Here is a 55,267-nt window from a genome sequence, read left to right on the forward strand (position 1 = left end):
CCTGAGCTTTGCGGCGCTGGTCACGCTGTGGTTTCGCAAGCCGCACACGGTGATCGACGTCTGGCTCATGGTCACGATGTGCGCCTGGCTGTTCGACATCGCGCTGTCGGCAATCGTCAACGTCGCGCGTTTCGACCTCGGCTTCTACGCCGGCCGGCTCTACGGCCTCTGTGCGTCGAGCTTCGTGCTCGCGGTGCTGCTCATCGAGAACGTGCGTCTCCAGGCGAACACGGCGGGCATGGTCGGCGCACTCCAGCGGCAGTCGAGCTCGGAGCGGAACTATTATGCCGAGCGCGAGCGGCTGTTCAGCGCCGTCGTCGAATCCTCCAACGACGCCATCATCACGAAGTCGCTCGACGGCACCATCACGTCCTGGAACGACGCGGCCGAACGCGTCTTCGGCTACTCAGCCAACGAGGCGATCGGCCGCCAGGTCGATATCATCATGCCCGAGGGGCAGCGCGAGGAAGTCGCCGAAATGCTGGCCCGCACCCGCAACGGCGAGGTCATCGACCAGCACGAGACCGTGCGGCTGCACAAGAGCGGCCAGCCGATCGACGTCTTGCTGAGCCAGGTCCCGCTGCGATCGACCGACGGCAAGATCATCGGCGCCTCCAAGGTCGCACGCGACATCACCGAGCGGAAGCGGGCGGAGACGGCTCTCAACCGCGAGATCGAGGAGCGCCAGCGCATCTTCGAGACCTCGCAGGACCTGATCCTCGTGACGGACGGTTACGGCAATTTCATCCAGGTCAGCCCGAGCGTGAAGGACATCCTCGGGTACAAGCCGGAAGACATGATCGGGCACAGCGCCATCGAGTTCATTCACCCTGATGACCTCGACAAGACGCGAAGCGAGATGCGCGCGGCGCGGCGTGGCGCGGTCAAGCGCAGCTTCGAGGCGCGCTACTATCATGACGACGGCCACGAGGTGACGCTGAACTGGATGGGCACCTGGTCGGAGCCGGTGAAGCGCCACTTCTTCATCGGGCGCGATCTCACCGAGAAGCAGGCCGCCGAAGCCCAGCTCAGGCAGGTCCAGAAGATGGACTCGATCGGCCAGCTCACCGGCGGCGTCGCCCACGATTTCAACAACGTGCTCACCGTCATCACCGGCACGATCGGCATCCTCGCGGATGCGGTGGCCGACCGCCCCGAGCTCGCCGCCATCACCAAGCTGATCGACGATGCCGCCGAGCGCGGCGCGCAATTGACCAAGCACCTGCTCGCCTTTGCCCGCAAGCAGCCGCTCCAGCCGCGCGAGATCGACGTCAATGCGCTGGCGCTCGAAGCCGCCAAGCTCCTGCACCCGACCCTCGGCGAGCAGATCACCATCATGCCGCAGCTCACCGAGGATGCCTGGCCGGCCCTGGTCGACCCCGGCCAGCTCTCCACCGCGATCCTCAATCTCGCACTGAACGCGCGCGACGCCATGCCGGACGGCGGCACGCTCGTGCTGGAGACCCGCAACATCTTCCTCGACGACGGCTATGCCAGCATGAATCCCGACGTCGTCGCCGGCAACTATGTGATGATCGCGGTCAGCGACACCGGCACCGGCATTCCGCCGGAGCTGATCGAGCGGGTGTTCGATCCCTTCTTCACCACCAAGGAGGTCGGCAAGGGTACCGGGCTCGGGCTCAGCATGGTGTTCGGCTTCGTCAAGCAGTCCGGCGGGCACATCAAGATCTACAGCGAGGAAGGCCACGGCACGAGCGTGAAGATCTACCTGCCGCGCTCGAGCGGCGTGCAGGAGACCGAGTTCGAGGCGTTCCAGAACGCGCCCATCGCCGGCGGCGACGAGAAAATCCTGATCGTCGAGGACGACGCGCTGGTACGGCAATATGTCGTGACCCAGATCAAGAGCCTCGGCTATACCGCGTTAGAGGCCGCCAACGCGGCCGAGGCCCTCGCCATCATCGATGCCGACAAGGCGATCGACCTGCTCTTCACCGACATCATCATGCCGGGCCACATGAACGGCCGCCAGCTCGCGGACGAGGCGTTGCGGCGGCGTCCCGACCTGAAGACGCTGTTCACCTCGGGCTACACCGAGAACGCCATCGTCCATCACGGCCGGCTCGATTCCGGCGTGCTGCTGCTCGCAAAACCCTACCGCAAATCCGAGCTCGCCAAGATGCTGAGGACGGCACTGGCGAGTTGAGCGCGCGGCACCATTGCGCTATCGCTGACCCGTGAAGCGCATGGAGTGCCGGCCTTGAAAAATCTGCTCACCGATATCGCCGGGGTCCGCGTCGGCCATGCCGAGGATGCGAAAGTCGCCTCCGGCGCGACCGCGATCATCTTCGATACCCCCGCGGTTGCGGCCATCGATGTTCGCGGCGGCGGCCCCGGCACGCGCGAGGACGCACTGCTCGATCTAGCCAACACCGTCGAGCGCGTCGATGCGATCGCGCTGTCGGGCGGCTCGGCCTTTGGCCTCGATACCGGCGGCGGCGTGCAGGCCTGGCTCGCCGAGCAGGGTCGCGGCCACCGGGTTCGCGAAGCGCTGATCCCGATCGTGCCGGGCGCGATCCTGTTCGATCTCCTCAACGGCGGTGACAAGGCCTGGGGACGCTTCTCGCCCTATCGCGACCTCGGCTACGCCGCGGCAGCCGCTGCCGCCAGCACGGACTTCGCGCTCGGCAGCGCCGGCGCCGGCCTCGGTGCCACCACCGCGACGTTCAAGGGCGGGCTCGGCTCGGCCTCGGCGGTGACGCCTGATGGCGTCAAGGTCGCGGCGATCGTCGCCGTCAACGCGGTGGGCAGCGTCACCGTCGGCAACGGGCCGTGGTTCTGGGCGGCGCCGTTCGAGGTAGCAGGCGAATTCGGCGGACGCGGCCTGCCCGACAAGTTCACCGACGATATGCTCCGCATGCGCATCAAGGGCGGTCCCGCCGCGAGCGCGCGCGAAAATACCACCATCGGCGTGGTCGTCACCGACGCGCTGCTGACCAAACCCCAGGCCAAGCGGCTTGCGATGATCGCCCACACCGGATTTGCCCGCGCCATCTATCCGGTGCATGCGCCGACCGACGGCGACGTGCTGTTTGCGGCTGCGACCGGCGAGAAGCCGATCGAGCCGCTGGTCGGCCTCACCGAGCTCGGCACCATCGCCGCCAACGTGGTCGCGCGCGCGATCGCACGCGGCGTGTACAGTGCAACGGCGCTGTCCTTCCCCGGCACGCAGCCGGCGTGGAAGGACCGGTTTGGCACTTGAGGAACACGCGCCTCCCGCCACACAACGCGTGTCATCGCCCGGCGAAGACCGGGCGATCCGGTATTCCAGAGACGAAAGTGATTGGACCGAGAGGCCGCAGCGTACTGGATGCCCCGCCTGCGCGGGGCATGGCAGCGAGAGGCTTTAGACGCTCATCGACATGGACGAGCCGGCGCTCGCTGAGGCGCCTTGTCCCTGCCCGCCCTGCTGCTGCATCAACTGCGCAAACAGATCGTAAGCCGAACTACGGGCAGCGTTCGCGCCCGGGACCGTCGTCGACATCTTGAAGCCGTCGGCATAGGTGACGGTGGTGGTGGTCGAGCCGTCGGCGGCGGTCGTCGTGGTCGAGGTCGAGCCGCCACCGGACTTCGACGAGGAATCCGATCCGTCGCCCGAGCCGCCCGCGCCCTGCGCATGGTGGCCGCTCTTCAGCGCCTTCGACATCTCGTCGAGGCTCACGCTGCCATCGGAATCCGAATCCATCTTCGAGAAGACGTCGTCGGCCTGTGCGAGGTTGGTGCCGCCGGCGCCCAGCGCGTTCTCGAATTCGGACTTGGTGATGCTGCCGTCGCCGTCCGCGTCGATCTGGGAGAAAAGGTCCTTCAGGGCGTCCTCGCGGCTCATCGACTTCGAGGACGTCGAGCTCGACGTCGTCGAGCTGGCGGTGCCGCTGGTGCTGTCCGACGACTGGCTTTGCGCGGCTAGCAACGCGTTCATCGTCTCCGGCGCGATCTGCGGGCCCTTGCTCGAACCGACCAGCGAGGTCGCGATGCTGGCCGTGCTGTCGATCGCGAACGGATTGGCCGCGCCTTGCGACGATCCCGTCTTCTGCGTCGAGCCGGTCTTCTGCGCCGACGAGGTCGACTTCGAATTCGTCAGCGACTGGATCGCGTCGAGCGCACTCGATACGGCACCAAGGGCAAACAACATTGCAAAACTCCAACCAGCGCGGCACGCCGCGGCCAATGTTCTGGAGCTGAGTCAGCAAGCGTCGTGCCAGCGCGAAAAGCTCAATGAAATCCGCCTTCACCACACTTTGCGCGGTTCGGGAACACCGGCAATTCATGCCGGTCGCGGCAGAAATTTCCGCCCACAGGAAGCACGCCGCCCCTGCATTGCCCGGCTGACAGGCCCATGTTAGGCGAGGTTCATCTTTCACGGCCGCCACGGGAAACCGCGCCATGACCCAAGCCTTCGCCCCCCGCCCCCTGGCAATCGCGCCCTCGATCCTGGCCTCGGACTTCTCGAAGCTCGGCGAGGAGGTGCGCGCGGTGGACGCGGCCGGCGCCGACTGGATCCATCTCGACGTGATGGACGGTCACTTCGTTCCCAACATTTCCTACGGCCCCGATATCATCAAGGCGATGCGCCCGCACACCAGGAAGATCTTCGACGCGCATCTGATGATCTCGCCCTGCGACCCCTATCTCGAGGCCTTCGCCAAGGCCGGCTGCGACCACATCACCGTGCATGCGGAGGCCGGTCCCCATCTGCATCGCTCACTCCAGGCGATCCGCGCGCTCGGCAAGAAGGCCGGCGTCTCGCTCAATCCGGGCACGCCGATCAGTGCGCTCGAATACGTCCTCGACCTCGTCGACCTCGTGCTGGTGATGTCGGTCAATCCCGGCTTCGGCGGCCAGGCCTTCATCCCCTCGGCGATCAACAAGATCCGCGACATCCGCGCGATGATGGCGGGCCGTCCGATCGACATCGAGGTCGACGGCGGCGTCGGCCCCGACGTTGCAGGTCCCCTCGCCGCGGCCGGTGCCAACGCCTTCGTCGCCGGCACCTCCGTGTTCAGGGGCGGCACGCAGGAGGCGTACAAGACCAACATCGCCGCGATCCGCAACGCCGCCGCGGGCGCGCGCGGCGAAGCGATCTGAGGCTTCGGCCCCGACACCGCGTAGAGATGCGACTTCTACGCGAGCTGCGGCGCGCAATTGTCTAAAATTGCAACCTCGACCCGTACTCATCCGGGCTTCACTGATTCGTGCAAATCACTGCAAGTGATTCCCGCCTGCTTTTGACGGGAGCACATCATGACGACGACCCTGGTTTGGACTGGCGTGGCGTTGTGGCTTGGTTTTTGTGCGTTTGTCGTGTTTGGGCCATCGGCCGGACCGGTGAAGGTGCCGGCACGTTCGGCCCGCGTCGTCCGCCGCGACTGGTATCGGGCCTGAAGCCCATGCAGATCGCACTCGTGAAGCGTCAGCCAAAGCGCCGGTGCCGCATCCCACGGCGCCCGCATCCCAACCTCGACTATTTCTTCGGTCGGCTCGAACGCACCGAAGGCGAGATGCGCGACGACGCCAGACCCGAAACGGCCGACCTCGACCATCCCTTCCTATCGCCGCGCCGTCACTGAATTTCCTCTTCCGGACCTGAAGCCATGAAACCGCATTGCCCGAACTGCCTGAAGGAAATGTCCAAGGCATCCGCGTCGCGTAACCTCTTCAACTGCGAGCCCTGCCGCGAGATCATCCAGTATTTCGGCGGCAGCGCGGATCATGGCGAGCCCGGCCCGCAATTCTCCTGGCCGATCCGCCGCAAGCGCACCACTCACACCGCTCACGCGGCCTGATCGATCCTAAAGCGCGCTGAAAGGATGAATCATCGCGCTTTAGGTTGTTGTCTGAGCATGATCTCTTCGGAAAACCGGTTCGCACTTTTCCGGATCATGCTTTAGCCCCACACCACGCCGGCGTCTGTCTTTGCCACATCGCCGGCCATCCTCGGCGGCCGCACCACGGTGACGGTGCAAATGGCCTCCGCAGCCACCTTGGCCGAGACGCTGCCGAGCCAGGTACGCCTGAAAGAATTTTGCCGCGCGCCGATAATGAGATGGTCGACCGAGTTCATCTCGGCGAATTCCAGCAGGGAAGTGGCGGGATCGACCGCCTCCAGCACGTGAACCGACAGCCGGCTCTCGTCGAGCTTCAGCGGCATGGCCCAATGCCGGAGCGCCACCAGGCGGTCGATGTGCTTGTTGGAGCCCTGGTCGTCCAGCGTCTTGTCTATGGCGATGCGATTGAGCTTAAGGACATTGACGCAGGCAAGCCGCGCCGAAGGTAACGTAGCCAGAATGCGCTCAGTCGTGACGCGCAGCGCCTCGTTCAGCTCCGGCGCGCCTTCGGCGGTATCGAGCGCGACCGCGAGGATCGGGCTGGAGGCGATCTGCACCGCGACGTCCGATTTCGCGCGCGGCGCCATGACGCCCAGGTTGAAGCGCCGACGCCAGGCGACGCTGAGGGGGTCACGTTTCAGCCGCTCCGAGCGCGCGCTAAGCTTGACCTGATCCGGATGGGTGAGATCAAAGGCGAGCTGGGACGCGGTCGGATAGCGCCACACCGGCTCGATCTCGAGACAGCGCAGCACCACCTCCTGGAGCCACGGCGGATAGTCCGCGCGAAGTGCGCGCGGCGGATGCGGATCGCGCCAGAGCCGGCGCCGCATCGCACGCAGCGTCTCGCCCTCGCCGAACGGCCGTTCGCCGGTGGTGAAGAAATAGAGCAGCACGCCGAGCGAAAACAGGTCGCTGCGCGGATCGTCGCGCACGCCGAGCAGCCGCTCGGGCGCCATGTAGGGCGCGGTGCCATAGGGCAGGCGAAACTCCTCCTGCAAGAGGTCAGGCAGATGGTTGTGATGCGATAGGCCGTAGTCGATCAGCACCGCCTCGCCAGACTCGCGGGACATGATGCTGCTCGGCTTGATGTCGTGATGGATCACGTTCTGCCGATGCAGGTCGGCAAGCGCAGTCGCGATCTTCGCAACGAGCTGCCGCGCCTCCTCATAAGGCAGCGGCAGGTCCGGCAGCCGTTTGTAGAGCGTGGTCCCGACGATGCGCTCGATCACGACATAGGCCTGGTGGGCGAAATCGCCGGTGCCGAAACAGGCCGGCACGTGCGGCCCGGCGAGCCGCGGCAAGATCATCATCTCCATCTCGAAGGAGACGATCGCGGCGGGGTCCTCGCCCTCCGACACCCGCGGGATCTTCATCAGCAGCGGCACGTCGATGCCGGGATGGGTGACGGTCCAAAGCGTTGCCATGCCGCCGGCATGGACGCATTCGCCGATGGTATAGCCGTCGATCACCGCGCCTGATTTGACCAGAGGTTTCGGCATCGGCCTCTAGCGCCCCTGCGACAGCCGGTCGGCGAGCCAATGCGGCAGGCCGTTCTCGCGAATGCGGCTCGCAGCCGTCTCGATGTCATAGGGCGCGCGGCAATAGGTGATCTGGCACGACACGGGGTCGAACAGCGCGAAGGATGCGGACGGATCGCCGTCGCGGGGCTGGCCGACCGAGCCGAGCACGGCCAGCCATTGCCGCCCGCGCAGCAACTGCACGGGGACGTCGGTCCTGGGTACGAAGCTCGTCATCTTCGCCGTCACCGACATCGAATAGAGCGCCGGGCGATGGACGTGGCCGCAGAAGGTGACATGAGCAGGCGTCGCGATCAGGCTCTTGGCGGCATCCGCCGTCGAGCGGACATAGTGCCAGCGCTGCGGGCTGGAGGCTTCCGAGTGCACGAACAGGCGATCGGTGTCCTCCACCCGCATCGGCAACTCGGCGAGGAACCGCCGCTGCGCGGCGTCCAGCCGGCCGCGGGTCCATTCGATCGCGATTTGCGCCTCGGCGTTCATGGTCTCGGCGGAGGAATTCACAGCCTGGTCGTGATTGCCGCGCACGGCGACGGCGCCCTCCTCGACCAGGGCCATCGCGGTCTCCACGACCCATTCCGGGTCCGCGCCATAGCCGACGAAATCGCCGAGCAGGACGAACCGCTCCGCGCCCTTCGCGCGGGCAACCTTCAGGCAGGCCTCGAATGCCTGCCGGTTGCCGTGGATATCCGAGAAGACAGCGAGAAGCACGCACCCTCCACCCTCAAATTCTTATCGAAAGCCGATAAGGCCAAATTGAGGGACGTCAAGAAGATGCGCCAGCGCCGGTCCGTTTTCCAGCGTGGCTCTTCCGCAATGGTGAAGGACCTACTGCTCGTCCTTCGGCGGCATCCGGGGCGGTGGGATCGGGGTGAACACGGCGCCCTGCGCGCCGGCCGGTGGTGCGAGGAATTCGCCGGTCGAGGAATCGCCGCCGGTGGTCTCCAGAATGGTCTTCGGCGTCACATATTCCCGGACCATGTCGATCAGGCTGCCATCGCCGCCGCCGAAATCGGCGGCACGGCCGCCTTGCGGATGTCCGAGCGCGATCTCGTTCTCCGCGGCATGGGTCTTGTCGGCCAGCCTGTCATTATAGGGTACCCGAAAGGCCCTCGGGATGCCGCTCGGGCGATTGTCCTCATCGAGCTGCTCGACCCAGAGATAGATCGAGCCGGGATCGCCCTCCAGCGAATGCGGCTCGACGATGCGGGCCTTGAGCAGCTTGAACGAAGCAGGCAGCCTCTCCGCGCTGGCCCACCCGAGCAGCCCGCGCATCTCGGTGAAGCTGACGACATAGAAGGCGCTGGTCACGACCACCGCGACCGCCTTGAACGACCAGTGCAGCCGCGCATAGACCAGCACGATTAGCAACAACGCGCCGATGACGGCGTAGGCGATCGACAGCGTGAGGATGACCGTTTGCAGGCTAGTCACGGCGCACCCTCGCAGTGTTCTTGCTCACACCGGTCCTCGGGTCGAGATCGGCGCCGTTGCGCCAGCTGCTGCGAAACGTCTCCAGCAGCGATTTCGGCCGCTGGTCGACATTGACGACCTTGCCCTCGGCATCGAGCCGGAACCGCACCGCAGTCTTCTCGTCGCCGGTGTGATCGAGCTTGAACTTGTTGTCGAAGACCACCTGCGCCGTCGGATTGAGCTTCTGCACCTTCACATTGGCCTCGACCGGTTCGCCGGTCGTCGCCACGAAATGCGAGACGTTGACGGTGTATTCGCCGGCGACGATGCCGCGCAGGGTGACGATTTCCTCGCGGATCGGCGAGGCGATCTTCTTGCCAGCGACCATGATGAAGTCGTTGGCCCCGCCGCGGTCGTCGCGGTCGAGCGTGAGGAAGCCGGCCTCGCGGTGGCGGTACCAGGCGATGTTGCCGGCGGGATCCTGCACGAACAGGTCGAGATCATCCGGATGATTGTCCGGCCAGTCCAGCGTGATCATGAACTCCGCCTTGGAGTCGATCTTGCCGTCCTTGGCGTCCGGGGAGACCGCGAGCAGAGCGAGGAAGAACAGGAAGGCGATCACCTGGAGCGCCTTGAACAGCATCACGCCCAGCGGATCGAACGGCTCCTCGCGCGGATAGAGACCGAAATCATCCATCATGGCGTGGTTCCAGCGCCTTTGCGCTCCAGCACCGGTGTCACATAGGTCTCGGTCAGCACCACCGCATCCGAGAACACCCGCTGGGTCGCGGCGTCCAGCATGTAGTATTGGATGCGGACCAGGATCGAGCCGACGAGGCCCGCCAGCGTCGTGTACATCGCGACCGCCATGCCGTCGCTCATCAGGCCCATCGAGGAGCGCATCGCGACCTTATCGGCGGCATCCAGCCCCGCGATCGGCGCCAGCATGATGATGAAGCCGATGATGGTGCCGAGCAGGCCGAGCTTCATCAGCGTGTCCGAGACGAAGGCGCCGAACCCGTTGGAGCCGCGCAAGCGGTCGGCGAGCGTCCGCAGCAGCAGCGTCTGGTCGACCGGCCGGTAATCCTGCGCGGCCGCTTTGGTCACCAGGCTTTCGATGTGATCCCGCACCAGCCCGCGTGGCAGCCGGGCCGCGCTGGCATCGAGCGCCTTGCTGCCGTCGGGCGCCGCGAGTGCCGCCCGGCAGCGCCGCGCCGCCGCCCCTTCCCGCGCGATCGCCCGCGTCCGCAGGAAGCAATGGCCGCAGGTGAGGACATAGAGCAGTGCGATCACGCTGGAAATGTAGGTCCGATCCGAGGTCAGCATCAGGTGGATCAGGCCGAAGCGCCACAGCAGCACGACGGCGAAGATCGACAGCCCGGTGAAGATCATCCAGAACAGGAGCGCGCTGCGCTCGGATGGGTCGGTCGCGGTGGCCGCGATCGGTCCAATCGTCATCGAACTCATGCTGCACTGCTCCTGGCTTGCAAGGACTAGCTTGCAACGATTCCTCGCCCATTAGATCAAAGCCGCCGCGCCGGGTCCAAAGAGCCATGCCCAATCCGGCTTGGGAAATTTGCCCGAGCTGCAATCCGGCCCAACCCTTGCAATTGGCAAGCCGCGGCGGCGTTGTTAGGCTGAGCCTATCAAACGTCGGGGATGATCGCATGCGCCTCGTGCTCCAGCTTGTCGCCCGTCTGCTTCTGATCGTCGTGCTGTGCCTTGGCGCGGCGACCGTGTGGGCCACGTTCGATGCCTATCGCAGCGTCGATCGGGCGACTGCGGCCTCGGCGCAGCGGGTCGCCCAGGCGCTCCAGGCGCTGTACTGGCACGAGTTCTTGTTGCGCAGCAGCAGAACGCGGGAGCAACTCTTGCCGGTTCCGGAGTGGCGCACGCTGGAGACGATGAAGCTGATCTCGCCCGGCGTCTGCGTCGAGTTCCAGCCAGCCATCGCATTCGAAAAGCCGCTCTGCGGCCAGAATCAGGGCATCGGCAGGACGCCGCCGCACTGGTTCAGCGCGATCGTACCGATCTTCCTCGGCAGCCACGCCGAGGTGATCAGGCCGGTCAGTCCCCGCGCGGCAGCCGCCGGAACGGTCGTCGCGACGCCGGATGCTGCAGCGGCCATCTCGCTTGCCTGGGAGTATCTCCTCAACGTGGTCGATGTCGCGCTGCTGATGGCGGCGGCGATCTCGCTGCTGGCTTCGCTTGCGATCGCGCATGCGCTGGCGCCGGCCCGCACCATCGTCACCGCGCTCCAGCGCATGGCGCGCGGGCAATATCGCACCAAACTGCCGCGCTTCCGCTCGATGGAGCTGGCGATGATCGGCAACGCCGTGGGCGAGCTCGGCGGCCGGCTCGAGGAAGCGACCGAGCAGCGCGCGGCGCTGACACGGCGCCTGATCGAGATCCGCGATGACGAACGCCGCGCGCTCGCCCGCGAGCTGCACGACGAGTTCGGCCAGAATCTCTCCGCCATCCTCGCCTTCGCCAACACGATTGAGATGGCGAGCGCGAAAGAGGGCAAAGATAACGGCATCGCGCAGGACGCGCGCTTGATCTCGCAGGCCACCCATTATCTGATGGCTTCGCTGCGCGATGCGCTGAAGCGGCTGCGCAATCCCCTGCCCGAGGAGCTCGGGCTGGAGGCGAGCCTCGTCAATCTGGTGGACAGCTGGCGCTCGCAGAGCGCCGCGCAGCCGACCATCCGGCTCGATCTCAAGGGCGACCTCACCGACATCAGCGGCCCGGCCGCCACCACGGCCTATCGTGTGGCCCAGGAATGCCTGACCAACGCACTGCGCCACAGCTCGGCGCGCGAGATTTCCTTGCGCATCGAGCGGCGCGCCGGTGACGACGACGCGCTCCTGATCCGCGTCGAGGACGACGGCGGCGGCGATGCGGAACGCGTCGCGCGCTCGGCCGGCTTCGGCCTCACCGGCATCCGCGAGCGTGTCGCGGCGGCCGGCGGATCCTTGTCGATTCTATCAGCCAATCGCGGCCTCAGCGTCGCCGCTACCATTCCGCTCGCCGCATGAGGCCGCTATGAGCGAGGTTGCGGCATCAGGCATCTCCGTGCTGCTGGTCGACGACCATCCGATCGTGCGACAAGGCTACCGGCGGGTGCTGGAAAGCCAGGGTGATCTCCATGTCGTGGCGGAAGCCGACAACGCCGCGGACGCCTACGGCGCCTTCAAGGCGCACGACCCCGATGTGGTGGTGCTCGATATCTCGATGCCCGGCGCGAGCGGGTTGGAAGCCATCCGCAACATCCGCGCGCGCAATCCGCGGGCGCGCATTCTCGTCTTCACCATGCACAACGAGGCAGTGCTGGTGAAGGCAGCGTTCGGCGCCGGCGCCTCCGGCTTCGTCACCAAGAGCAGCGAGCCCTCCGCGGTCGTGACCGCGGTCCGCAGCGTCGCCCGCGGCGAGCGCGCCATGAGCGACGACATCGCGCATATTCTGGCCGAGGACAGCCTGTCGGCAGGCTCGGTGCTGGATCAACTGGGCGAGCGCGAGATCGAGATTTTACGCCAGTTCGCCGGCGGCGCGACCACCGAGCAGATCGCGGCGCATCTCAATCTCAGCGTCAAGACGGTGCAGAACTATCACTACCTCATCAAGACCAAGACCGGCGCCCGCACGGACGCACAGCTGGTGCGGCTGGCGGCGAGTTGCGGGCTGACGCGGATTTAGCAGCAGAGCTGCCGTACTGCCTTGGTCCCTGGAATCTTCTTAATCTGCTGAACGAAATTGGAACGGAGACCATCCCGCTCCGGTTAGTTTCGCAGTGAAGGAGTAGGTCATGAGTAAGGGTCATCACAACGCAGTCGACCATCCCCCGATCATCACGGTAGGCGAGCTCATTGACGAACTCTGCCGCCTCCCAGACACCGCGGTCGTCCACTTTCGCTGCCCCATGCTCGATCTGGAGCTAACCTTCTACCACCTGCGCAAGCGGTCAAAAGACGCCGTCGAGATCGCGGTCAATGCCTATCCGGGAAGTCCCTCGGTCGTGCCACCCTCCGACCCGGCCTTGCCCGCGCGGACACGCTCAACGTCCTCGCCACCGGCCCACAATGGCGCCGCTCTTCACAAGGCAAAAGGTCCATAAGCGCGCGTTGAACAGGTGGGGCGGTCTATCCCGCCTTCAGCCCGCGCAGCACCAGCGCCAGCGTCGCATCGACGCGCGCCGGCAGATCGGCATCCTTCCACTCGTCGGCATGGGCCGGATGGTGGAAGCGGACGGTGGCATCGAAGATCGCGCGCGAGGTGGTTTTGACGTCGTCGACAGCGAATACGCCCTGCTTCACGCCGTCGGCCAGGATCCCCGCGATCTGGTCGATCATGGTGTCCTTGTGGCACTTCACGGCCGCACAGGCCTCGCGCGCCAGCGTCAGATAGGTCTCGAACATCTCGGGATCGTCGAGCACGCGCGAACGCTTGGCGGCGAACAGCGTTCGCAGCCAGCGATCGAGCCTGTCAGGCGCCGGCCCCTGCTCCTTGGCGATCGCCAGGAGCGGCGCATCGATGCGGTCCAGCCAGCGTTTGGCGACGGCCTCGCGCAGCGAGGCCTTGCTCGGGAAATGGCGATAGACGCTGCCGTGGCTCACATCGAGCGCACGGGCAACGTCAACCACGGTGGCCTTGGCAAGTCCGTAGCGCCGCAAGACGTCCTCGGTGACTTCGAGGATTCGCTCCGGCGTCAGGATAACGGCTTCATTCATGCCAGCACCTTGTTCCCGTTCAGGGTTCACCCGGCGATAGGGCTGCTTCCGAAGCGCCCGTACCGGTCGTTTCGGAAAGCCTATGCCTTAATGAGGCAGTTTTGCAGCCTGCGCCGCGATCTGGCGCGCCACCAGCAAATTGAGCCAATGCCCAATCGCCCCGGTCAGATTGATGATTTCGGTCGTCATTGTCCTAAGTCTCCATTCGTCCGCGGTCCCCTCTCTTCAATTTCGGCCCTCGATCCGCATTTGTTTCGGATGTCGGGCTCTCCGGGGGTAGCCGTGGGGCGCCCAATCGGAGCGTCCGAGAACGGATATACACGTCCCGCTGACAGATTTCAATATCTGTCAGTCAATGATCCGTGATTGACAGGTAATTTCTGTAGGCGTCCTCCCTGTGTGCGGCGTCCGGGCTGGGCCGGGACGGGCCGGTGGATAGCTCCGCTATCCCTCTCTGGTCGGCGCCCGGATCGTTTGTTTCGCCCTGTCCGCTCTGGTAAATCACGGCGTAAAAAGCATTTTGGCAGGTCACGTCCCCCTTGGACCATCCTTTGGGGCCGCCCGCCCACCTCCTGGAGCCGTGCAATGATCCCCCGCTATACCCGCCCGGAAATGGCCTCGATCTGGGAGCCGCAGACCCGGTTCAAGATCTGGTTCGAGATCGAGGCGCATGCGGCGGACGCCCTCGCCGAGCTCGGGACCATCCCCAAGGAAGCCGCCAAGACGGTCTGGGCCAAGGCCAAGGACGCCACCTTCGACGTCGCCCGCATCGACGAGATCGAGCGCGAGACCAAGCACGACGTCATCGCCTTCCTCACCCACCTCGCCGAGATCGTCGGCCCCGAGGCGCGTTTCGTGCACCAGGGCATGACCTCGTCCGATGTGCTCGACACCTGCCTCAACGTCCAGCTCACACGCGCCGCCGACCTGCTGCTCGCCGATATCGACAAGGTGCTGGCGGCGCTGAAGAAGCGCGCCTTCGAGCACAAGATGACGCCGACCATTGGCCGCAGCCACGGCATCCACGCCGAGCCCGTCACCTTCGGCCTCAAGCTGGCTTATGCCTATGCCGAATTCACCCGCGCAAAAGAACGCCTGATCGCGGCCCGCAAGGAGGTCGCAACCTGCGCCATCTCCGGCGCCGTCGGCACCTTCGCGCAGATCGATCCGCGCGTCGAAGCGCATGTCGCGAAAGCCATGGGTCTCGTCCCCGAGCCGATCTCCACCCAGGTCATCCCGCGCGACCGCCACGCGATGTATTTCTCGACCCTCGGCGTGATCGCCGCCTCGGTCGAGCGCATCGCGGTGGAAATCCGCCACATGCAGCGCACCGAGGTGCTGGAGGCCGAAGAGTTCTTCTCGGAGGGGCAGAAGGGCTCGTCCGCGATGCCGCACAAGCGCAATCCGGTGCTGTCGGAAAACCTCACCGGCCTCTCCCGCATGGTGCGCGCCTATGTGACGCCGGCGCTGGAGAACGTCGTGCTCTGGCACGAGCGCGACATCTCGCACTCCTCCGCCGAGCGCATGATGGGCCCCGATGCCACCGTGACGCTGGACTTCGCGCTGGTGCGCCTCGCCGGCCTGATCGACAAGCTGCTGGTGTACCCCGCCAACATGCAGAAGAACCTCGACCGCCTCGGCGGCCTCGTGCACTCGCAGCGCGTGCTGCTGGCGCTGACGCAGAAGGGCGCGAGCCGCGAGGATTCCTACAAGCTGGTGCAGCGCAACGCCATGCCGGTCTGGCGCGGCGAAGGCGACTTCCTCCAGCTCCTGAAGAAGGACGCTGAGGTGAAGAAATATCTCAGCGATGCCGAGATCGAGGAGCAGTTCGACCTCGGCTATCACCTCAAGCACGTCGACACGATCTTCAAGCGCGTGTTTGGGGAATCGTAGGATCGCAGGGTGGGTTAGCCTTGCGGCTGCGCGAAGCGCAGTCCGCTGGGCGCATCCCACCTCTTTCGCGTCCATGGAGACAAACAGTGGTGGGGTACGCTACGCTAACCCACCCTGCGAACAAGAAACGGATCCCCCTCATGCCCATCGTCAACCGCGTTGCCGCCCTCTCCGACGAAATGGCCGCCTGGCGCCATGATTTCCACGAGAACCCGGAGCTGCAATACGAGGTCCATCGCACCGCCGGCATCGTCGCCGACAAACTGCGCGAGTTCGGCTGCGACGAGGTGGTGACGGGCATCGGCCGCACCGGTGTGGTCGGTGTGATCCGCGGCCGCAAATCCGCCTCCGGCAAGACCATTGGGCTCCGCGCCGACATGGACGCGCTGCCGATCATGGAAACCTCGGGCGTGCCTTATGCGTCCAAGGTCCCCGGCAAGATGCACGCCTGCGGCCATGACGGTCACACCGCCATGCTGCTGGGCGCGGCCAAATATCTTGCCGAGACGCGCAATTTCGACGGCACCGCGATCATGATCTTCCAGCCCGCCGAGGAAGGCGGTGGCGGCGGCAAGGCCATGGTCGAGGACGGGCTGATGACGCGCTGGAACATCCAGGAGGTCTACGGCATGCACAACATGCCGGGTCTGCCCGAAGGCCATTTCGCGACCACGCCCGGCGCGATGCTCGCCTCCTCCGACAACGTCCAGATCACGGTGCACGGCAAGGGCGGCCATGCCGGCGCTGGTCCGCACAAATCCGTCGACAGCGTGCTGATCGGCTCGCAGATCGTCAACGCATTGCAGTCGATCGTCGCGCGCAACGTCGATCCGCTGAAGTCCGCCGTCATCTCGATCACGCAATTCCACTCCGGCACGGCCTTCAACATCATCCCGGAAGTGGCCGAGCTCGGCGGCACCGTGCGCACGCTCGATCCTGAGGTGCGCGATCTCGTCGAGCGCCGCATCGGCGAGGTCGCCGACAGCGTCGCCCGCGCCTATGGCGGCTCGGCCGAGACCAAGTACACGCGGATGTATCCGGTGACGATGAACCATGCGCGCGAAGCCGGCCTTGCCGCCGACGTCGCCCGCGACATCGTCGGCACCGAGCGCGTCAACGACAAGTTCATTCCGATGATGGGCGCCGAGGACTTCTCGTTCATGCTGGAGGCGCGCCCCGGCGCGATGATCCTGGTCGGCATGGGCGACGGCAACGAGTGCCACCATCCGGCCTATGTCTTCAACGACAACATCCTCGGCCACGGCGCATCATATTGGGTGCGGCTGGTCGAAACGCGGATGCCGGCGGGTTAGCGTCGGGCCGTGACAATGTCGTAGCCCCGACCGAGCGCAGCGATAGTCGGGGACGAGAGGAAGCGTCAAGACGACGCGAGGATTACCCTTGCGCTCGACTTGACGATCTGGCCCTTAGAGAAATGGGCTGCCGAGGGCACTTACAGTTCAGTTGCAGACCTCGACCATGCTGCTACCGCCGCCGCTCGCCATGCCAGCATTCCTGTTGCCCCAGCCTTCGAGCCGACAACCCTGCCGGACCGGACGGCACCCCGCACTGTTGCAATAGATCTGGCCTGTGGCCTGCGGCTTCGACGGCGCGGACTCGCTCTTCTTCCGGTCATCGTCTCGCTGTCTGGAATCCTCGCGCGTCGCAACCGGCTTCTTCTCTTGCACCTTCTCGCATTCGTTGTCGTCCCCGACGCGATAGCCGGCGCGGCAGGTGATCTTCACGCATTGATCGCCGTCGGCCTTGAAGCCGAAATTGCACACGAGCGGGCACACCCGTCCGGGCTTCGCCTTCAGCGCGTCGAGTGCGTCGACGCTTGCAAGCTTTGCATCGAACTGGGTGCCGGCGTATTTGTTGAACAGCGTCAGCGAACGCTGCGACGCTGCGTTCCAGTCACCCTCGCTGCCGGCCGACAGGCAGCCGACGCGGCGCAATTCGCTCTGCACGGATTTTGTCAGATCGGCTGCCGACAACGTGGACGCCGGTGCGGGCGAGAGAGCCGCGACCTTCTTCTCGGGCTCCGGCATCTGCCGATCAGCGGGGGGCTTTGCGCCCTGCTCCGCTTTCTCTGCGGCCTGCCTGGCAGCGAGTTCGGCCTTGGCCTTCTCTGCCGCCTGCTTTTCGGCCTGCGCCTTCTCGGCCGCCGCCTCGGCCACCTTGCGCTGCCGTTCGGCCGCATCAGCCCGCGCCTGCTCGATCTGCTTCTGCTTCTCGGCCGCGATCCGCGCCTCCTCGGCGGCCTTGGCCGCGGCGGCCGCCTTCTCCTGCTCGGCCTTCTGGGCGCGCTCGGCAATGAGCCGCGCCTTTTCCAGTTCGGCCGCCTTGGCCTTTTGCTCGGCCGAAGCGCGCGTCTCTTCGGCGCCGATCTTGTTCAACTGGCCTTTGGCGAGGTTCGCGTAGAAGCCTTCCGGATAGGCCGCCAGGAACGCTTCCCAGCCGTCGCGCGTGGCAAGCTGAAGCGCGAGCTCGTAATCCCTGCGAATGGCATCCTGCGGGTTGGCCTGCGGACCGGTGGCGGCCGGCTTGACCACGACCAACGGCACATCGTCGCCGCCGAGCGAGCCATAGACATAAGGCTCCTGCTTGTAACCGGTCGCCTTGAGCACGTCGTCGCGCACGAAGCCGAAGGCCTTGCGCAGATCAAGGCCCGGCTTCGGCAGGTGCTCGACCAGCGCGGTGGCAAACGGGCTGTTTCGGGAATCTCCGTCGGAGGCCGTCGACCCCGCCTTCGCGGCGAAGGCGATCATGGTGTTGGGACTGGTCGGCTCGACCTTCGCCAGGCCGCGTCCGATCGCACGCGAGGCCAGCGTGCGCTTCATGGTCTTTGAGAAGGGATTGTCGCGGCAGGCGTCGAGAATGATGAGGCGAAGCTGCTTGGCCGGCTCGACCGCGAACAGCGCACGCTCAACCGGGATGGTCTCGTCGAGCACGTCACCGTCCGTCTCCAGCGTTGCGTCGGTCGGTATGAGATAGTTGGTGCCGTCGAGCTCGATGCCGTGGCCGGCGTAATAGATCACCGCCATTTCCGCATCGCGCGTTCTGCCGGCAAACTCGCGCAGCATGCGTCGCATCTCGCTCGCGCTGAGATCCAGCCTGACGTCGACGGAATCGAAACCGGCCTTCTTGAACATGCCGCCGACCAGCGTGGCGTCGTTCACGGGATTGCCGAGCTTCGGTGCGCTCTTGTAAGCGGAATTGCCAATGACGAGCGCGACCCGCCGGTCGGCATGCGCCGGTCCGCAGGCAAGGCCAATCGCAAAAATCAGCAAAGCAAAAAGTCGAAACGGAATCACTTGCGTCCCCCAGGATGCAATTCCACGAGACTATTCGGTAGCGTCGCCGATTGCCAACTCTTCCTATGTGATTTCGATCACATAGGGCTCCTCGAACGGGGGTAAGGATAATGCGACGAAGCGTCGCCCTGCTTTCGGACAGACGCCGAAGCGGGTTAAGTCCGCTACATCTGCACCACCTCGTGGCGCATCACGAACGGTGCAAGCAGCGCGTGCACCTCGCTCGCGACCTGCTCGCGCCGATCCGCCGGCAGACCGGCAAGCGTCACGGTCGCGATCGAACCGTGGCTGCCGTGGGCACCGACCTTCACCTTGCAGTCGATGCCGCGTTCGGCGAGCGGCGCCAGCACCTTGGTGAACACGCGTTGCGCGGCGTCCCAGCGAAGCTGCGGCTTGAACACCTTGCCGACGCCCGTCACCGGCATCGGGTCGATCGGAATGACCTGCACCGGAACGGCGGCGCGCTCCGGCGTCCGCTCCCGCACCCAGGACTCGAGCTCGCCCGGCTCGACGGTCGCGCCCGGCTTCAGCTGCACGTAACCCACAGGCAGTTCGCCGGCATAGGCATCGGGCTGGCCGACCACCGCAGCGAAGCCGACCGCGGGATGGCGGAACATGATCTCCTCGATCGGCGCCGGATCGATATTGTGGCCGCCGCGGATCACGAGGTCCTTGGCGCGGCCCGTGATCCAGAGATAGCCGTCGGCGTCCAGCCGGCCGAGATCGCCGGAATTGACCCAGACCTCGTCGACGAAGGCGCCCTTGTTGTGCTCGTCGTTGAGATAGCCGCCGAACACGCCGGGCCCGGCCATGATGACGACGCCGATCTCGTCAGGCACGCAGTCGCGGATCAGGCGGCCGCCGGCGTCGAGCTGCACGATGCGCACGCGCGCGTAAGGCATGGGAAGGCCGACCGAGCCGAGCCGGATCGGCCGCGACGGATAGGCCAGCGTGTGCACGCTCGAGGTCTCGGTCATGCCGTAGACCTCGACCACCGGAAGCTTCAGCTTCTCCTGGATCGCCGAGCCAACCGCGACCGGAATCGCCGAGCCGCCGCCGGCGGCATATTTCAGGCTGGAGATGTCGGCATTGCCCGGCGGCACCGCGAGGGTCGCCGCGAGCACCGTCGGCACGCTCGATAGCGCCTCGGGCTTGAAGCGCTCGACCAGCCCCCAGATGTTCTTGACCGAATTCGGATTGCGCCAGCCGCTCGGCGACAGCACGACCAGCGAGCCGCCGCTCGAGAGCGTCAGCAGCACCTGCGTCAACGATCCGCCGACGTGAAACAGCGGCATGCCGAACAGCAAATTCGAGCCCGGCTTCGGCCTCAGCAGCAGATTGAGCGCCCAGGCCTGATAGACCTGGTTGGCGTGGGTGTGCCGCACCAGTTTTGGCGTACCGGTGGTGCCGCCGGTGTGGAAATAGGCGGCGATGTCGCTACCCGAAATCTTGCGTCCGCTGACGAGCCGGTCGGAAGGCTGCTGCCTGATCAGGTCGCTGAAGGCAAAGATGCCGTTCGCGGGGTCGCCGCCGCCGAACACCTGCACGATCGCCTTGAGCTGCTTGAGCTGCGGGCGGATCTGCTCGACCTTCTGCCAGATGTCGGTGCCGGGCATCGGCCCGAGCGCGACCAGGATCTTGGTGTTCGCGGCTTCCAGGATCTCCGCGATCTGGTGCGGCTCCAGCAGCGGATTGACGGGATTGGCGATGCCGGCGGCCTCGGCGCCGAGCAGCGTCACGAAGGCATCCGGCACCAGCGGCAGCATGAAGCTGACGACGTCGCCCTTCTCGACACCGAGCGCGTGAAACATGTTGGCGGCCTGCGTGACGCGCGCGATCAGATCGCGATACGTCACCACGACCGGCGTGTCGGCCGAATCGGCATTTTGCAGGAACTGGATCGCCGCCCCGTCGGGATTGCGCGCAGCACCGAGCCTGACAGCGTCATAGGTGCTCTCGGCCGCGACGCGATCGGCGTAAGGGACCTGCTCGAAGGCCCGGACCTGCGCGTCCGTCAAAAGCTCCGGATACTCGCTGCCGATGAACCGATCGAGCGCGTGGATGCCCGCCATGGAATTCCGTCCTCCCTCAGATGCATTTCCCCGCCCCCTTGTCTTTTGACTTTTTGGGGTGGCAGGACCTCGACCAATGGCCGGTCGAGCGAGGACAGAATGATGGATGATCGGGCGTTCGTCCATGGCCTAACGGCTACGCCCGCAGCACCGGCGTTCGAGGTCATTGAACCTTGGCGACCGCTCTGGGGACCAAGAGCAGGTATTGGATTCGCCTGCCAGCGCCCTGCCGCAAGACTTGAGGTGATCATGACTATGCCCATGCGGGACCGCGCCACACGACTGATCGGCGCACTCGCGATGGCAGCGGCGCTCGCCCTTCCCTGCACGGCGCTTGCCGGAGACAGCCAGTTCGACAAGATGCGCGCCAAGCTCGCGGCCTTCGTCGGCGACAAGATGGAGAAGCTCGGCGGCTCGCGCATCGTCTACAAAGTCGACACCGACGGCTTGCGCGAGAGCGTCGTCACGGATTTGCGCGACGAGGTCTACAAGACCCTGCGCGAGGGCAAGATCGCCTTCTCCGGTCTTGCGATCCGCGACGGCGGCGTCGAATTGAAGATCACGGATGCCCGGGGTCGCGAGCAGCTCGCGCGCAAGCTCGCATCGGCCGCGGAGGGATTGCCGTCGCATGCGCTTAACCTGTCCGACGGCGGCGACGGACTGGTCAGGCTTGCGCCGACCGATGCCGCGTCGGCGGCACGGTTGCGCGAACTCGTCGAAGATTCCATCGCCATGATCGAGCAGCGACTGAAGGACGCCGGCATCAAGCTCGCCAGTGTCCAGCCGGATGGCTCGGACCGCATCCGCATCTTCCTGCCTGAAGTGATGGAGCCCGAGCGCGTCACCGCGGTCTTTGCCAGGAAGGTCAAGGTCAGCTTCCGACTGGTGGATCTTTCGATGTCGGGCGAGCAGGCGCAATCCGGCACGCCGCCTGCGGGCAGCGAAGTCCTGTTCGGCTTCAAGGACAAGCTCCCCTATCTGGTCGCCAAGGACAGCGCGCTGGACGGCGATGACATCAGCTATGCAGGCCCCGGCTTTGCGGGAGGCACGAAGGAGCCGATCGCCTCGTTCCGCTTCGATGGCCGCGGCACGCGGCGTTTCGCCCACGTCACCGAAGAGAACGTCGGAAAACCCTTCGCCATCGTGCTCGAGGGCAAGGTGATCTCCGCCCCTGTGATCCGCGAGCCCATCACCGGGGGCTCCGGTCAGATCTCCGGCAATTTCACGCTGGAGGAGGCAAACAGCGTCGCCATGATGCTGCGCGCCGGGTCGCTCCCCGGCCACCTCACCCTCGTCGAGCAGCAGGTCGTGCAGCCCGCCGCCAAGCCCTGAGGCGGGATCGCCCCGCGGCCCCGCATCGTCGGGCGCCGGATCCATCCAAGTCCGCCAGAGCCCGCACCCGGCGCCCCGAATCACGGACCGCGCCACCGCCATACGCGCAACCAACGGGCAATTGCCGAAACGCCCGATCAGGCTAAAATTTGCCTCTTGCGGCACGGCGGCCGAAGGCCTCATTTCAGGCGGCCGTCATTCGATTTCGGCTATACGTGTCGAGCATACCGACCAGGACTGAAGGCCTTACGCGGGGTTAGTACCATGCCGTCCGGCAGCGCAGACATTTCGTCGATCCTCGACCGCATTCTCGATGCGGCGACGGACAACCTCAGGATCGCAAAGATCCTGGTCCAGATGGGCCTCGATCCGAACAACGTCACCTACGACGCGATCTTCAATCGGTTGCTGGAAATCTTCGTCCAGAACATCACGCTTGCCAATTTGTTCGCTACGATCGGCGCTGGCTTCTTCGTCGCCACCCTCCTGATGCGGACGATGGTGCCCCTGCGCGTCGCCAACATGATCGGCTGCGCGTTCTTCGCCATCTTCGGCGCGCTCTCCGCCAACGTCTCGACGTTCCTGCTCTATCTTCTGATGCTCCCGATCAACGCCTTGCGCCTGCGGCAGATGCTCAAGCTGGTGAAGAAGGCGCGCCATGCGGCCGAAGGCGACATGTCGATCGAGTGGCTGAAGCCGTTCATGACCGAACGCAAATATCGCCGCGGCGACACGCTCTTCAAGCTGGGCGATCCGGCCAAGGAGATGCTCCTCACCGTCACCGGCAAGTTCCTGGTCAAGGAGATCAACATCGAGATCCTGCCGGGCGCACTGATGGGCGAACTGGGCTTCCTCACACCGGACAACCGGCGCACCGGCACGATCGAGTGCATCGAAGACGGACAGGTGCTGACGATCACCTATGACCGGCTGCTCGAGATCTACTTCCAGGATCCGCAGTTCGGCTACTACTTCCTCGTGCTGACCAGCCAGCGCCTGCTGCAAAACATCGACCGCTTGCAGAAGCAGCTCGCCACGGAGCGGGGGGCCACCACGAACAGGATCGCGTGATCAGTTGCGCGACACCCCGGGTTTTTGCGGATATGTCCCCATCGGCAACGCATTCAATCCTTCCAAATCGGCTCCAGGCAGCATCCGCCGCAAAACCGCCCTAAAAACCGAATGGTAACCATGGCGCCCTTAAGGTAGCGACGTGACCTATTCCCCGACCATCCTGGTATTCGATTCCGGCCTTGGCGGCCTCACCGTGCTGCGTGAGGTCGTGGCCGCACGCCCGGATGCGCATTACGTCTACGTCGCCGACGACGCTTTCTTCCCCTACGGCCACCATGGCGAGGACGAGATCGTCGCTCGCGTCGTGCCGCTGATGGGGGAGCTGATCGGCACCCATGATCCTGACCTCGTCGTCATCGCCTGCAACACGGCCTCCACCCTGGTCCTGTCGCACTTGCGCGCCGCTTATTCCGTGCCCTTCGTCGGCACCGTCCCGGCGATCAAGCCGGCCTGCGCGCAGTCGAAGACCCGTCGCGTCTCGGTGCTGGGCACCAAGGGCACGGTGAAGCGGGAATACACCAAGGCGCTGATCCGCGACTTCGCGCTGGGCTGCGAGGTGACGCTGGTGGGATCGCCCGAGCTCGCCTCGCTCGCCGAAGCTGAGCTCAGCGGCTCTTCCATCAGCGACGGCGATATTCTCGCCGAGCTCGCCCCCTGCTTCGTCGGCGATGCCGCGGACGCGACGTCGCGCACCGATACGATCGTGCTCGCCTGCACGCATTATCCGCTGCTGCTCGACCGGATGAAAAAGCTCGCGCCCTGGCCGGTCGCATGGATCGACCCGGCACCCGCCATTGCCCGCCGCGTCTCCGACCTGCTCGGCGCACCCACCTACGGCATCGCGCAGTCCGGCGCCGAGATGATTTTTACCTCGAACCGCGTGCATGGCCTCAGCGCCGCGCTGACGCCATTCTTCGGCGGCCGCGCGCTGGCCTGACTTTCCGAGGTAACGGCGCGCTGCTAGGCTTCGCCGTCGCCATCTCGTGCAAGGTCATCCCATGTCAGTCCCGGCAACGCCGCTCAATCGTCTCCGCCAATTGTGGAGCGAGGGCCGCCCCGCCTTCGGCGCGATCGCGACCATCCCGAGCGTGCAGATGGTGCAGATCATGGCACGCTCGCTCGACTGGATCATCGTCGATCTCGAGCATGGTCCGATTGGACTCACCGAAGCACACGCGATGATCGCGGCCACCACCGGCACGCCGTGCACGCCTCTGGTGCGGATCGCGGCGAACGAGCCGTGGCTTGCGAAAGCGCCGATGGACATCGGCGCCTTCGGCATCAATTTCCCGATGATCACCAATCGCACTGAAGCCGAGAAGGCGGTGCGCAGCGTGCGCTATCCGCCGCGCGGAGATCGTCTCTGGGGCCCGTTCCACGCGCCATTCCGCTGGGGCCAGTCGATGCCGGACTACATGGCCTCAGCCGACGACGAGATGATCTGCATGGTCACCATCGAGCATGTCGAGGCCGTCAACCGCATCGACGAGATCATGGCCACACCGGGCATCGACGTTGCGGTGATCGGCCCCGGCGATCTCGCCACGTCCATCAACAAGCGCGGCCAGATGGACGATCCGGAATTGCTGGAGCTGATCGCCCGCGCCGAAGCCGGCATCCTCAAAAGCGGCGTGCCGATCGGCGGCGTCGCGCGCACCGCCGACCAGGCCAACGCCCTGATCGACCGCGGCTACCGCGCCATCGCGCTCGGCTTCGACTGGTCGCTCTTCCAGCGCGGCATCATGGCCGCGTTCCAGGGCATCAGGCGCTGAGCAAACGTATTGCCACCTTGCCGGGAACCGCGGCGCTGCTAGGGTCTGGCCGTTCCAGGGAGGAAAAACCATGCTCAAAAAGACTTTGCTCGCTCTCGTTTTCACGGGCGTTGCCGCCGCGGCCTTCGCCCAGCAGACCGGCATCAAGCGCACCCCGCTTCAGAAGGTCGAGTTTCCCGACGGCTACAACACCATCACCGCCATCGCGGAAATTCCGGCGGGCGGCGCAGCCGGACGCCATACCCATCCTGGAATTGAAACGGGCTACGTCCTGGAAGGCGAGCTGAATCTGCTCGTCGACGGGCAGCCGGAGAAAACCCTGAAAGCTGGCGATTCCTATCAAATCCCGGCAGGCGTCGTGCACGACGCCAAGGTCCACGGCGATAAGGCTATGAAAGTGCTGGGAGTTTACGTCGTCGACAAGACCAAGCCGCTGGCCTCCCCGGCGCCCTGATGCGGCGAACCGACCGCTCCTCAGCGGGTTGGTTCATGCTAGAGCAGGCGGCGAGCGGAAACCCGCTTGCTGCCCATATTTTCATCCTCGGGAACCGAAAGAGCGATGCGCGGAACGCCCAAGACCATTTCGCTGCGGCGCCGCCTGATCTGCGACCTCATGCGCGCGTCGATGGACGTGCCGTTCGTCTCGCTCTCCCGTTCGCTCAATATCCGCCCTCTGCTGGAGGCCCGCGCCGGCGCGATGGCGCCTGCGGGCTGGGCCGCGATGTTCGTCAAGGCCTTCGCTGTGGTGGCCAAGGACGAGCCGGTCCTGCGCACGGTCTACGCCAAATGGCCCTGGCCGATGCTCTACGAACTACCGAACAGCGTGGCCTCGGTCGCCATCGCCCGGGTCGAGGCCGGCGAGGAATGCGTGATGCCGCAGCGAATCGCGGCTCCTGAGGCCATGACGCTGGCCGCGGTGGACGCCGAGATCCGGCGTGCCAAGACGGCGCCGATCGACGACGTCCCGATGTTCCGCAAGATCATGCGGGCGACCCGCCTGCCCCTGCCGCTGCGGCGCCTGTCCTGGGCGATCGGCCTGAATTTCGGCCGCCAGCGCGGCAACTGGTTCGGCAGCTTCGCCGTGAGCTCGGTAGCCGCCTATGGCGGTGGCGAGCTCCACCCCATCACGCCCGGCCCCTATATCGTCAGCTATGGGGTGGTCGAGGGCGACCAGACCATCCATGTGGTCATCCGCTGGGACCACCGGGTCACCGACGCTGCCCCCATTGCCCGGGTCCTGACCCGGCTGGAACAGGTCCTGAACACTGAAATCGCTGCCGAATTACGGGCGGCGGGGTCGAAGCCGATCCGGGCGGTCGGGACCTGATTCCGGGGTCATTCGCATTGACAGCGAACCCCAAACTCCCCTAAAAGCCGCCTGCTCGCGGGCCGATTTCGGCCCGCGAAGCGTTTCGCGACCCGTGGTCCAATCCCTTCAAGCTTTGGGGATCGGACCTGTCAGTGCCGGGCTAGCCCGTCACACAGGAGGGCGCGTTTCCTCAAACCATGTACCTGAAGAGGACGCGATGACTAAGCGCAGTGAGGCGAAGTACAAACTCGATCGCCGTATGGGCCAGAACATCTGGGGCCGCCCGAAGAGCCCCGTGAACCGCCGCGAGTACGGCCCCGGCCAGCACGGCCAGCGCCGCAAGGGCAAGCTCTCCGACTTCGGCGTGCAGCTGCGCGCCAAGCAGAAGCTGAAGGGCTACTACGCCAACATCAGCGAGCGTCAGTTCCACGGCATCTATGTCGAGGCCAGCCGCCTCAAGGGTGACACCGGCGAGAACCTGATCGGCCTGCTCGAGCGTCGTCTCGACGCGGTCGTGTACCGCGCCAAGTTCGTCTCGACGATCTTCGCCGCCCGCCAGTTCATCAACCACGGCCACATCAAGGTGAACGGCCGCAAGGTCAACATCTCGAGCTACCAGCTCAAGGTCGGCGACGTGATCGAGGTCAAGGAAGCCTCCAAGCAGCTCGCCCACGTGCTCGAAGCCAGCCAGCTTCCCGAGCGCGACACCCCCGACTATCTCGAAGTCGACCACGGCAAGATGACCGCGAAATACGTGCGCATCCCCGCCCTCTCCGACGTGCCGTTCCCGGTGCAGATGGAGCCCCATCTGGTCGTCGAATTCTATTCGCGCTAAGATCTGAATATCGAAAGGCCCCGGTTCGCCGGGGCCTTTTTGCTTAAGAGCCACATTTCAGTGGCCGCAATGCCTGAGGAGCCGTCGCATGCTCTACACCCCTCCCCCGATCGATCCCAAGGCGCCGCCGGTGCGCATCAATCTGCTGTCGGACACGCAGACCAGGCCAACGGCTGCGATGCGCGAGGCGATGGCGCGGGCGGAGGTCGGCGACGAGCAGGTCGGCGATGATCCGACCGTGAATGCGCTGTGCGAACGCGTCGCGGAGCTGCTCGGCAAGGAAGCCGCGGTCTACATGCCCTCGGGCACGATGTGCAACGTCACCGCGACGCTGGTGCATTGCCGCCCCGGCGACGAGATTTTGGCGCATGAGACCGCGCACATCATCGCCCGCGAAGGCGGCGCGCATGCCGCGATCGGCGGCTTCCAGGTGACGCAACTCAAGGGCCCCGACGGCCAGTTCACGCCGGAGACATTCCGGAGAGCCTTGCATCCGCGCACGCGCTACCAGCCGCCGCAGACGGTCGTCAGCGTCGAGCAGACCGCCAATATCGGCGGCGGCACGATCTGGAAGAAAGCGGCGCTCGACGAGATCGTGACGATCGCCAAGCAGCACGGCCTCATCACCCACATGGACGGCGCGCGCCTGCTCAACGCCACCGTGGCGAGCGGCATCTCACCGCGCGACATGACCGCGGGGTGGGATTCCGCCTGGATCGATTTCTCCAAGGGCCTGGGCGCGCCGATCGGCGGCGTGCTCGCGGGCACGCGGGCCTTCATCGACGCGGTTTGGCAGTGGAAGCAGCGCCTCGGCGGCTCGATGCGGCAGGCCGGAATCTGCGCGGCCGCCTGCATCTACGCGCTCGACCATCACGTCGATCGCCTCGCCGACGACCACGCCAATGCGCGCGCGCTTGCCCGCGGGCTGTCGCAGATCGCGGGCATCGAGGTGCAGGAGCCCGAGACCAATCTGGTATTCTTCAAGCCCGACGGCGCCGGCATTGCCGGCGACAAGATGGTCGCCGCACTGCGCCAGCGCGGCGTGACGCTCGCGATGATGGACGGCCGCATTCGCGCCTGCACCCATCTCGACGTCGATGCGAGCCAGATCGAAGAGACGATCGGCTACGTCAGAGAGATCGTGCGCGGGACGTAGTTACCGCCCCATCGCCTGATAGATCAGCGTCTTCAGCGCCAGCTGAATCCGGCCGCGCTGCGACGGGGTCTGCACCATGAAGATCCCGAACAGATCGTCTTCGGGATCGATGAAGAAGAACGTGCCGCCGACGCCGTCCCAGCGATATTCGCCGAGTGGCCAGGATGTCCCTGGCGGCACCGACGTGCGCACGGCAAAGCCGAGGCCGAAGCCGGAGCTGCTGCCCGGATAGTAGTTCTGGTCGCGCGTGATTTTGGTCTCGGGCCCGATGTGATCCGACGCCATCAGCGCGATGGTCTCGGGCTTGAGATAGCGCCGGCCGTCATAGCTGCCGCCATTGAGCAGCATCTGCGAGAAGCGGGCATAGTCACTGATCGTGCCGACCATGCCGCCGCCGCCCGACTCCCATTTCAGTGGTTTCCTGATATCGCGGACCTGCGTCATCGGGCTGATCGCGCGATCAGTCGGCATCGGCTCGGCGATGCGCGGCCATTTGGCGGGATCGGCAACATAGTACGCCGTGTCCGTCATCCCGAGTGGATCGAGCAGCCGCTCCTTCGCGAACTCGAACAGCGTCTTTTCCGAGATCACCTCGATGATGCGGCCGAGCACGTCGGTGGAGTGACCGTAATCCCAGATCGTGCCGGGCTGTTCGGCCAGCGGCAGCGCGGTGATCTTCGCGACGAGTTCGGCGTTGGTCGAATCCTTGTTGTTGAAAAGACCCGCGTCGGCATAGAGCTTGTTCAGCAGGCCCCCGCCATAATAGCCGTAGGGCAGCCCGGCGGTGTGGCGCATCAAATCCTCGATCGTCACGGGACGATTGAGCGGCTCCAGCACCAGCGAGACCTTGCCGTCCTCGGCCTTGGTCTCGACGCCGACCTTCATCCCGGCAAAGGCCGGAATGTATTTCGAGACGGGATGGTCGAGCGAAAGCTTGCCCTCCTCGACCAGCATCATCGCCAAGACTGACGTGACCGGCTTCGACATCGAATAGAGCCGGAAGATCGTGTCCGCGCTCATCGAGATCTCGGTCGCGACATCGCGGACACCGAAATTCTCGTAATAGGCGGGCTTGCCGTGCTGCTGGAGCAGCAGGATCGCGCCCGGAAACGTGCCGGCGGCAATCTCCTTCCGGATGTAGTCGGAAACCTTTGCCAGGCCCTCGGGCCAGAAACTGCGCGCGGCGCGCCCTTCCGAGCCCGCCGTCGCACCGACGACACCGAACAGAAGAACGAGCGCCACGATCATCTCGCGGCGCCCGAACATGTCACTTCTCCATGGCTTCATAAACCAACTGCTTCAATGTCCGTTGCACGCGCTGGCGCTCGGTCGGGGTCTGTTCCAGCAGCACGAAGAACATGTCCTGCTTGGGGTCGATCACGAAATAACAGCCGGAGGCGCCGTCCCACTTCAATTCGCCGAGATCGCCGGGCGGCGGCGGCTTTGCGTTGCCGGGATCAGTGCGGACCGCAAGGCCAAGGCCGAAGCCAAAACCGTCGCCGGGGAAGTAGAAATAGTCGCGATCGACGCCGGATTTCGGACCGATCTGGTCGGTCGCCATCAGCTTGAACGTCTCGGGCTTGAGGATGGTCTTGCCGCCGAAACTGCCGCCGTGGAGCAGCATCTGCGCAAAGCGCTGATAGTCGGCCATGGTCGTGACCATGCCGCCGCTGGCGAACTGGATCTTCTTGACGACCGTCGGATCGTTGATCCGGCCGACCCGGAAATCGCTGTCGTTCGGCACCGGCTGCGCCAGAAGCTTCTGCTTCTCGGGGTCCGTGACGAAGAAGCCGGTATCGACCATGCCGAGCGGATCGAGCAGCTTCTCCCGCATGATGTCGATCAGCGGCTTGCCCGCCGCGACCTCCATGACGCGCGCGAGGATGTCGGTGGAATGGCCGTATTGCCACAGCGCGCCCGGCTGGTTGTGCAGCGGCAGTTTGGCGATGCGCTCGGCAAACTCGGCGAGGTCGAAATCACCGTCATAGATCTTGGCATCGCGATAGGCCTTGCGAACCAGGCTGTCGCCGTAGAAGCCATAGGTGACGCCCGAGGTGTGGGTCATCAGATCGTGCACCGTCATCGGCCGGTTCGGCGGCACCAGCTCGAGCGACTTGCTGCCGTCCTCGGCCTTCTTCTCGACGCCGACCTTCACATTGGCGAATGACGGAATGTATTTCGAGACGGGATCATCGAGCTTGATCTTGCCGTCCTCGACCAATTGCATCGCGACGACCGAGGTGATCGCCTTGGTCATCGAGAACAAGCGGAAGATCGTCTTGTCCGTGATCGGCGCCTTGCTGACCGCATCCTGCACGCCGAAGGCTTCGCGGAACACCGGCTGGCCGTGCTGCTTGATCAGCACGGTCGCGCCGGCGATCTTGCCGGTCGCGACCTCGTTCTTGAAGAACTCGCTGATCTTGCCGAGCTTGTCCTGATTGAAATGCGCGCCGGCCGGAATCTCGTAGGTTCCTTCCGCACGCGCGAGTGACATCGCGCCAAGCGATAGAAGCGCGCCGCAGGCGAGCGCACGCAGTCCAGACTGTGAAATCATATCCCCTCCCCGGAACATGGCCCGGCGGAGTGTACCGGCCGCGCCATCAGGCACAAGGGCTGCCGTAGCGCGCCAAAACGTCCGTGTGGAGCGCGGCGCTGGCGTCCGAAAAACAACAGAATATGACATGGCCGACCGAAGGCGCAGCCGGCAGGGCGTCAATGGTCGTATGGATCGCAATATTTGCCGCCCGGTCGGCGGGAAAGCGGAAAATGCCGGTCGATATCGCGGGAAATGCCACTGATGTCAGCTTGTGCTTCCCGCACAGCTCCATCGAACGGCGATAACAGGAGGCGAGCAGATCGTCCTCGCCGAGGGTGCCGCCGTTCCAGACCGGCCCGACGGTGTGGATTACATGGGCGGCCTTGAGCCGGTAGCCCTTGGTGATCTTGGCATCGCCGGTTTTGCAGCCGTGGAGCATACGGCATTCGGCGACCAGATCGGGCCCGGCGGCCCGATGGATCGCGCCATCGACGCCGCCCCCGCCAAGGAGCGACGAGTTCGCGGCGTTGACGATCGCGTCAACGCCGAGTGTCGTGATGTCGGCAACGATGACCTCGAGATCGACACCGCCGATCCGGCGCGTCAGCCGGGTCATTTATCAGGCCGCGACGGCGACGCCCTTCTCGGAGAAGAGCTGCTGCAATTCGCCGGCCTGGAACATCTCGCGGACGATGTCGCAGCCGCCGACGAACTCGCCCTTGACGTAGAGCTGCGGAATGGTCGGCCAGTTCGAGTAGTCCTTGATGCCGTTACGCAGCTCGGCGGATTCGAGCACGTTGAGGCCCTTATAGCCGACGCCGATATGGTCGAGGATCTGGACGACCTGGCCCGAGAACCCGCACTGCGGAAATTGCGGCGTGCCCTTCATGAACAGAACCACGTCGTTCGACTTCACTTCGTTAGCGATGAATTCCTCGATGCTCATATCCATGTCCTTCCGGGGCGGAGCCCTCACCGATCGCTTCGGGCTGGCTCAGCCGATTTAACCCGATACCTGCCTATATATGTAGCCCAAACCGTTGTGCATCCAAAGTAAAATGGCGGCGAACAACCCCTTGGCGGCCGGCCTGGGTGGCACCAGCCCATTGCATGACGGCACGAATATCATCGCCGGGGAGGACTTTCATACCGCAACGGAGCCCCTATCTAGGACAAACCCCGGTTTTGGAACCGGGCAACGCCAACAACGTTCTCTTGTCCTGTCTGGAGAAAAACGTGACGAAACAAGCCTCCGCTACGGCCAGTCCGCCGCTTTCGTCACCGTCTTTTGACCCGGGCAGCCTCGCCCGGCGGCTGGAGGAGGCGTTTCTCGCCGTCCGCACCGAGACCGAGCGCCGGGCCGCGCCGCTCTCGCCCGAGGACCAGCAGATCCAGTCCATGCCGGATGCGAGCCCGATCAAATGGCACCGGGCCCACACCACCTGGTTCTGGGAGCAGTTTCTGCTCGGCGAGCATTCGCCTGGCTACCGCCCCTTCCACCCCGACTTCGCCTTCCTGTTCAATTCCTATTACGTCAGCGCCGGGCCGCGTCATGCGCGCGGCCACCGCGGTGACATCACGCGCCCGAGCGCCAGCGAGGTCGGCGCCTATCGCAGCTATGTCGATGCGGCCGTCGTCAAATTCTTCCGCGAGACGGGCGAGGACCAGCTTCGCGCCCTCGCGCCGCTGGTCGAGGTCGGGCTCAATCACGAGCAGCAGCATCAGGAATTGATGCTGACCGACATCCTGCATGCCTTCGCGCAGAACCCGGTTTATCCAGCCTACGATCGGGACTGGCGCTTCCCCGCCTCGACACGTGCCAGTGAAGACTGGCTGATGCTCAATGAAGGCATCCACACGGTCGGCCATGTCGACGACAGCTTTCATTTCGACAACGAGAAGCCGGCCCATCGCGCGCTCGTCGGGCCGGTCAAGATCGCCCGCAATCTCGTCACCAATGGCGAATGGCTCGCCTTCATGCGTGACGGCGGCTATCGGACCGCGACGCTGTGGCTGATGGACGGCTTCGCCGCCGCCAGCAACGAAGACTGGCAAGCCCCGGGCCACTGGCGCGAGGTCGATGGCGCATGGCAGGTGATGACGCTCGCCGGCCTCGAGCCGGTCGATCCCGACGCACCAGTCTGCCATGTCAGCTATTACGAGGCCGATGCGTTCGCCCGCTGGGCCGGCAAGCATCTCCCGACCGAGATGGAATGGGAGGTCGCCGCGCGCGCGGGCCAACTCAACGATGCCTTCGGCATCGTCTGGCAATGGACGCGATCGTCCTACGCGCCCTACCCCGGCTATCGCGCCGTCGAAGGCGCCCTCGGCGAGTACAACGGCAAGTTCATGGTCAACCAGCTGGTGCTGCGCGGCTCCTCGCTTGCAACTCCTGACGGCCACAGCCGTATCACTTATCGCAACTTCTTCTATCCGCACCACCGCTGGCAGTTCACCGGACTGCGGCTCGCCGACTACGAGTAAAATTCTTATCCGACGACAAATGCGCGCCGGACAGCGCGTTCAGGAGAGTATCATGAATGTGCGCGCCAGCGCTTTGGCCGAAGCCCATCTTCCCGACGAGCAGACCACTGTCTTCGCCCGCGAGGCCATCGGGGACCTCTCGCAGCAGCCGAAAAAGCTGTCGCCGAAATATTTTTACGATGCCACCGGATCGGAGCTGTTCGAGGCGATCACGAAGCTGCCGGAATATTATCCGACGCGCACGGAGCTGGCGATCCTGAAGGCGCGCGGCAGCGAGATCGCAAAGATCATTCCGGAGCATGCGGCGCTGGTCGAGTTCGGCGCCGGAGCGACCACAAAGGTCCGCCTGCTGCTCAATCACTGCAAGTTCGCCGCCTATGTCCCCGTCGACATCTCCGGCGACTTCCTGAAGGCGCAGGCCAACGGCCTGAAGCGGGACTTTCCCGCGCTCGGCATCTATCCCGTGGCCGCCGACTTCACGACGCCGTTCGAGCTTCCCAAAGCGGTCGTGTCGATGCCCAAGGTCGGCTTCTTCCCCGGCTCGACCATCGGCAATTTCGAGCCGCATGAGGCCCAGGCCTTCCTGAAGAGCGCCCGCCAGATCCTCGGCAAGGGCGCGCAGATGATCATCGGCGCCGACCTGGAGAAAGAAGAGCGCGTGCTCCATGACGCCTATAATGATGCGGCCGGCGTCACCGCGCGCTTCAACCTCAATGTTCTCGTGCGCATCAACCGCGAGCTCGGCGGCAATTTCGACCTCTCCGCCTTCACCCATCGCGCGATCTACAATCGCGAGCGGCACCGCATCGAGATGCACCTGATCAGCAAGAAGAGCCAGACGGTGCGGCTACTCGGCACCAGCTTCTCGTTCCGTCCGGGCGAGAGCATCCACACCGAGAACAGCTACAAATACAGCCTCGAGCGCTTCGCCGCGCTGGCGCAGGGCGCGGGCTGGCGGGTGCGCGAGAGCTGGACCGATGCCGCGAAGATGTTCTCGGTGCATGCGCTGGAGGTGGCGGAGTAAACGCTCCGGCGCATCCTTCGCCCCCTTTGGCGGGCTCTCAGGATGAGGACGGAGTACGCGGCAGCAGGTTCAACGAGCACCTAAGCTGATTAACCTCATCCTAGGGAGACCGCGCAGCGGTCGTCTCGAAGGACGAGGCGCTTGCTCAGGCCGCTCCAGAGTCCTCGGCCTCCTCCGGAGCCGACCCCAGCGACATCGACTCCCACACCGCCACCACGATCATGATCGCGCTCGTCGCAACCGACAGCCAGAGCGGTGAGAGGTCGGCGGCGAACCACCACAGCACCGCGAGCGCGATGATGCCGATGCCGTGGGAGAGCTGGAGGAAGCCCCGGATCGCGTGCTTGAACAGGACGGTGCCGATCAGGAACACCAGCGGACCACCGATCGTGCTGACGATGGTGCGGACGTCGGAGTGGCCGGTCGGATGCTTCAGCACCAGTTCGTCCGAGACCGCGGTCAGGATGATGCCGGCGATGATCGGCATGTGCAGATAGGTATAGGCGAGCCGCGCCAGGCGGCCGGATTCGGTGGACTTCGAGATGCGCTCGGCGCCGGCCTCAGCGCCCTTGTGGAAATAGACCCACCACATCGCGATGGCACCGACCAGCGCGGAGACGAAGGCGATGATGTTGTCGGCGGTCCAGTCCAGCTCGGCAAAGGTCGCACCATTGACGACGACGGCCTCGCCGAGCGCGATGATGACGAAGAGCGAGCAGCGCTCCGCCATGTGGCCGCCTTCGACGGCCCAGGCCTCGACCGACGAGAATCCCAGCTTCGGGACCCAGAACCGCACCGCCGGCGAGACATATTCGATCGCGAGCGCCGCGATCCAGAACCACAGCCGCGCCTCATCATGGGCGAGGCCGCCGAGAATCCAGAAGACCGCGGATCCGCAGAGCCAGACCAGGATGCGGATCGCGTTATGCCGGACGGCCGTCCGATGACGCGGGGTCGCGAACATCCAGAACGCCGTGCGCCCGACCTGCATGGTCGCATAGGCGATCGCAAACCACAGGCCCCGCCCCTCGAAGGCCGTCGGGATCGTGGTCGACAGCACGAGGCCGCCCAGCATCATCAGGAAGAGCAGGATGCGGACCGGCGTCAGATCGGGATTGAGCCAGTTGGTGACCCAGGCGGTGTAGACCCACACCCACCACACCGCCAGAAACAGCACCGTGACATGCACCGCGCCGAGCGGGGTGAAGTGGTGCAGCAGCGTGTGCGAGACCTGCGTGACGGCAAAGACGAAGACGAGGTCGAAGAACAGCTCGGCATTGGTGACGCGGCTGTGCTGATTCGGCACGATGACGCGAAACATCGCGCCGCGCGGATTGTCCGCAGCCATCATCGTGCCCCCGTCGCGCCGGTCAGGTCAGGTGCAACTTCGTCAAGTCCCTGGTACGCCGGTTTGCAGCGCCAGAGCGTGCAGAACGCCGCCCATCTGGCCGCGCAGGGACTGATAGACGATCTGGTGCTGCTGGACGCGGGACTTGCCGCGGAAGGATTCCGAGATCACGGTCGCGGCATAATGGTCGCCATCGCCGGCGAGATCACGGATGGTCACCTCGGCATCGGGGATCGCTGCCTTGATCATCGCCTCGATATCGTGGGCGTCCATGGGCATTCGGGTCGTGCTCCTCATATCGGCTGCAAAGCAGCCTCATCGTCGAATCGCTGCCGGGGGTCCCCTCGCCGGCAGCGCCAAACTTAGCGTGAACGGCCTTCTACGTCACGCACTCAGGCACTATATCCCTGATCCCATCAGGATAAAGGGACGACAAAGTGCCGCGCGCGGCAGATTGATCGAAAAGGCGTGAAGTCATGAAGCTTCCAGGGCCCGACCACCCCATCACCATCACCCAGAACCCCCGTCGTGTCCGTGTCACGGCCGGCGACATCGTGATCGCCGAGACCAGCAAGGCGCTGACCTTGAAGGAGGCCAAATATCCGGCGGTGCAATATGTGCCGCGCGAGGACGCCAACATGGCGCTGCTCGAGCGTACCGACCGCGTCACCCATTGCCCTTACAAGGGCGACGCGAACTATTACAGCGTCAAGGCCGACGGCAAGGCGCTGGACAACGCGATCTGGACCTACGAGACCCCATTCCCCGCGATGACGGAGATTTCCGGCCACCTCGCCTTCTATCCGGACAAGGTGAAGATCGAGGAAGTGGGGTAGGCTCACGGCTCCGTGAGGTGGAGCGATCAGGGATCGCTTCCTCTCAGTCGATGCAGGGCACCAATGCCGCGCAGGGCCGCAAGACTGATTGTCTTCTCGTTGCTGGGATTAGCCGGCGCTCTCCTTGTGGTGGCGGGGGCAGGACTCGGCTTTCGTGCCTATCGCCAGCATCTTGCTGCGGACACCCTTGCAATCGACTCGCCAAGAGGCGTGCAGGAGGGTGCGTTCGTCGACATCGGCGGCATCAAGCAATGGATCCAAATCCGCGGCGAGGATCGGGATAACCCGGTTCTCCTGTTCGTCCACGGCGGGCCCGGAGGCTCCAGCTGGCCCATGTCGTCGGGCTGGCGCCCCTGGGAAAAGCATTTCACCGTCGTGCAGTGGGACCAGCGCGGCACCGGCCGGACCTATGGCGCTGCTGGAGAAGATGCGCTCGCGCCAACCATGACGTTGGAACGAATGACGCAGGACGGCGTCGAGCTAACCGAATATCTGCGAACCCACCTGCACAAGGACAAAATAGTCCTGGTCGGGCATTCGTGGGGCTCGTTCCTGGGCATTCACATCGTCAAGCAGCGCCCTGATCTGTTTTATGCCTATGTCGGCACGGGACAAGTGGTCGGCAGGGTGACGTTCGAGAAGCAATTCGAGATCACGATCGCGCATCTGCAAGCCTTGGCGCAGTCCGCGGGCAACAGCGAGGCCCTGGCAGAATTGGCGCCAATCGTCGCGCGGCCTCTGATTAATCCACAAAATCGACTGGTTGCGGACAAGTGGAGCAAGACGCTGGGGCTACCCTCCATCGAGAGCTTCCAGTTGGCGGGCCCCGTCCCACCTCCGTTCATGCCGGATTTCTCGCTGCTGGACTGGTACAACTGGCGCAAAGGCATGGCCTTCTCCGCAAAATATCTGCGCGGACGAGAGGGCCCCATGTTCAAGCGCAACGTCGCCTCGCTGGGACTCGCGTTTCCGATCCCGGTGATCTTCATCGAGGGCGATGCGGACTACAACACACCGAGCGGGCCGGCCGAACAACTCTTCAATCAGATCACGGCCCCACATAAGGAATTTGTCTGGGTGCGCGGCGGGGGCCATTTCATTCCGTTCGATCGTCCCGACGATTTCCTGGCGGCCCTGGTCACCCACGTAAAACCGCTCGCAGGCAATTGATGGCCGGCGCGGCCCGGTTCGAGCCGGCTCCCGGCTACGCCCTGAAGATCGTGAGCCCGAGGATCAGCAGCACCAGGAAGATCACGACGAAGACATAGAACAGGAAGCGGGCGATGTCGGCGGAGGCGGCCGAGATGCCGGTGAAGCCGAGCACGCCGGCCACGATCGAGACCAGTAAAAAGATCAGCGCCCATTTCAGGATCGTCATCGCCAGCTCCGAATTGGTGCCGCCCCTCGCGGCGCTCAAGCCCTTTTCGCGAACGCTAACTTCGCTGCGCGGAACTGGTTCCTAGGGTGTCAGGACTGCAGTACAACTCAAACGAGGCTTGCTGAATCCGGTTCCCGGCGGCACAGTCGCGCCGGGAGTTGGAGCGCAGGGCGGCCATGATCACGATGTCACATTCAGCGACGATCGGCGCGGAGGCGCACGCTGCGCCGAAGAGCAAGGCGCGCAATTTGTCGCTCGATCGCGCCCGCACCTTCCTGACCCTCGTGGTGCTGCTGCATCATGCGGTGATCCCCTATACGCATTTCGGTCACACCGATCCGGCGTCCTTTGCCGGTTTCGACATGATCGTGCTCGCCACCGACAGCTTCTTCATGGCGATGTTCTTCTTCCTGTCGGGGCTGTTCACCTGGCCCGGCATCGCGCGCAAGGCGCCACAGGTCTTCCTGCGCGACCGCCTGCTGCGGCTCGGACTGCCGTTCGCGATTGCAGCCTTCACCGTCATCCCGCTCGCCTATTACGCGATCGCGCTGCGGCAGGAGCCGGAGCTGACCTTCGCGGCGTTCTGGTGGAAGACGGTGACTGAGGGTCCGTGGCCAAGCGGCCCGATCTGGTTCGTGTGGGTGCTGCTCGCCTTCGACCTGACCGCGAGCCTGCTCTACCGCGTCTCGTCGCATCTGGTCGATCCCGTCAACCGCGTTTCGCTGCGCGGCTTCGAGCAGCCGGCTGCGTTCTGGCTGCTGCTCGCCGCCGTCAGCATCCTCCTCTACGTGCCGGCGCTGGTTTATTTCGGCGCCAACAAATGGTTCGAGTTCGGACCGTTCTCGGTGCAGGCGAGCCGCGTCCTGCTCTACTTCGCCTATTTCTTCATCGGCGTCAGCGTCGGTGCCGCGAATTTCGATCGCGGCATCCTCAGCGCCGACGGCCAACTCCCCAACAGCCGCTGGTCGTGGGTGATCGTCACGCTGATTCCGTACTGCCTGATGTGGAGCATGATCTACATCAAGCGCGAGATTCTCGGGAATCCCGATCCACTGCCGCACTGGTATCACGTGTTCTACGGCACGTTCCTCGTGCTGTTCTCGGCTTCGATCCTGCTCGCGATCCTCGCCTTCTTCCTGCACCAGAAGACGCCGGGGCCGAACCTGCTCGACCGCATGCAGGCGGACGCCTACGGCGTATTTCTGGTGCACTACCCGATCGCGCTATGGATCCAGTACGTGCTGTTCGACTATTCGCTGCCGGCGATCGTGAAGGCCGCGATCGGCTTCGTGCTCACGGTGATTTTGAGCTGGGGACTGACGGCGGCGCTCAGAAAGATTCCGGGGGCGTCGCACGTGTTGTGAGGCACGCGCAGCGATATCCGGGCTACGGGACTGGGATTGTGGCCGCGCCTCAGGCCGCCTTCCCGCCCATATATTCCGGCAGCCAGCGCTCGTGCGACGTTCGCAGCGTGTCGATCGCAATCGGCGCCTCACCCGCGATCGCGATCGCATCGCCACCGGTGGTGCCAATCCGCACGCAGGGCACCTCGCAGCCGCGCATCTTGGCGAGCACGAGACCGGCCTCTGCCTCCGGCACGGTGACGAGATAGCGCGCCTGGTCCTCGCCGAACCAATAGGCCTGCGGCACCAGCGCGGTCGGCGCCGCCAGCAGCTTGGCGCCGATGCCGCTCGCCATCGCCATCTCGGCCAGCGCGATCAGCAGGCCGCCATCCGACAGATCGTGCACGGCGCTCGCCGTGCCCGCATGGATCATGCCGCGCACACAATCGCCGTTGCGCTTCTCGGCGGCGAGATCGACCGGCGGCGGCGCGCCCTCCTCACGACCGCAGATGTCGCGCAGGTAAACGGACTGGCCGAGCCAGCCGTGAGTTTCACCGATCAGCAGGATCGCCTCGCCCTCGGCCTTGAAGGCGAGCGAAGCGGACTTGGTGAAGTCGTCGAGCAGGCCGACACCGCCGATCGAGGGCGTCGGCAGGATCGCGCGGCCGTTGGTCTCATTGTAGAGCGAGACGTTGCCTGAGACGACCGGGAAGTCGAGCGTGCGACAGGCTTCCGAAATGCCCTTCAGGCAGCCGACGAACTGGCCCATGATCTCGGGCCTCTCAGGGTTGCCGAAATTGAGATTGTCGGTGATCGCGAGCGGCTTGCCGCCGACCGCGGTGATGTTGCGCCAGGCTTCCGCCACCGCCTGCTTGCCGCCCTCGAACGGGTCGGCCTCGCAATAGCGCGGCGTGACGTCGACGGTCAGCGCCAGACCCTTCGGCCCGTCCTCAATGCGCACGACGGCGGCGTCGCCGCCGGGACGCTGCAAGGTGTTGCCGAGGATGACGTGGTCGTACTGCTCCCAGACCCAGCGCTTGCTGCACATGTCAGGCGTGCCGATCAGCTTTTCGAGCGCAGCACCGAGCCCCATCGGCGCCGGCACCTCGCGCGCATGCACGACCGGCAGCGCGGCGGAGGGGGCATGCGGACGGTCATAGAGCGGCGCCTCGTCGCCGAGCTCCTTGATCGGCAGGTCGGCCATGACGTCGCCGCCGTGCTTCACGACGAAGCGCTTGCTCGGCGTGGTATAGCCGACGACAGCGAAGTCGAGGCCCCATTTCCTGAAGATTTCCTCGGCTTCCTTTTCCTTCTCGGGCTTGAGCACCATGAGCATGCGCTCTTGGCTCTCCGAGAGCATCATCTCGTAGGCGCTCATGCCGGTCTCGCGCGTCGGTACCGCGTCGAGATCGAGGTCGACGCCGAGATCGCCCTTGGCGCCCATCTCGACCGCCGAACATGTCAGCCCCGCCGCGCCCATGTCCTGGATCGCGATGACGCAGCCCTTCTCCATGATCTCGAGGCAGGCTTCGAGCAGCAGCTTCTCGGCGAAGGGATCGCCGACCTGCACGGTCGGGCGCTTCTCCTCGGACTTGTCGTCGAACTCGGCCGACGCCATCGAGGCGCCATGGATGCCGTCGCGGCCGGTCTTGGATCCGAGATAGACGATCGGCATGTTCACGCCGGAGGCGGCCGCATAGAAGATCTTGTCGGCATCGGCGAGGCCCACGGCCATCGCGTTGACGAGGATGTTGCCGTCATAGCGGGTGTGGAAGCGCACCTGGCCGCCGACCGTCGGCACGCCGAAGGAATTGCCATAGCCGCCGACGCCGGCGACGACGCCGGAGACGAGATGCCGGGTCCTCGCATGCTCGGGCGCGCCGAAGCTCAGCGCATTGAGGCAGGCGATCGGGCGCGCGCCCATGGTGAAGACGTCGCGCAAGATGCCGCCGACGCCCGTGGTCGCGCCCTGATACGGCTCGATGTAGCTCGGGTGGTTGTGGCTCTCCATCTTGAAGACCACGGCCTGGCCGTCTCCGATGTCGATCACGCCGGCATTCTCGCCGGGGCCCTGGATCACCCAGGGCGCCTTGGTCGGCAGGCCCTTCAGATGGATGCGGGAGGACTTGTACGAGCAGTGCTCGTTCCACATCGCCGAGAAGATCCCGAGCTCGGTGAAGGTCGGCTCCCGCCCGATCAGCTTCAGGATGCGCTCGTACTCGTCGGGCTTGAGCCCGTGGGCGGCAACCAGTTCGGGGGTGATCTTGGGTTCATTCTTCATGGATTCGGGGCTTTCGGCGGCGGTTTGGCCGTTCTTAGGAACATCCGGGGCTCGCGAAAAGCCCTTTATGGCGCATTTTCCCGCTGTCCCACGTTTTGCAGGCGGGGGCGGCGGGAACAGGAATTGCACGGCGCGGACGGATCGGATTTAAGGGCTCAACACCCGCAATTGAAGGCCTATTTCCTTGCACGAATTGACCAAAACGCCCCCGCCCCGCCGCCCCGACCTTCACGTCGCCACCGAGGGCGAATTTGTGGGCTGGCGGACCTGGATTCGCGACAGTTTTGAGTCCCATGTCGGCCCCTTCTGGCACCGGATCGAGGCGGACGGCAGCGTCCGCAGCGCCTTCCGGGTCGAGAAGAAGCACCTCAACGGCTCCGGCAACGTCCATGGCGGCTGCTACATGGCCTTTGCCGACTACTCCCTGTTTGCGCTCGCCACCCATGTCCTGGACAGCCGGGCCGTGACGACCAATTTTACCTGCGAATTCCTCGACGCGGCACGGGAAGGCGAACTGATCGAATGTACCGGAGACGTGAGCCGGGCCGGCGGTTCGCTGATTTTCCTGCGCGGCAAGATGATGTCCGGCGAGCGGGTGCTGTTCACCTTTTCCGGCACGATCAAGCGGATGAAGCGGAAGGCGCAACCTCAGCCAAACGCATAGCTCGACGCCTTCCCTTTTCGCGCCCCCTCGCCCAGAGTCGGGCCAAGCGCTGTCGCGCCGGGGAGCAGAAACAAGGTGCCGCAGAGCACATCGCCGGCGGGCCGCACAGCGGCTGCCGCGTCGTCGCCATCCATCACTGCCACCGGCGCGCGCAGCTGGCGCGATTATGCGCTGCTGTTCGCGCTCGCCTGCTGCTGGAGCTCGACCTATCCGCTCGCCAAGCTGGCGCTTCCCACCATCCCGCCCATCACCTTCATCTCGGCGCGCTCGCTGATCGCAGCCGCCTTCCTGTTCGCGATCCTGCGGATGCGCGGCATCAGGCTGCCGACCGACGTGAAAGCCTGGAAGCTGTTCGCGGTCCAGCAGCTGATCAACTCGACCTTTCCATTCCTGATCATCACCTGGTCGCAGCTCTATGTGCCGGCGTCGAACACGGTGGTGCTGGCCTCGACGACGCCGATCTTCGCCTTCCTGATCACCGCGCTGATCACGCGGCACGAGCCGGCCACGCTGCTCAAGCTCGCCGGCGCGATCCTGGGCCTCGCCGGCACCGTCGCCATCGTCGGCCTCGATGCGCTACGCGGCTTCGGCAGCGAGATCATTGCGGAGATCGCGATCCTGCTCGCCACCATCTCGTTCGCCTGCGCGACGATCTTCGGCCTCCGCCTCTCCGAATACGATCCGATGGTGGTGGCGACCGGCTCGCTGCTGTTCGGCGGCATCATCCTGCTGCCGCCCGCGCTGATCATCGACCAGCCCTGGTCGCTGCACCCGACACCGACGGCGATCGTCGCCACCATCGTCATGGGCATCGTCTCCAGTGCGCTCGGCTTGATGCTGTTCTACGTCTGCCTCGGCCGGCTCGGCACGCTGACCACGAACGCGCAAGGCTATCTGCGCATCCCGATCGGTGTCGGGCTCTCTGTGCTGCTGCTCGGCGAGAGCGTGCCGTCGAACCTGGCGCTGGGGCTATTGCTGGTCATGGCCGGCGTCGCCGCGATGACGGTGCCGGCAGAGAGGCTCAAGCTGCGCTAACTCAAGTCGATATCTGCTTCTCGGCGATCGACAGCCACTCCGCCTGCGCCTGCCGCAGATATTTCGGCGCGCGGCGCATCTGGATCAGCAGCTCGTTGAAGACAATTCGCGCTTCGGCGCTGCGGCCGACCATTTGCAGCAACATGCCGTAGCGCACCCGCGCTTCGGCGCCGGGGGCATAACCGGTAAGTGCGTGATACTCCTCCAGCGCTTCGTCGAGCCGGCCGACCTCCGCGAGCGCACGGGCATAGAGCAGATGCGCGTCGGCGGAATCGAAATCCGGCCATTGCTTCTGGAGATCGTCCAGCGTCGCGAGCGCATCGGCCGGACGCTTGGCGGAGAACTCGGCTTGCGCCTTGCCGAAGGCATAGGCGGGATCGTGGCCCATCGGCAGCGATAAAATGTGATCATAGTGCTGCAGGGCTTCGTCGAACCGTCCGACCTTCGCGCACTCCTCGGCCAGTGCCGCACGATTGGCAATGGTATCGGTGACGACCAGCCGGTCGGAAAGCTCGCGATAACGCTTCTCAGGATCGAGCTTGTTGGCGACACGCTGACGCGCCTGCCGCGCGCCGGGGCTCGAAAACCATTCCGGGATGAGCTCGACCGCGATATAGGCGAGCGCCCCCATCATCGGCACCAGCAGGATGATGAAGGCCCAGGGCCGCAGTCGCCCGGTCCGCGAGGCGTGATAGATCAGCGTGATATCGAGCAGCAGAACGACCAAAGCGACGGGCATGTGACATCCGGGAGCATAACGACAGCGCGGGTTTCCTGATACCGCAAATGACGCGATGAAACAACTTTGAGTTGCCCACTTGCGCAGGAATCGACGACGCAGGACGCGCGCCTTTACGGCGACGAGGATTCAGTCGTCCCAAATTCGATCGAGGTTCACGGGATCGCTGCGATTGCTCGGCGTCGCCCACCAGATTCGTCCGCTCCTCGACATCCCTCACGAGCTACTGAAGCGTGCTCTGCAATGCATTTGCATCACCCGCAGTCAAACCGCCTTGAGCAGCAATCCGCTCGCCAACTGCCGAAACGCGTCAACAGCCTTGTTCAGGACGCCCCTCGGATCGTCGGCTGCGGCAACCCATAGCGCGGCGCTAAGCGCGGCACCGTTCAGCAACCGCCCCGCCGCTTCGACATCAACCGGCTTCAGGATTCCTTCTTGGATCAGCGACCGGATCGTTCGCATCGTGATGTCAAGGCAGGCGTTCTCGCCGGGCCATTTGGAGGGATCACCGAGCACGGCGGGTCCATCCAGAAGCATGATGCGCTGAATCTCGGGATCGAGCGCCATTTCGATATAGGCACTGCCCTCTGCGAGCAGGCCTTGCCACAAGCTGGGCGCCTGCTCGCGGACCAAGCGGAGCCGCTCCGCCATCTCGCCGTCGATCTGCTCGACGACGGCCCAGAGCAGCCCCTTCTTGTCTTCGAAGTTGTGATACAGCGCGCCGCGCGTCAGTCCGACCGAGGCCGTCAGTTCGTCCATCGATGCGTCTGCATAGCCTTGTGTGGCAAATGCCTTGCGCGCGGCACCGACGAGCTTGGCCCGATTCTCCGCCATCGTCGCGGCGCGCTTGCCCTTCGTCATGCCCGCTCCGTTTTTGTATTGACATACGCCTCGTATGTGAGCGATATATCACATACGAGGCGTATATGAAATACGCATGGAACACCACCCGGGCGGCCCGGCACACGCAGCCCCGGCACGCTTCCATTGCTCGATTTGAAAGGCTCAAGCCATGCCCCAGCGAGAGGCTATCTTCCCCGCCAACCGCCATGCGCTTTATCAAGCGCATCGTTATTCTGCAGCGATCAGGTCCGGCGACCTGCTCTTCGTCTCCGGGCAAGTCGGCAGTCGCGAGGACGGCTCGCCCGAGCCGGTGTTCGAGGACCAGGTCCGCCGTGCGTTTGCCAATTTGCGCGCGGTGCTCGCAGCCGCCGGATGCACGCTGGACGATGTGGTGGATGTCACCACGTTTCATACCGATCCTGCCAAGCAGATCGATACGGTGATGGCTGTCCGGAGCACGGAGATCGGTGACGCGCCCTATCCGAACTGGACGGCAGTAGGTGTGAATTGGCTTGCCGGCTTCGACTTCGAGATCAAGGTCATCGCCCGGATTCCTTGAGCCGAGTAAAGCCTTCTCGGCGGCTATGGCGCCGGCAGTCAGGAGGCGACGCGCATTACTTGGCGTCGTCCGCCAGCATCTTCCGGTACTTCTCGACGTCGCGCGTCACCAGCTTCTGAAGCACCTCGGGTGTGTGCTCGTCGGGATCGGGCGCAACGGTCGAGAGGTCGGCGAAGCGTTTCTTCACCGCGTCGGTCTCGACGGCCGTGCGCGCGGCGGCGTTCAGCTTGGCGATGACGGCCGGCGGAGTTCCCTTGGGCGCGAACAGGCCGTTCCAGCCCTGCGCCTCGAACTCGGGCAAGCCTGCTTCGGAAGACGTCGGCAGGTCAGGCAGCGTCGCAAGCCGCACGGTGGAGCCGACCACGAGGCCCTTCACCAGCTTCTCGTTGATCGACTGCGACACCGATGCAGCCGCATCGCAGACGCCGTCGATCTGGCTGCCGACCGCGTCGGTTAGCGCGGGCGCGGCGCCGCGATAGCCGACCAGCGTCGCGTCGATGCCGGCGGCCGTCACGAAACTTTTGCAAATGAGGTAGTTCGACGAGCCGACGCCGGCATGGCCGAGATTGATCTTGCCGGGATTGGCCTTGGCGTAGGCGATGAATTCTTTTAAATCCTTCGCCGGGAAATCCTTGCGGAGCGCGATGATGCCGAAGGTCTTGGCGACCATGGCGATCGGCACGAAGGACTCCGGCGTGAACGGCAGCTTCGGATAGATCGTGTAGGTCGCAGCATTCGTGCCGGCATTGCCGATCGCGATGGTGTAGCCGTCAGGCTCGGCGCGGGACGCACGCGCCAGCGCCGTCGAGCCACCGGCACCGGCGACGTTCTCGATCACGATGGTCTGCCCGAGCGCGATGCCCATCTGCTCAGCGACGGCGCGTGCGATCACGTCCGAGGTGCCGCCGGCTGCGAACGGCACGATCATGGTGATCGGACGCTTGGGGAAATCCTGCGCGAACGCGGCCGTTGCACATGCAACGACGGCGATGGCGGCCGAGAGCCGCTTCAGCACGAACGGGATCACGCGGCCTTTTCCAGATGCGCGGTGAGGCCGGCGAACAGGCCACGGCCGTCGGTGCAGCCCATGATGTCTTCGACGTGGTTTTCCGGATGCGGCATCATGCCGAGCACGTTACCGCCGTCATTGACGATGCCGGCGATGGAATGCGCGGCGCCATTGATGTTGCTGTTGTCGTCGACCACGCCTTCGGCGGAACAATAGCGGTAGAGCACCCGCCCCTCGCCTTCGAGCCGCTTGATGGTCTCGTCATCCGCCTCGTAATTGCCCTCGCCATGCGCAACCGGCACGCGGATCACCTGGCCGGCATTGTAGCCACGAGTGAACGGGGTGTCGGAACGCTCGACGCGCAGATGCACGTCATGGCAGATGAATTTCAGCCGCGCATTGCGCATCAAGACGCCCGGCAGCAGGCCGGATTCGCAGAGGATCTGAAAACCGTTGCAGACGCCGAGCACGAGGCCGCCCTTGGCCGCATAACCGCGCACCGCATCCATCACCGGCGAACGAGCCGCAATCGCGCCACAGCGAAGATAGTCACCATAGGAGAAGCCGCCGGGCACCACGACGAGGTCGGTGCCCGCGGGCAGCGAGGTCTCGGCGTGCCAGACCATCGCGGGCTCGTGGCCCGAGATCAGTTTCAATGCCCGCGCCATGTCGCGCTCGCGGTTGATTCCGGGAAAGACGAGGATGGCGGCTCTCATGGCTCAAGGTTCCGACGGTGGCTGGAATCGGGTTGGCCCGCAGGCCAAATCGTGAGGAGACATAGCCATTTGACGGGAATTTTACCAGTGCTAGCCTTGCCGGGCGGCCTTGTACACAGGCCATAGCCACGGCACTCCCGCCCCACGATCCAGCCCGGGATTGAAGCCATGAATGTCCCGTCACTGCCCTCATCCCAATCCGAACCGGTGTCCGCCGAGGGCGTCGTCGCCGCCGGCGCCTATGTCGACGGCCGACGCGTCGCCAATATCGCCATCAGCGAGGCCTCGAGCTGGCGCGCCAAGCCCGGCCATGTGGTCTGGATCGGGCTGCACGAGCCGGACATGGCGCTGCTCGGCGCCGTGCAGAAGCAGTTCGACCTGCACGAGCTCGCCATCGAAGACGCCAATCACGCCCACCAGCGGCCGAAGATCGAGCAATATGGCGAGGCCCTGTTCATCGTGGCGCGGACCGCGCAATTGATCGAGGGCCGGATCGCCTTCGGCGAGACACACATCTTCGTCGGCGAAGGCTATCTGGTCTCGGTGCGCCACGGCGCTTCGACGTCCTACACGCCGGTGCGCGAACGCTGCGAAAGCTGCCCGCGGGCGCTGGCGCGCGGCGAGGACTATATCCTCTATGCCATCCTCGATTTCATCGTCGACAATTACTCGCCCGTGCTCGAGAGCATTAGCGAGGAGGTCGAAGGCATCGAGGACGACGTGCTCTCCAAGCCGATCAGCAAGGCGCAGATCGAGCGGCTCTACATGCTGCGCCGCGACCTGTTGCGGCTCAGGACCGCGATCGGGCCGCTGGTGGAGGTCTGCCGCCGGCTGGAGCATGACGAGCTGGCAATGGTGCGGCAGGCCATGCAGCCGCTGTTCCGCGACGTCACCGACCACGTCCGCAACATCCAGGAGCGGATCGATTCCATGCGCGAGGTGCTGGCCTTCGCCTTCGAGGCAAGCCTGCTGGTCGGCCAGGCGCAGGAGACGGCGGTCTCCAAGAAGCTCGCCTCCTGGCTCGCGATCATCGCGATCCCGACCGCGCTTGCCGGCATCTACGGCATGAACTTCAAGCACATGCCGGAGCTGGAGTGGGAGTACGGCTACTTCATGCTGCTCGGCGTGATGCTGACCGCGTGCGGCGCGCTCTACTGGCGTTTTCGTCGCGTCGGGTGGCTGTGAGCAAAGCGCGCAGCCAACAACGTCGTTGCCGCTGGATCCTCATGGTGAGGAGGCGCGCAAGCGCCGTCTCGAACCATGCAGGCCCAGCTCTCACACCCAGGCCTTCATCCTTCGAGACGCGCGCGAAGGGCGCGCTCCTCAGGATGAGGAGCGACAGCTCAGACGATCTCGACCCGATAATTCTCGATCACGGTGTTCGCCAACAGCTTGTCCGCGGCGTCCTTCAGCGCGGCTTCGGCCCTGGCCTTGTCGGCACCGGCGAGCTCGATGTCGAACACCTTGCCCTGGCGCACGCTGGCGACGCCGTCGACGCCGAGCGACTTCAGCGCGCCTTCGATGGCCTTGCCCTGCGGATCGAGAATGCCCGTCTTCAGGGTAACGGTAACACGTGCCTTCACGTCAGGATCCTCTTCAGCTCTTCACCAGCACCGGGCCAGTGCCCTGCGGACGCTCGTTCTCCATGAGGATGCCGAGGCGCTTTGCGACTTCGGTATAGGCCTCGAGCAGGCCACCGAGATCCCTGCGGAAACGGTCCTTGTCGAGCTTCTCGTTCGACTTGATGTCCCACAGACGGCAGCTGTCCGGCGAGATCTCGTCGGCGACGATGATGCGCATCATCTCGTTCTCGAACAGACGGCCGCACTCCATCTTGAAGTCGACGAGGCGGATGCCGATGCCGAGGAAGAGGCCGGTGAGGAAGTCGTTGACCCGGATGGCGAGCGCCATGATGTCGTCGATCTCCTGGGGCGTCGCCCAGCCGAACGCGGTGATGTGCTCTTCCGACACCATGGGGTCGTTGAGCTGGTCGTTCTTGTAATAGAACTCGATGATCGAGCGCGGGAGCTGCGTGCCCTCCTCGATGCCGAGGCGCTGCGACAGCGAGCCGGCAGCGACGTTCCGCACCACCACCTCGAGCGGCACGATCTCGACCTCGCGAATCAGCTGCTCGCGCATGTTGAGGCGACGGATGAAGTGGGTCGGCACCCCGATGTCGTTGAGGTGCTGAAACAGGTACTCCGAGATCCGGTTGTTGAGGACGCCCTTGCCCTCGATCACCTGATGCTTTTTCGCATTGAACGCGGTGGCGTCGTCCTTGAAGTGCTGGATCAGAGTACCGGGCTCAGGACCTTCATACAGAACCTTTGCCTTGCCTTCGTAAATGCGACGCCGACGGCTCATAGGGATGTACCGTGTTTTGTTGAAATCCATGTATTTGGTGTGCTCCGGTTACCAGGTTACGACCCACAGCGGAGCTGCCGTGAAAGGCTGGGAACCCGTCCAGAATCCTTGGAAACAGAACAGGAACCAAACCTCCAGGCAACCTATCCGATTGGCTGTCCCAGCACAATCGATCCGGCCATCCGACGCTGACTTATACCGCCTTGCCTGCGGCTTAACGGCTCGTTGTTTTGCCGATTTCTCCTCCCTATCTAGGCATGCGCCGGGGCCGTCGCAACGAGGGCCAGCCGGTCCAGTCAGCAGGGAATTGGAACAGGCATGAGCGAGTTCGACAAGCGCCAGGAAGGCTTTGAGAAGAAGTACGCCCTCGACGAGGAGCAGAAATTCAAGGCGGAAGCCCGCCGCAACCGGCTGCTCGGCCTGTGGGCGGCTGAAAAGCTCGGAATCACCGGCGAGGCCGCCACGGCCTACGCCAAGGAGGTCGTTGCGGCCGATTTCGAGGAAGCCGGCGATGCCGACGTGCTGCGCAAGGTCATGGCCGATTTCGCCGCCAAGAACGTCGCCATCACCGAGCAGGCGATTCGCGCCAAGATGAGCGAGCTGATCGCGGTGGCCGCGGCCGAGGTGAAGGCGGGAAAATAGTTCATTCAGGCGACGCGCCGGCGTGCATTGATCTTGCGCGTCGGCGGCCTTTTGCGGGAGCGCGGATGGGGCGAGACATCGACCGCAGCATAGTCGCGGCGGATGGTCTCCAGCAGGCGCTGGGCGGCCGCGCTCAGAAAGCCGCCGCGCCGCGTGACGAGGGTGACGGTCTGGTCCGCGGCAAGGTCGCCGACGGCGATCGTCGCGATCGAAGCGGTGCGGAATTCCTCAGCCACATGGCTTGCCGCCAGCAACGCAAGGCCGAAGCCTGATTCCACCAGGCGCTTTTGCGCCGTGAGGCTGTCCACCGCCGTCCATGCGACCTCGCCGAGCCCCTGAGTGAAAAACAGCGCGAACACGTGAGCCGCGGCCGTCTCCCGACGTCCACGTGTCTCGGGGAATGCGATCCAGCGCTCATCGCGAAGCTCGGCAAGCCGCTTCACGCGCTTGCCGGCAAGTGGATGATCGGGCGCGCACACGACCCGCAGCCTCTCTGTCAGCACCGGCTCGTAGTCCAGATCGCCGGAGCGGTCGGCGTTGTAGCGCAGGCCGATCGTGGCTTCGCCACGTCGAATGAGATCGCTGACCTCCGCGCTGGTCGCGGTCCGCAGGGCGAGCATGGCGCCAGGGTTTTCCCGGGCAAACCGCTTCATGATGCTCGACAGGCGGCCATCGGCAAGGGTACCGGTCACGACCAGCGAAACCGGCCCGCAATTCTGCCGGGTGAGCGCGCGTACCGCCTGCTCGGCATCCTGCGCCGCCGCGACGGCGCGCTCGGCATAGGGGATCAGGACGCGCCCGGCATCGCTGAGCCGCGTGCGGCCCGCCACCCGCTCGAACAGTGGCACACCGAGCTCCTGCTCCAGCAGCGCGATGCGGCGGGAGATCGCCGGCTGCGAACGGTGCAGGATCTTCGCTGCATTCGAGATCCCGCCTCTGCGGTGAACGGTCAGAAAGGTGTGGAGGGCATCGCTGTCCATCGCGGACACCTCATGCAAAAAGCGGATGGTGGCGAAAGAAATAACAAATTTGGCGGATGGCCGAAATGGCTCTATCGCGGACGCCGGGGTGACACCAACAACGGAGCGAACCATGCCCAGCCAATTGGAGAAGGCGGAAACTTTTCGGGCCCTGCACCAGCGGCCGGGCGCGTTCATCATTCCCAACCCTTACGACGCCGGCACCGCCAAGCTGCTCGCATCCATGGGATTCGAAGCACTCGCGACCACCAGTCTCGGCGTCGCGAACATGCTCGGCACCTCGACGGTCGGTCTCGATGTCATCCTCGACAATTGCCGGGCGATTGCCGCCGCCACGGAGCTGCCCGTCAGCGTGGACCTCGAGAATTGCGGGGCACATGAGCCGAGGCGCGCTGCGGACGCGATCCGGCGCGCTGCCGAGGCCGGCGCGGTCGGCGGCTCGATCGAAGACTCCACCGGAGACCGCGAGCGGCCGATCTACGATTTCGCGCTTGCGGTCGAGCGCGTGCAGGCCGCCGTCGAGACGGCGCGCTCGCTGTCCATTCCGTTCACGCTGACGGCGCGCGCAGAAAACCTCCTGCACGGGCGCAACGATCTCGACGACACGATCCGCCGGCTCCAGGCCTTCGAGGCCGCGGGCGCCGATGTCCTCTACGCACCAGGCGTCCACGACCTCGCCACGATCCAGACTGTCGTCGCCGCGGTCGGAAAGCCGTTCAACCTCGTGATGGGCTTTGCCGATCCGACCCTGACGCTGGCGCAACTGTCGGCGGCGGGCGTCAAGCGCATCAGCGTCGGCGGCGCCATGTCGCGTTATGCGCTCGCGGCATTCCTGAGGAGTGCGCGCGAGATGAAGGAGAACGGCTCCTTCACCTTCGTCCGCGAGATGGCTCCGATCAGGGAATTGCGCGACGCGTTCGCCGCGGTTACTCCTCCTTGAAGCCGTATTCCGGCACGTTGCCGCTGGCGCCGTAATATTTGTACGGCAGGAATTTTCCGCTCATGGTGATCTTGACGCGGTCGCCCTTCGGGTTGGCGACGCGCTCGATGCCCATGTCGAAGTCGATCGCCGACATGATGCCGTCGCCGAACTCCTCCTCGATCAGCGCCTTCCAGGCCGGGCCGTTCACCATCACCATCTCGTAGAAGCGGTAGATCAGGGGATCGGTCGGCGGCATCGGCGTGCCGGTGCCGCGCATCGGCACCTCGTTGAGCATGGCGGTCTCGGCCTTCGACAGGCCGAACAACTCGCCGGCATTGGCGGCCTGCGGTTTTGTCAATTTCATCTGGCCGAGAATGGCGCCGACGATCAGCACCTCGGAATAGCCGCCGATCTTCTCGCAGATATGCTTCCAGCTCCAGCCCTTCTCGCGCTTGATGTCGAGCAGCTTCTCGGTGAGGTCTTCGCGTTTCATTGTCAGGGTCTCCCTTGGCCAGGTGTTGTGATGGACCTGCCGCTTTGGAAGGCACGAAACGTGCCAATAAATGAGGCTAGCGCTTCACACCGGCGCCCTCGCCGCGTGACCGCAACGCTTCCATAAACCGCCCGATCGCCGCAAGCACCGGCCCTTGATCGCCGGCAAAAAACCAATGATCGCTGCCGTCGAGCTCGACGAACTCGGCGCCGCTGATCCGGCTCGCAACATCCCGGCCCGCCGCGATCCGCACGGCCTTGTCGCCCCGCCGGTGCAACACCAATGTCGGCACGGAGACCTGCGGCAGCAACTCCCGGACGTCGGCGTCGCGAAATGCCTCCAGCACGGCCGAGATGCCGCCGGGACTGGACGCGGCGCGCAACAGTCCCGCCCACCAGGCGCGGGCCTGGGGATCATTGGCCAAGCTCGGCGCAAAGGCCTCGATCCCGACCGGGCCGCCCCATTGCGCGATGAGATGCTTGCTCCAGGCGTCGTACTGGCTGGCGCGCAGCGCGTGCGGATAGTCCTGTGACCAGCAGCCCTTGGCCAGCGCGCCGAACAGAATGAGCCCGGCCACGCGGCGGGGGTCGTCGACTGCAAACTTGACGCATGCGGGCCCGCATTCGGATGCACCGAACAGCACGACGCGGCGCGAGTCCGCCGCGCGCAGCACGGTGCCGATATCTTCCGCGGTGACATCGATGCCGGGCGCCGATCCGACCCGGTCGGACAGCCCAATGCCGCGACGATCGAAGACGATCAGGCGCCCCAGCTTCATCAACGACGCCAGAAACGTCCGGCTCGCGGGATGCTCCCAGGCGCGCTCCACATGCGACACGAAGCCGGGCATGACCAGGATATCGAGCGGCCCGCTTCCATGGGTCTGATAAGCCAGATGCACGCCGGAGCCCTTCACATAGCGTGTCACCGGGGCGGCATGCGGCGCCGCCGCAGGACTCATCAGCGCCTCCGTTTCGGCTTCCGGTGCAACCCCAAGCTCGTCGCGCAGCCGCTGTGTGAGCGCTCCGTGATGTCGTTCCGCCGCGCTTCGATCGCCCGCAAGCAGAAGGCTGCGGATCAGATGCCGGCCATAGACTTCGCTGAGCGGATCGAGCTCGACCAGCCGTCCGGCATGCGCGGTCGCGGCAAAATGATCGCCGGCGGCGTTCCTGTCCTGCACCAGACGCTCGAGCGCGTGCACGAGCCGTCCCCGCAGCGCCTCGCGCCGGAAGAACGCCCAATCGTCGAATTCGCGACAGCCGTCCAGAGCAAAGCCCGCAAGGAAGTCCCCCCGATAGATCGCGCAGGCCTCCTCGAAGCCGCCGCTGTCGCAGGCGCTCTCGAACAGATGCGAGTCGATCTTCAGCTCGACCGCCGGAGACCATTGCACGCTGGTGCGGTCGGTCTCGAAAACCGGCTGGCCGAGCGTGAGTTCGATGCGGTGGAGCAGGCGCCGCAATCGAGCGAGACCCGTCTCTCGGGAAGCTTCCGGCCACAGCAGCGTTGCCATGACGTCCCGTGCGACCGCACCTTTGGCTTCGGCAAGGTAGACCAGCAGCGCAAGGCCCTTGCGCAAGGCCAGCTTGATCGGGCGGCCGTCGGCGTGGACCTCCGGGAACCCGAACGTCCCCAGCGAGAAAGCCGTCATGGAAATCCTCTTTCCCCGGCCAGCGCCCCCGGGGGACGCGCAGGGGACGGTCCAGCGATAACGATCGGCCCAGATCGAGCCTGCCCGCCAGCGAGCGGCTCAGGCTCCTGCATGCGGCACCGCTGTATCAGGCACAATAGGAAAAACCATGACCGCGCGCCTCGCAATCCTGCTCTACGCTCTCGTGAGCTATGGAATATTCACGGCTTCGTTTCTCTATGCGCTTGGTTTCGTCGGCAATTATGTCGTGCCGAAGTCCATCGATGTCGGTGGCCAAGCGAATTTGAGCGAGGCCATCGCCGTCAACCTGCTGTTGATGAGCCTGTTCGCCGTCCAGCACAGCGTCATGGCGCGGCCATCCTTCAAACGGCGGATGTCAACACTCCTTCCCGCCGCCTGCCAGCGCAGCACCTATGTGCTGCTCTCCAGCCTGATCCTGCTGCTGCTGTTCTGGCAGTGGCGTCCGATCCCGGCGCCGGTCTGGCAGGCCAGCGGCATCGCGGCCGGGCTGCTGACCGGCGTGCATTGGCTCGGCTGGGTGATCGTGTTTGCCTCGACCTACATGATCGATCATTTCGATCTGTTCGGGCTGCGTCAGGCTTTCTTCGCGTGGCGCGGGGCCGAGATGCCGGGTCAGTCCTTCAGGACGCCGCTGCTCTACAAGATCGTGCGGCATCCGCTGATGCTGGGCTTTCTGATCGCGTTCTGGGCGACGCCCGAGATGACCGCCGGCCATCTGCTGTTCGCACTCGCCAACACGGCCTACATCCTGATCGGGCTCCAGTTCGAAGAGCGGGATCTGATCGCCGAGTTCGGCGCGACCTATCAGCAGTATCGCAGGCAGGTTCCGATGCTGGTGCCGCGCCTTTTCGGTCGTCGGCCGACGGAAGATCGCCGGACTGCAGGAGCATCGCGATGAACGCGCCATTCCCTGTCCCCCTGACGTCCGCGGAAGCCGCCACATTCGCCGATACGCTCGATGGGCTCGACGTCGGTCTGTATCTCGTTGACGTGGACGCGCGCCTCATCCACGCCAATACGGCCGGGCAGGCCATTCTCGATGCGCGCGACGTCATGCACGAGATCCGCGGGCGCCTTGCGGCCGGCGATCCGGAGGTCAACCGGACATTGCGACACGTCTTCGCCGC

The 55,267-nt window shown here is 64.9% G+C and carries 58 protein-coding genes (2 of these 58 cut by a window edge); 32 read left to right on the top strand and 26 right to left on the bottom strand.

The genetic code is table 11. The features are described from left to right. Positions 1–2,164: the 3' portion of a PAS domain S-box protein gene (locus I3J27_RS24485; protein ID WP_270161030.1), read on the top strand. Its footprint begins 689 nt before the window's first position; the window shows 2,164 of its 2,853 coding nt (coding positions 690–2,853); its start codon lies off the left edge, out of view; it ends in the stop codon at positions 2,162–2,164. A gap of 54 nt (positions 2,165–2,218) precedes the next feature. Beyond that, the gene (locus I3J27_RS24490; protein WP_270161036.1) at positions 2,219–3,220 is read left to right on the top strand and encodes a P1 family peptidase; all 1,002 of its coding nucleotides are present in this window, start codon (positions 2,219–2,221) and stop codon (positions 3,218–3,220) included. 144 nt (positions 3,221–3,364) lie between these two features. Here the strand turns inward: I3J27_RS24490 and I3J27_RS24495 are convergent, their stop codons facing one another. Then, on the bottom strand, positions 3,365–4,150 hold the full coding sequence (locus tag I3J27_RS24495) for an EF-hand domain-containing protein (protein WP_270161038.1): 786 nt from the start codon (positions 4,148–4,150) through the stop codon (positions 3,365–3,367). 251 nt (positions 4,151–4,401) lie between these two features. On the opposite strand from I3J27_RS24495, the gene rpe reads away from it, so the two are divergent. The 4 genes from rpe (at position 4,402) to I3J27_RS24515 (ending at position 5,801) form a co-directional block, all read left to right on the top strand. Then, on the top strand, positions 4,402–5,103 hold the full coding sequence (rpe, locus tag I3J27_RS24500) for a ribulose-phosphate 3-epimerase (protein WP_270161047.1): 702 nt from the start codon (positions 4,402–4,404) through the stop codon (positions 5,101–5,103). Positions 5,104–5,259: 156 nt separating this feature from the next. After that, positions 5,260–5,400 carry a hypothetical protein gene (locus I3J27_RS24505; RefSeq protein ID WP_270161050.1) on the top strand — a complete coding sequence of 47 codons (141 nt, stop codon included), beginning with the start codon at positions 5,260–5,262 and terminating at the stop codon, positions 5,398–5,400. 5 nt (positions 5,401–5,405) lie between these two features. Further along, the gene (locus tag I3J27_RS24510) at positions 5,406–5,585 is read left to right on the top strand and encodes a hypothetical protein (RefSeq protein ID WP_270161055.1); all 180 of its coding nucleotides are present in this window, start codon (positions 5,406–5,408) and stop codon (positions 5,583–5,585) included. A 24-nt stretch (positions 5,586–5,609) separates the two neighbouring features. Continuing rightward, the gene (locus tag I3J27_RS24515) at positions 5,610–5,801 is read left to right on the top strand and encodes a hypothetical protein (protein ID WP_270161064.1); all 192 of its coding nucleotides are present in this window, start codon (positions 5,610–5,612) and stop codon (positions 5,799–5,801) included. 101 nt (positions 5,802–5,902) lie between these two features. Here the strand turns inward: I3J27_RS24515 and I3J27_RS24520 are convergent, their stop codons facing one another. From I3J27_RS24520 to I3J27_RS24540, 5 genes are all read right to left on the bottom strand, one after another. Further along, positions 5,903–7,342 carry a bifunctional serine/threonine-protein kinase/universal stress protein gene (locus I3J27_RS24520; RefSeq protein WP_270161066.1) on the bottom strand — a complete coding sequence of 480 codons (1,440 nt, stop codon included), beginning with the start codon at positions 7,340–7,342 and terminating at the stop codon, positions 5,903–5,905. Between the two features lie 6 nt (positions 7,343–7,348). Then, entirely contained in the window at positions 7,349–8,089 is a 741-nt protein-coding gene (locus tag I3J27_RS24525) for a metallophosphoesterase family protein (RefSeq protein ID WP_270161067.1), read from the bottom strand. A 117-nt stretch (positions 8,090–8,206) separates the two neighbouring features. Beyond that, positions 8,207–8,812, bottom strand: coding sequence for a hypothetical protein (locus I3J27_RS24530; RefSeq protein ID WP_270161073.1), 606 nt, complete (start codon positions 8,810–8,812; stop codon positions 8,207–8,209). After that, positions 8,805–9,491 (bottom strand): DUF2135 domain-containing protein, encoded by a 687-nt coding sequence (locus I3J27_RS24535; protein WP_270161075.1) that lies wholly within the window; start codon positions 9,489–9,491, stop codon positions 8,805–8,807. Before I3J27_RS24535 ends, I3J27_RS24530 begins: the two co-directional genes overlap by 8 nt. Beyond that, positions 9,488–10,258 (bottom strand): MotA/TolQ/ExbB proton channel family protein, encoded by a 771-nt coding sequence (locus I3J27_RS24540; protein ID WP_270161091.1) that lies wholly within the window; start codon positions 10,256–10,258, stop codon positions 9,488–9,490. Before I3J27_RS24540 ends, I3J27_RS24535 begins: the two co-directional genes overlap by 4 nt. 200 nt (positions 10,259–10,458) lie before the next feature. Here I3J27_RS24540 and I3J27_RS24545 point away from each other — a divergent pair, with 200 nt between their 5' ends. From I3J27_RS24545 to I3J27_RS24555, 3 genes are all read left to right on the top strand, one after another. Then, the gene (locus tag I3J27_RS24545) at positions 10,459–11,829 is read left to right on the top strand and encodes a sensor histidine kinase (protein WP_270161104.1); all 1,371 of its coding nucleotides are present in this window, start codon (positions 10,459–10,461) and stop codon (positions 11,827–11,829) included. A 7-nt stretch (positions 11,830–11,836) separates the two neighbouring features. Next, positions 11,837–12,487 (top strand): response regulator, encoded by a 651-nt coding sequence (locus I3J27_RS24550; RefSeq protein WP_270161108.1) that lies wholly within the window; start codon positions 11,837–11,839, stop codon positions 12,485–12,487. 109 nt (positions 12,488–12,596) lie between these two features. Continuing rightward, positions 12,597–12,905, top strand: a complete 309-nt coding sequence (locus I3J27_RS24555) for a hypothetical protein (protein ID WP_270161114.1) — start codon at positions 12,597–12,599, stop codon at positions 12,903–12,905. Between the two features lie 25 nt (positions 12,906–12,930). On the opposite strand, the gene I3J27_RS24560 is transcribed toward I3J27_RS24555, so the two are convergent. After that, positions 12,931–13,518: a TetR/AcrR family transcriptional regulator gene (locus I3J27_RS24560; RefSeq protein ID WP_270161117.1), complete on the bottom strand. Its 588-nt coding sequence runs from the start codon at positions 13,516–13,518 to the stop codon at positions 12,931–12,933. Positions 13,519–14,103: 585 nt separating this feature from the next. Between I3J27_RS24560 and purB the strand changes: the two genes are divergently transcribed. Further along, positions 14,104–15,411: an adenylosuccinate lyase gene (gene purB / locus I3J27_RS24565; RefSeq protein ID WP_270161119.1), complete on the top strand. Its 1,308-nt coding sequence runs from the start codon at positions 14,104–14,106 to the stop codon at positions 15,409–15,411. A 140-nt stretch (positions 15,412–15,551) separates the two neighbouring features. Beyond that, positions 15,552–16,724 carry a M20 aminoacylase family protein gene (locus I3J27_RS24570; protein WP_270161121.1) on the top strand — a complete coding sequence of 391 codons (1,173 nt, stop codon included), beginning with the start codon at positions 15,552–15,554 and terminating at the stop codon, positions 16,722–16,724. Between the two features lie 147 nt (positions 16,725–16,871). Here I3J27_RS24570 and I3J27_RS24575 read toward each other — a convergent pair whose 3' ends face one another. Further along, positions 16,872–18,725, bottom strand: a complete 1,854-nt coding sequence (locus I3J27_RS24575) for a caspase family protein (protein WP_370691862.1) — start codon at positions 18,723–18,725, stop codon at positions 16,872–16,874. 164 nt (positions 18,726–18,889) lie between these two features. Then, positions 18,890–20,797, bottom strand: a complete 1,908-nt coding sequence (locus I3J27_RS24580) for an acyl-CoA synthetase (protein WP_270161131.1) — start codon at positions 20,795–20,797, stop codon at positions 18,890–18,892. A gap of 249 nt (positions 20,798–21,046) precedes the next feature. Here I3J27_RS24580 and I3J27_RS24585 point away from each other — a divergent pair, with 249 nt between their 5' ends. From I3J27_RS24585 to I3J27_RS24620, 8 genes are all read left to right on the top strand, one after another. After that, complete coding sequence (locus tag I3J27_RS24585; RefSeq protein WP_270161136.1) at positions 21,047–22,129, top strand: SecDF P1 head subdomain-containing protein; 1,083 nt, start codon at positions 21,047–21,049, stop codon at positions 22,127–22,129. 264 nt (positions 22,130–22,393) lie between these two features. Then, positions 22,394–23,200: a Crp/Fnr family transcriptional regulator gene (locus I3J27_RS24590; RefSeq protein ID WP_270161138.1), complete on the top strand. Its 807-nt coding sequence runs from the start codon at positions 22,394–22,396 to the stop codon at positions 23,198–23,200. 142 nt (positions 23,201–23,342) lie between these two features. Further along, entirely contained in the window at positions 23,343–24,140 is a 798-nt protein-coding gene (gene murI, locus I3J27_RS24595) for a glutamate racemase (protein WP_270161144.1), read from the top strand. A 61-nt stretch (positions 24,141–24,201) separates the two neighbouring features. Further along, a complete protein-coding gene (locus tag I3J27_RS24600) occupies positions 24,202–24,975 on the top strand; it encodes an HpcH/HpaI aldolase family protein (protein WP_270161147.1) in 774 nt (257 codons plus the stop codon). Between the two features lie 70 nt (positions 24,976–25,045). Next, complete coding sequence (locus I3J27_RS24605) at positions 25,046–25,429, top strand: cupin domain-containing protein (RefSeq protein ID WP_270161153.1); 384 nt, start codon at positions 25,046–25,048, stop codon at positions 25,427–25,429. Between the two features lie 105 nt (positions 25,430–25,534). Continuing rightward, positions 25,535–26,302: an acyltransferase gene (locus I3J27_RS24610; protein WP_270161156.1), complete on the top strand. Its 768-nt coding sequence runs from the start codon at positions 25,535–25,537 to the stop codon at positions 26,300–26,302. Positions 26,303–26,501: 199 nt separating this feature from the next. Continuing rightward, positions 26,502–27,119, top strand: coding sequence for a 30S ribosomal protein S4 (rpsD, locus tag I3J27_RS24615; protein WP_270161158.1), 618 nt, complete (start codon positions 26,502–26,504; stop codon positions 27,117–27,119). 88 nt (positions 27,120–27,207) lie between these two features. After that, a complete protein-coding gene (locus I3J27_RS24620) occupies positions 27,208–28,275 on the top strand; it encodes a threonine aldolase family protein (protein WP_270161165.1) in 1,068 nt (355 codons plus the stop codon). Here the strand turns inward: I3J27_RS24620 and I3J27_RS24625 are convergent, their stop codons facing one another. Genes I3J27_RS24625 through grxD form a run of 4 tightly spaced genes read right to left on the bottom strand, consistent with a single transcriptional unit; the run spans position 28,276 to position 31,757 of the window. Then, positions 28,276–29,541, bottom strand: a complete 1,266-nt coding sequence (locus I3J27_RS24625; RefSeq protein ID WP_270161167.1) for a serine hydrolase domain-containing protein — start codon at positions 29,539–29,541, stop codon at positions 28,276–28,278. It abuts the gene before it with no gap. Between the two features lies 1 nt (position 29,542). Then, positions 29,543–30,829 carry a serine hydrolase domain-containing protein gene (locus tag I3J27_RS24630; protein ID WP_270161173.1) on the bottom strand — a complete coding sequence of 429 codons (1,287 nt, stop codon included), beginning with the start codon at positions 30,827–30,829 and terminating at the stop codon, positions 29,543–29,545. A 46-nt stretch (positions 30,830–30,875) separates the two neighbouring features. Next, positions 30,876–31,427 carry an O-acetyl-ADP-ribose deacetylase gene (locus I3J27_RS24635; RefSeq protein WP_270161176.1) on the bottom strand — a complete coding sequence of 184 codons (552 nt, stop codon included), beginning with the start codon at positions 31,425–31,427 and terminating at the stop codon, positions 30,876–30,878. A gap of 3 nt (positions 31,428–31,430) precedes the next feature. After that, entirely contained in the window at positions 31,431–31,757 is a 327-nt protein-coding gene (gene grxD / locus I3J27_RS24640; protein ID WP_007602294.1) for a Grx4 family monothiol glutaredoxin, read from the bottom strand. A 239-nt stretch (positions 31,758–31,996) separates the two neighbouring features. On the opposite strand from grxD, the gene egtB reads away from it, so the two are divergent. Both egtB and egtD read left to right on the top strand, forming a co-directional pair. Beyond that, positions 31,997–33,295 (top strand): ergothioneine biosynthesis protein EgtB, encoded by a 1,299-nt coding sequence (gene egtB, locus I3J27_RS24645; RefSeq protein ID WP_270161190.1) that lies wholly within the window; start codon positions 31,997–31,999, stop codon positions 33,293–33,295. Between the two features lie 52 nt (positions 33,296–33,347). After that, the gene (egtD, locus tag I3J27_RS24650) at positions 33,348–34,319 is read left to right on the top strand and encodes an L-histidine N(alpha)-methyltransferase (RefSeq protein WP_270161193.1); all 972 of its coding nucleotides are present in this window, start codon (positions 33,348–33,350) and stop codon (positions 34,317–34,319) included. A gap of 145 nt (positions 34,320–34,464) precedes the next feature. Here egtD and I3J27_RS24655 read toward each other — a convergent pair whose 3' ends face one another. Together I3J27_RS24655 and I3J27_RS24660 are read right to left on the bottom strand one after the other, a co-directional pair. Next, positions 34,465–35,667 (bottom strand): low temperature requirement protein A, encoded by a 1,203-nt coding sequence (locus I3J27_RS24655; RefSeq protein ID WP_270172877.1) that lies wholly within the window; start codon positions 35,665–35,667, stop codon positions 34,465–34,467. A gap of 42 nt (positions 35,668–35,709) precedes the next feature. Further along, complete coding sequence (locus I3J27_RS24660) at positions 35,710–35,946, bottom strand: BolA family protein (protein ID WP_011088461.1); 237 nt, start codon at positions 35,944–35,946, stop codon at positions 35,710–35,712. A 197-nt stretch (positions 35,947–36,143) separates the two neighbouring features. Between I3J27_RS24660 and I3J27_RS24665 the strand changes: the two genes are divergently transcribed. Then, complete coding sequence (locus I3J27_RS24665; RefSeq protein ID WP_270161205.1) at positions 36,144–36,503, top strand: DUF427 domain-containing protein; 360 nt, start codon at positions 36,144–36,146, stop codon at positions 36,501–36,503. A 63-nt stretch (positions 36,504–36,566) separates the two neighbouring features. Further along, the gene (locus tag I3J27_RS24670; RefSeq protein WP_270161212.1) at positions 36,567–37,673 is read left to right on the top strand and encodes an alpha/beta fold hydrolase; all 1,107 of its coding nucleotides are present in this window, start codon (positions 36,567–36,569) and stop codon (positions 37,671–37,673) included. A gap of 34 nt (positions 37,674–37,707) precedes the next feature. Here I3J27_RS24670 and I3J27_RS24675 read toward each other — a convergent pair whose 3' ends face one another. Then, positions 37,708–37,881 (bottom strand): DUF1328 domain-containing protein, encoded by a 174-nt coding sequence (locus tag I3J27_RS24675; RefSeq protein ID WP_007612121.1) that lies wholly within the window; start codon positions 37,879–37,881, stop codon positions 37,708–37,710. 176 nt (positions 37,882–38,057) lie between these two features. On the opposite strand from I3J27_RS24675, the gene I3J27_RS24680 reads away from it, so the two are divergent. After that, the gene (locus I3J27_RS24680; RefSeq protein WP_270161215.1) at positions 38,058–39,245 is read left to right on the top strand and encodes an acyltransferase family protein; all 1,188 of its coding nucleotides are present in this window, start codon (positions 38,058–38,060) and stop codon (positions 39,243–39,245) included. A 49-nt stretch (positions 39,246–39,294) separates the two neighbouring features. Here I3J27_RS24680 and purL read toward each other — a convergent pair whose 3' ends face one another. Continuing rightward, positions 39,295–41,505, bottom strand: a complete 2,211-nt coding sequence (gene purL, locus I3J27_RS24685) for a phosphoribosylformylglycinamidine synthase subunit PurL (RefSeq protein WP_270161218.1) — start codon at positions 41,503–41,505, stop codon at positions 39,295–39,297. 184 nt (positions 41,506–41,689) lie between these two features. On the opposite strand from purL, the gene I3J27_RS24690 reads away from it, so the two are divergent. Beyond that, a complete protein-coding gene (locus I3J27_RS24690) occupies positions 41,690–42,169 on the top strand; it encodes a PaaI family thioesterase (RefSeq protein ID WP_270161220.1) in 480 nt (159 codons plus the stop codon). A 75-nt stretch (positions 42,170–42,244) separates the two neighbouring features. Next, positions 42,245–43,204, top strand: coding sequence for a DMT family transporter (locus I3J27_RS24695; protein WP_270161221.1), 960 nt, complete (start codon positions 42,245–42,247; stop codon positions 43,202–43,204). Position 43,205: 1 nt separating this feature from the next. Here I3J27_RS24695 and I3J27_RS24700 read toward each other — a convergent pair whose 3' ends face one another. Both I3J27_RS24700 and I3J27_RS24705 read right to left on the bottom strand, forming a co-directional pair. Next, positions 43,206–43,943, bottom strand: a complete 738-nt coding sequence (locus I3J27_RS24700; protein ID WP_270161227.1) for a tetratricopeptide repeat protein — start codon at positions 43,941–43,943, stop codon at positions 43,206–43,208. A gap of 264 nt (positions 43,944–44,207) precedes the next feature. Beyond that, positions 44,208–44,804, bottom strand: a complete 597-nt coding sequence (locus I3J27_RS24705) for a TetR/AcrR family transcriptional regulator (protein WP_270161229.1) — start codon at positions 44,802–44,804, stop codon at positions 44,208–44,210. A 151-nt stretch (positions 44,805–44,955) separates the two neighbouring features. Here I3J27_RS24705 and I3J27_RS24710 point away from each other — a divergent pair, with 151 nt between their 5' ends. Then, complete coding sequence (locus I3J27_RS24710) at positions 44,956–45,345, top strand: RidA family protein (protein WP_270161231.1); 390 nt, start codon at positions 44,956–44,958, stop codon at positions 45,343–45,345. Between the two features lie 55 nt (positions 45,346–45,400). On the opposite strand, the gene I3J27_RS24715 is transcribed toward I3J27_RS24710, so the two are convergent. Continuing rightward, the gene (locus I3J27_RS24715) at positions 45,401–46,372 is read right to left on the bottom strand and encodes a tripartite tricarboxylate transporter substrate binding protein BugD (protein WP_270161233.1); all 972 of its coding nucleotides are present in this window, start codon (positions 46,370–46,372) and stop codon (positions 45,401–45,403) included. Beyond that, a complete protein-coding gene (gene purQ / locus I3J27_RS24720) occupies positions 46,369–47,070 on the bottom strand; it encodes a phosphoribosylformylglycinamidine synthase subunit PurQ (protein WP_270161241.1) in 702 nt (233 codons plus the stop codon). The genes I3J27_RS24715 and purQ overlap by 4 nt, the downstream gene beginning before the upstream one ends. A gap of 168 nt (positions 47,071–47,238) precedes the next feature. Between purQ and I3J27_RS24725 the strand changes: the two genes are divergently transcribed. Then, positions 47,239–48,255, top strand: a complete 1,017-nt coding sequence (locus I3J27_RS24725; protein ID WP_270161243.1) for a magnesium and cobalt transport protein CorA — start codon at positions 47,239–47,241, stop codon at positions 48,253–48,255. A 158-nt stretch (positions 48,256–48,413) separates the two neighbouring features. Here I3J27_RS24725 and purS read toward each other — a convergent pair whose 3' ends face one another. Then, complete coding sequence (gene purS, locus I3J27_RS24730) at positions 48,414–48,653, bottom strand: phosphoribosylformylglycinamidine synthase subunit PurS (RefSeq protein ID WP_270161245.1); 240 nt, start codon at positions 48,651–48,653, stop codon at positions 48,414–48,416. Positions 48,654–48,666: 13 nt separating this feature from the next. Beyond that, entirely contained in the window at positions 48,667–49,434 is a 768-nt protein-coding gene (gene purC / locus I3J27_RS24735) for a phosphoribosylaminoimidazolesuccinocarboxamide synthase (RefSeq protein ID WP_172782948.1), read from the bottom strand. A 318-nt stretch (positions 49,435–49,752) separates the two neighbouring features. On the opposite strand from purC, the gene I3J27_RS24740 reads away from it, so the two are divergent. Then, entirely contained in the window at positions 49,753–50,076 is a 324-nt protein-coding gene (locus tag I3J27_RS24740; protein WP_270161246.1) for a DUF1476 domain-containing protein, read from the top strand. A gap of 5 nt (positions 50,077–50,081) precedes the next feature. Here I3J27_RS24740 and I3J27_RS24745 read toward each other — a convergent pair whose 3' ends face one another. Beyond that, positions 50,082–51,236, bottom strand: coding sequence for a LysR family transcriptional regulator (locus I3J27_RS24745; RefSeq protein ID WP_270161248.1), 1,155 nt, complete (start codon positions 51,234–51,236; stop codon positions 50,082–50,084). Between I3J27_RS24745 and I3J27_RS24750 the strand changes: the two genes are divergently transcribed. Further along, positions 51,169–51,996, top strand: a complete 828-nt coding sequence (locus tag I3J27_RS24750; RefSeq protein ID WP_270161251.1) for an isocitrate lyase/PEP mutase family protein — start codon at positions 51,169–51,171, stop codon at positions 51,994–51,996. The genes I3J27_RS24745 and I3J27_RS24750 overlap by 68 nt on opposite strands. Here the strand turns inward: I3J27_RS24750 and cynS are convergent. Both cynS and I3J27_RS24760 read right to left on the bottom strand, forming a co-directional pair. Beyond that, on the bottom strand, positions 51,983–52,471 hold the full coding sequence (gene cynS, locus I3J27_RS24755) for a cyanase (RefSeq protein WP_270161253.1): 489 nt from the start codon (positions 52,469–52,471) through the stop codon (positions 51,983–51,985). The genes I3J27_RS24750 and cynS overlap by 14 nt on opposite strands. Positions 52,472–52,547: 76 nt before the next feature. Further along, a complete protein-coding gene (locus I3J27_RS24760; protein ID WP_270161259.1) occupies positions 52,548–54,119 on the bottom strand; it encodes a bifunctional AfsR/SARP family transcriptional regulator/alpha/beta hydrolase in 1,572 nt (523 codons plus the stop codon). A 148-nt stretch (positions 54,120–54,267) separates the two neighbouring features. Here I3J27_RS24760 and mddA point away from each other — a divergent pair, with 148 nt between their 5' ends. Both mddA and I3J27_RS24770 read left to right on the top strand, forming a co-directional pair. Beyond that, positions 54,268–55,038 carry a methanethiol S-methyltransferase gene (gene mddA, locus I3J27_RS24765; protein ID WP_270161261.1) on the top strand — a complete coding sequence of 257 codons (771 nt, stop codon included), beginning with the start codon at positions 54,268–54,270 and terminating at the stop codon, positions 55,036–55,038. Next, on the top strand, positions 55,035–55,267 hold the start of the coding sequence (locus I3J27_RS24770; protein WP_270161263.1) for a helix-turn-helix transcriptional regulator. 445 nt of this gene lie beyond the right edge of the window; only the first 233 of its 678 coding nucleotides appear in the window; its start codon is at positions 55,035–55,037; the stop codon falls past the right edge of the window. The genes mddA and I3J27_RS24770 overlap by 4 nt, the downstream gene beginning before the upstream one ends.

Source organism: Bradyrhizobium xenonodulans, from assembly GCF_027594865.1.
GTDB lineage: Bacteria > Pseudomonadota > Alphaproteobacteria > Rhizobiales > Xanthobacteraceae > Bradyrhizobium > Bradyrhizobium xenonodulans.

Bases quoted from the DNA above. Each gene is read 5' to 3' on its own strand.
- I3J27_RS24495 (WP_270161038.1), bottom strand. From the start codon at position 4,150: ATGTTGTTTGCCCTTGGTGCCGTATCGAGTGCGCTCGACGCGATCCAG.
- rpe (WP_270161047.1), top strand. From the start codon at position 4,402: ATGACCCAAGCCTTCGCCCCCCGCCCCCTGGCAATCGCGCCCTCGATC.
- I3J27_RS24505 (WP_270161050.1), top strand. From the start codon at position 5,260: ATGACGACGACCCTGGTTTGGACTGGCGTGGCGTTGTGGCTTGGTTTT.
- I3J27_RS24510 (WP_270161055.1), top strand. From the start codon at position 5,406: ATGCAGATCGCACTCGTGAAGCGTCAGCCAAAGCGCCGGTGCCGCATC.
- I3J27_RS24515 (WP_270161064.1), top strand. From the start codon at position 5,610: ATGAAACCGCATTGCCCGAACTGCCTGAAGGAAATGTCCAAGGCATCC.
- I3J27_RS24520 (WP_270161066.1), bottom strand. From the start codon at position 7,342: ATGCCGAAACCTCTGGTCAAATCAGGCGCGGTGATCGACGGCTATACC.
- I3J27_RS24535 (WP_270161075.1), bottom strand. From the start codon at position 9,491: ATGATGGATGATTTCGGTCTCTATCCGCGCGAGGAGCCGTTCGATCCG.
- I3J27_RS24540 (WP_270161091.1), bottom strand. From the start codon at position 10,258: ATGAGTTCGATGACGATTGGACCGATCGCGGCCACCGCGACCGACCCA.
- I3J27_RS24545 (WP_270161104.1), top strand. From the start codon at position 10,459: ATGCGCCTCGTGCTCCAGCTTGTCGCCCGTCTGCTTCTGATCGTCGTG.
- I3J27_RS24550 (WP_270161108.1), top strand. From the start codon at position 11,837: ATGAGCGAGGTTGCGGCATCAGGCATCTCCGTGCTGCTGGTCGACGAC.
- I3J27_RS24555 (WP_270161114.1), top strand. From the start codon at position 12,597: ATGAGTAAGGGTCATCACAACGCAGTCGACCATCCCCCGATCATCACG.
- I3J27_RS24560 (WP_270161117.1), bottom strand. From the start codon at position 13,518: ATGAATGAAGCCGTTATCCTGACGCCGGAGCGAATCCTCGAAGTCACC.
- purB (WP_270161119.1), top strand. From the start codon at position 14,104: ATGATCCCCCGCTATACCCGCCCGGAAATGGCCTCGATCTGGGAGCCG.
- I3J27_RS24570 (WP_270161121.1), top strand. From the start codon at position 15,552: ATGCCCATCGTCAACCGCGTTGCCGCCCTCTCCGACGAAATGGCCGCC.
- I3J27_RS24580 (WP_270161131.1), bottom strand. From the start codon at position 20,797: ATGGCGGGCATCCACGCGCTCGATCGGTTCATCGGCAGCGAGTATCCG.
- I3J27_RS24585 (WP_270161136.1), top strand. From the start codon at position 21,047: ATGACTATGCCCATGCGGGACCGCGCCACACGACTGATCGGCGCACTC.
- I3J27_RS24590 (WP_270161138.1), top strand. From the start codon at position 22,394: ATGCCGTCCGGCAGCGCAGACATTTCGTCGATCCTCGACCGCATTCTC.
- I3J27_RS24600 (WP_270161147.1), top strand. From the start codon at position 24,202: ATGTCAGTCCCGGCAACGCCGCTCAATCGTCTCCGCCAATTGTGGAGC.
- I3J27_RS24605 (WP_270161153.1), top strand. From the start codon at position 25,046: ATGCTCAAAAAGACTTTGCTCGCTCTCGTTTTCACGGGCGTTGCCGCC.
- I3J27_RS24610 (WP_270161156.1), top strand. From the start codon at position 25,535: ATGCGCGGAACGCCCAAGACCATTTCGCTGCGGCGCCGCCTGATCTGC.
- rpsD (WP_270161158.1), top strand. From the start codon at position 26,502: ATGACTAAGCGCAGTGAGGCGAAGTACAAACTCGATCGCCGTATGGGC.
- I3J27_RS24620 (WP_270161165.1), top strand. From the start codon at position 27,208: ATGCTCTACACCCCTCCCCCGATCGATCCCAAGGCGCCGCCGGTGCGC.
- I3J27_RS24625 (WP_270161167.1), bottom strand. From the start codon at position 29,541: ATGTTCGGGCGCCGCGAGATGATCGTGGCGCTCGTTCTTCTGTTCGGT.
- I3J27_RS24630 (WP_270161173.1), bottom strand. From the start codon at position 30,829: ATGATTTCACAGTCTGGACTGCGTGCGCTCGCCTGCGGCGCGCTTCTA.
- I3J27_RS24635 (WP_270161176.1), bottom strand. From the start codon at position 31,427: ATGACCCGGCTGACGCGCCGGATCGGCGGTGTCGATCTCGAGGTCATC.
- grxD (WP_007602294.1), bottom strand. From the start codon at position 31,757: ATGAGCATCGAGGAATTCATCGCTAACGAAGTGAAGTCGAACGACGTG.
- egtD (WP_270161193.1), top strand. From the start codon at position 33,348: ATGAATGTGCGCGCCAGCGCTTTGGCCGAAGCCCATCTTCCCGACGAG.
- I3J27_RS24655 (WP_270172877.1), bottom strand. From the start codon at position 35,667: ATGGCTGCGGACAATCCGCGCGGCGCGATGTTTCGCGTCATCGTGCCG.
- I3J27_RS24660 (WP_011088461.1), bottom strand. From the start codon at position 35,946: ATGCCCATGGACGCCCACGATATCGAGGCGATGATCAAGGCAGCGATC.
- I3J27_RS24665 (WP_270161205.1), top strand. From the start codon at position 36,144: ATGAAGCTTCCAGGGCCCGACCACCCCATCACCATCACCCAGAACCCC.
- I3J27_RS24670 (WP_270161212.1), top strand. From the start codon at position 36,567: ATGCCGCGCAGGGCCGCAAGACTGATTGTCTTCTCGTTGCTGGGATTA.
- I3J27_RS24675 (WP_007612121.1), bottom strand. From the start codon at position 37,881: ATGACGATCCTGAAATGGGCGCTGATCTTTTTACTGGTCTCGATCGTG.
- I3J27_RS24680 (WP_270161215.1), top strand. From the start codon at position 38,058: ATGATCACGATGTCACATTCAGCGACGATCGGCGCGGAGGCGCACGCT.
- purL (WP_270161218.1), bottom strand. From the start codon at position 41,505: ATGAAGAATGAACCCAAGATCACCCCCGAACTGGTTGCCGCCCACGGG.
- I3J27_RS24700 (WP_270161227.1), bottom strand. From the start codon at position 43,943: ATGCCCGTCGCTTTGGTCGTTCTGCTGCTCGATATCACGCTGATCTAT.
- I3J27_RS24705 (WP_270161229.1), bottom strand. From the start codon at position 44,804: ATGACGAAGGGCAAGCGCGCCGCGACGATGGCGGAGAATCGGGCCAAG.
- I3J27_RS24710 (WP_270161231.1), top strand. From the start codon at position 44,956: ATGCCCCAGCGAGAGGCTATCTTCCCCGCCAACCGCCATGCGCTTTAT.
- purQ (WP_270161241.1), bottom strand. From the start codon at position 47,070: ATGAGAGCCGCCATCCTCGTCTTTCCCGGAATCAACCGCGAGCGCGAC.
- I3J27_RS24725 (WP_270161243.1), top strand. From the start codon at position 47,239: ATGAATGTCCCGTCACTGCCCTCATCCCAATCCGAACCGGTGTCCGCC.
- purC (WP_172782948.1), bottom strand. From the start codon at position 49,434: ATGAGCCGTCGGCGTCGCATTTACGAAGGCAAGGCAAAGGTTCTGTAT.
- I3J27_RS24740 (WP_270161246.1), top strand. From the start codon at position 49,753: ATGAGCGAGTTCGACAAGCGCCAGGAAGGCTTTGAGAAGAAGTACGCC.
- I3J27_RS24750 (WP_270161251.1), top strand. From the start codon at position 51,169: ATGCCCAGCCAATTGGAGAAGGCGGAAACTTTTCGGGCCCTGCACCAG.
- I3J27_RS24745 (WP_270161248.1), bottom strand. From the start codon at position 51,236: ATGATGAACGCGCCCGGCCGCTGGTGCAGGGCCCGAAAAGTTTCCGCC.
- cynS (WP_270161253.1), bottom strand. From the start codon at position 52,471: ATGAAACGCGAAGACCTCACCGAGAAGCTGCTCGACATCAAGCGCGAG.
- I3J27_RS24760 (WP_270161259.1), bottom strand. From the start codon at position 54,119: ATGACGGCTTTCTCGCTGGGGACGTTCGGGTTCCCGGAGGTCCACGCC.
- mddA (WP_270161261.1), top strand. From the start codon at position 54,268: ATGACCGCGCGCCTCGCAATCCTGCTCTACGCTCTCGTGAGCTATGGA.